Below are 56,769 nucleotides of genomic sequence, written 5' to 3' on the forward strand. Positions count from 1 at the left end.
CCGACCACGCCGAACTTCACCGCGTAGGCCAGCAGCCCATGCCAGAGCCGGGCGAGGGCGCTGCCGGCTCCGGTGGTCACCGGCACATCCTATGTCGCGAGCGCCCGCCTAGACTGAACCGGGGCGCCGAGGGGCGCGCCCTCGGTGGAACGGAGGAACGTGTGCGGGTCGGAGTGATCGGCGGCGGACAGCTTGCCCGGATGATGATTCCCGCAGCGATCGAGCTCGGCGTCGACCTCAGGGTCCTCGCCGAGGGCGAGGGCATGTCCGCGGCGCTCGCGGCCGCACAGGTCGGCGACTACACCGACGCCGACACCGTGCTCGCGTTCGCGCGCGACGTCGACGTCATCACGTTCGACCACGAGCACGTGCCCCAGGACGTGCTGCACGCCCTCGTCGACGCGGGCGTGACGGTGCATCCGGGCCCCGACGCGCTGAAGGTCGCGCAGGACAAGCTGCTCATGCGCCGCCGGCTCTCGGAACTCGGCCTCCCGGTGCCCGACTGGGCCCACGTCGAGTCGGCCGCCGAACTCGACGACTTCATCGTCGAGCACGGTGGTGCCGCCGTCGTGAAGACCCCGCGCGGCGGCTACGACGGCAAGGGCGTGCGCATGGTGCGCGGCGCCTCCGAGGTCGCCGAATGGTTCACGACCATCGCCGAGGACGGCCGCGGCGGGGCCCTCCTCGTCGATGAGCTCGTCGACTTCCGCCGTGAGCTCGCCCAGGTCGTCGCGCGTCGCCCCTCGGGCGAGGTGGCCGCATGGCCCGTCGTCGAGACCGTGCAGGTCGGTGGCGTGTGCAGCGAGGTCATCGCGCCGGCACCGAGGTCGGCCGGACGGCTCGCGGATGTCGCGGCCGACGTGGCCATCTCGATCGCCGAGGGCCTGGGCGTCACGGGCGTCCTCGCCGTCGAGCTGTTCGAGACGACCGACGATCGCATCCTCGTGAACGAGCTCGCCATGCGCCCGCACAACAGCGGCCACTGGTCGATGGACGGCTCGACCACGAGCCAGTTCGAGCAGCACCTGCGCGCCGTGCTCGACCTGCCGCTCGGCGGCACCGGATGCCACGCCCCCTGGTCGGTGATGGTGAACATCCTCGGCGGGCCCGAGGAGGGCACGCTCGCCGACCGCTACGACGAGGCGCTCGCGGGACATCCGACGGTGAAGCTGCACAACTACGGCAAGGAGCCGCGGCCCGGACGGAAGGTCGGCCACGTCACCGCGATCGGCGACAACCTCGACGACGTGGTCTACGAGGCCCGAGCGGCCGCGACGGTGCTCCAGGACTGACCGCGCTCTGCGGGGAGCGAGCCGCCGCCCGTGGTCACAGGTCGGCGTGCAGCTGCCAGACCCGCTCGGCCGAGTCACGCCAGCTGAACGCCCTGGCGCGGTCCTGCCCGGCCACCGACAGGTGCTCGGCGCGTGCCTCGTCGGTGACCACGGTGGAGATCGCGGCCGCGAGGCGATTCACGTAGCCGTCGCCCGCGACCCCGACCGGGACGGACAGGGCGGATCCCGCCGAGGTCTCGACGTACTCGGGGATGTCGGCGTGGATGACCGGCGTGCCGAGCGTGAAGGCCTCGATCAGCGTCGCCGGGTCGCCCTCCTCCTGCGCCGGGGCGATGAAGGCCGTCGCGCCGGCGATGACGACGGCGAGATCCTCGTCGGAGGGGTCGTCGATCGAGCGGACGACGCCGCTCCGGGTTCCGGACGCCTCGGCGACGGCGGGCAGTTGCTGTTCGCCCGAGGCTGCCGGTCCGAGCACGATGAGGGGCAGCTCGGGCATGCCGGGGCGTCCGAGCGCCGCGAGCACATCCACGACGCCGTGGTACGGCGCGAGGGACCCGACCGTGACGAGGTAGTCGCGCGGGAGCTCGAGCGCGGCCGCGCGCTCGGCGGCATCGGACGGGATGCGCAGCCGTGACCGTGCGGCCGTGGAGATCACCCGGATCCGGTCGCCGAAATCGTGCTGCTCGGCGACTCGCGCCGCGAGGGCGTGCGTCGAGACGACCACGGCGTCGGCGTGCTTCCAGGCGCGCTTCAGCATCGCGCGACGCCAGGCCGACTCGGGGGCCGAGAGCGACTCGGGGTGCGTGTGCGCGAGCGTGTCGTGCACGGTGACGACGACCTGGTTGCCGGCTCGGCGGTCGTGCTTGCGCAGCGGGGCGAACAGGCTGGGGGAGTGGATGATGCCGCCGCCCGGCGAGGTCGTGAGCCCGATCTGCCATGCGGCCGCGAGTTCGCGCCTGGCGAGCGAGGTCGGGTAGAGGTCGGCCAGCCCCGGCAGGATCTGCCTGATGCGCTCGTAGTCGGTCGGCGGTGACGAGGACACGATGCCCGCGACCTCGCAGCTGGGCGGTGCGGAGGCGATGAGTTCGCGCGTGAGGTCCTCGGTGTAGCGGCCCACCGGACCGGGAACGGGGGCCACGAGCTGGTCGACGACGACGCGCAGTCGAGTGGTCATGTCCGTTTCGCCTCCTGTCCGCCCTCCAATGTAGTGGTCGGCTCGAACGATGCCCTGAGCCCTGTGGACACTTCGCCCCGACCCGTGCGCGCCCTGTCGGCTTCTCACAGGACCCGGCTCTAAGATCGTCGGGTGAGCGCTGCAACCACCCCCCTCGTCGGCGTCGTGATGGGTTCCGACTCCGACTGGAACGTCATGCGCGAGGCATCCGAGCTGCTCGAGGAATTCGGCGTCGCGCACGAGGTCGAGGTCGTGTCGGCGCACCGCACGCCCGAGAAGATGATCGCCTACGGCAAGGGTGCGGCGGATCGCGGGCTGAAGGTCATCATCGCGGGCGCCGGAGGTGCCGCCCACCTCCCCGGCATGCTCGCCTCGGTCACGACCCTGCCGGTCGTCGGAGTGCCCGTGCCGTTGTCGCGACTCGACGGCCTCGACTCGCTGCTCTCCATCGTGCAGATGCCTGCGGGCGTGCCGGTCGCCACCGTCTCGATCGGCGGTGCGCGCAACGCCGGACTCATCGCCGTCAAGATCCTCGCCACGTCCGATACCGCGTTGAGCACCGCGCTCGCCGACTACGCCACCGCCCTCGCCGCCCTGGTCGAGGAGAAGAACGAACGCCTCAAGTCGAACCGATGACCCTCGCCGCCAGCCCGATCCGCTTCCCCGACCTCTCGTCGCGCGCGTTCATGACGCGGCGAGCGTGGTGGCTCGTGGTGCTCAACCTCCTCATCCCGGGCTCGGTGCAGGTGCTCGCGGGCGACCGGAAGCTCGGCCGCTTCGGGCTGGGAGCGACGCTCACGCTCTGGACGATCGCCGTCGTCGGGTTCGTGGTCTGGCTGCTCTGGCCGACGGTGCTCTACACGGTGTTCTCGACGACCGTCACGCTCTGGATCGTCGCCGCGGTGCTCGTGTTCTATGCGGTGCTGTGGGCGATCCTCACGCTCGACACCCTGCGCCTCGTGCGGCTGGTCAAGACGCAGCCGTCGGCTCGGGCGTGGGTCGCGGCGTTCTCGGTGGTCGTGATGGTCGCCGTCTCCGGCACGGCGGCGTACGGCGCCTACCTCGCGACGACCGCGAGCGGGTTCCTCTCGTCGGTGTTCGTCGCGGGCCCGACGGAGCCGCCCGTCGACGGGCGTTACAACATCCTGCTCCTCGGCGGTGACTCCGGTCCCGATCGGGAGGGCATGCGCCCCGACAGCACGAGGGTCCTCAGCATCGACGCCGACACCGGGCAGGCGGTCTCGATCGGCCTGCCCCGCGACCTCGAGTACGTACCGTTCTCCGAGGGCTCGCCGCTGGCCGACGTCTATCCCGAGGGCTACGGCGCGATCGACGGATGCGAGGTGGACGTCTGCCAGCTCAACTCCATCTACACCGAGGTCGACGTGAAGAGCCCCGAGATGTACCCCGATGCCGTGGCACAGGGGAGCGAGCCCGGCATCGAGGCCATGCGCGACGCCGCCGAGGGCGTGACCGGGCTCGAGATCCAGTACTACGTGCTCATCGACATGCAGGGGTTCGAGCAGCTCATCAACGCGCTGGGCGGCGTGGAGATCAACGTCGAGACGCGCATCCCGATCGGCGGCGACGAGGACAACGAGGGCGTCGACGGCTGGATCGAGCCGGGCCTGCAGCGCCTCGACGGGTACCACGCGCTCTGGTACGGCCGCGCGCGCTACGGCGTCGCCGGAGGCGACTACGCGCGCATGCAGCGACAGGCGGTGCTGCAGGAGGCGATCCTGCGCCAGTTCACGCCCGCGAACGTGCTCACGAAGTTCCAGGAGGTGGCTTCCGCGGGAGCCGACACCGTGAAGACGGACATCCCCCAGTCCATGCTCGGCTACTTCGTGAACCTCTCGATGAAGACGAAGGAACTGCCGGTGACCTCGGTGGAGCTCGTGCCCGACAACGGGGTGGATCCGACCGACCCCGACTGGGAGTACATCCGCGGGCTCATCACCCAGGCGATCACGCCGCCGACCGAGGAGCCGAGCGAGGGGTGAGGCATGCCCTGCCACGGCCTCGTGCAGATGCTCATCGCCGTGACAGGGCAAGATGGAGTGTCATCTCCGTCCACCCCCCGAGAGTCACATGAATCCTTCGTCCGCGCGTCCGCGCGTCGTCGCCGTCGTGGTCGCCTACAACCGGCGCGATCTGCTGGTCGAGGTGCTCGACGCGCTTGCGGCCCAGCGCGAGCCCGTGTCGCACATCGTCGTGGTCGACAATGCATCGACGGATGACACGGCCGAGGTCGCCCGCGCCGCCGGCGATCTCGTCGACCTCGTCCGACTCCCGCGGAACACCGGCGGCGCCGGCGGATTCGCCGCAGGCATGGCGATGGCGCTCGACCGGCACGAGCCCGACTGGCTGTGGCTGATGGACGACGACACGGTTCCCACCGAGGGCGCGCTCGCCGCGCTCCTCGGCGCGGTCGACGGCACCGGGTTCGTCGCGGCGGGTTCCCGGGTCCTCTGGACGGATGGCAGCGAGCACCCCATGAACACGCCGCGTCCGAATCCCTTCGCGCGACGCGCCGAACGCCGGGCCGCTGCACGTGTCGGCGGCATCCCCGTGCGGAGCACGTCATTCGTGTCGATGCTCGTCCGCGCCGACGTGGTCCGCGAGGTCGGCCTCCCGATCGCCGACTACTTCATCTGGAACGACGACTTCGAGTACTCGACCCGCGTGCTCCGTCGACGCCGAGGCGTGCACGTGCCGGCCTCCGTCGTCGTGCACAAGACGCGCGTGCTCGGATCGACCGATGCCGATCCCGGACCCCGGTTCTACTACGAAGTGCGGAACAAGCTCTGGATGTTCCGCAGGTCGCGGAGCCTCTCCCCGTTCGAGAAGGCGGTCTACGGCGCGGCCACCGTGCTGCGGTGGATCCGCACGTTCCGACGCTCGAGCGACCGGGCGGTCCTCGGCGACGGGTGGCGTCGAGGCCGTCGCGACGGCATGCGCACCCGGCCGCGCCCGAACTCGATGTCGCTCGCCGGGCTCGGCGACGTCACCGCCGCGGTCGCCCGGGCGGAGGGGCGATGAGCGAACCCTTCACGCTGTTGATGCCCGTCTATCGGGGCGATGACCCGGCGCACTTCGCGAAGGCGTTCTCCTCGAGCGTGACGGCGCAGACGCGGCGACCCGACCAGGTCGTCCTCGTGCAGGACGGACCGGTCGGCGAGGGGTTGTCGGAGGCCATCGAGGCCGCAGTGTCCTCGTCGCCCGTTCCGGTGGTGCTTCACCGCATCGAGCAGAACGTCGGGCTGGCTCGTGCGCTCACCGAGGGGCTCGCACGCAGCGATCACGACATCGTCGCGCGGATGGACGCCGACGACATCTCGCTGCCCGAGCGCTTCGCGAAGCAGGTCCCCCTCATCGAGGGCGGCCTCGACCTCGTGGGCACCGGAATGCTCGAGTTCCTCGACGACGTGGGCTCCATCGTCGGTCGCCGCGTGCCCCGCGTGGATCCGGCCGAGATCGCACGGTACGCGCGGTTCCACGACCCGTTCAGCCATCCGACGGTCGTGTACCGGCGCCGCGCGGTCGAGCGCGCCGGCGGCTACCAGGTCCTCGGCCTCATGGAGGACTACTGGCTGTTCGCCAGGATGATCGACACCGGCGCGGCGGTGGGCAATCTCGCGGAGCCCTTGGTCATGTACCGGGTCGGTGCGGGCGCGTACGCACGGCGCGGGGGTCGGGCGCAGTGGCGCAGCGAGCTGGCGCTGCAACGGGAGCTGCGGAGGATCAAGTTCACGACGCGTGCCGAGTTCCTGCGCAACGTGGGCGTGCGGGGGCTCTACCGCTTCGTGCCGGAGCCGATCCGGAAGGTGGCGTACCGTCGCTTCATCGCGCGGGGCTCCGCCCCCGAGGAGAACTGACCCGCGGGGTCAGCGATCGGCGGGCTGCCTGGCGATGCCCGAGGCATGCAGGGCCGCTCGCCAGTGGCGCATCGGTTCGATGCCGACCCGCCGCCAGCCGTCGTGGCCGAGGACGCTGAACGACGGCCTCCGCGCGACCTGCGGGAAGGCGGCGCTCGTCGTGGGGGTGATGCGCCGAGGATCCAGCGAGGCTTCCCGGAGGATCTCCTGGGCGAAGCCGTACCAACTCGTGCGACCGGAGTTGGTGCCGTGATAGATGCCGCCGGGCGCGTCCCGCTCCACGAGCTCCAGGATCTTCTCGGCGAGGTCCCGTGTCCACGTCGGCTGGCCGATCTGATCGTCGACCACGGACCAGGTCTCGCGCTCGCCGGCCAGGCGCAGCATCGTCGAGGCGAAGTTCCGGCCCCCGACGCCGTAGAGCCAGGCGGTCCGCACGATGGAGGTGCGTCCGGGGTTCCGGGCGAGGGCCAGTTCCTCTCCCGCCGCCTTGGTTCGCCCGTACGCCGACACGGGGTTCCTCGGGGCATCCTCGGGATACGCCTCGACGGCGGTGCCGTCGAACACGTAATCGGTGGAGATCTGCACCATCCGGGCACCATGCGAGGCGCACGCCGCGGCGACGTGGCCGGCGCCGGACGCATTGACCGCGAAGGCCCGGTCCTCATCGGTCTCCGCCGCATCGACGGCCGTGTATGCGGCGGCGTTGATGACGACGTCGTGGCCGGCGACGGCCGCCAGCACGGCCGCGGCATCGGTCACGTCCAGGCCGGCTCGGTCGAGCGCCGTCACGTCGTGATGGTCGAAGGCCCGACGCAGTTCGCCTCCGAGCATCCCCGAGGCCCCCGTGATCAGGATGCGCATCCGGGCTACTGTCCCTGGGCGACGTAGCGAGCCTCGGTCGCCTCCTTCTGCGGCGCCCACCAGTCCTCGTGGTCGCGGTACCACGCGATGGTCTCGGCCAGTCCGTCCTCGAAGTGGTCGAGCCGGGGAACCCAGCCGAGTTCGGTGCGGAGCTTCGTCGAGTCGATCGCGTAACGCAGGTCGTGGCCCGGGCGGTCGATCACGTGGTCGTACGCATCCTTCGGCTGCCCGAGCTGGGCGAGGATGAGCTCCACGACGTCGCGGTTGCTGCGCTCGCCGTCGGCGCCGATGAGGTAGGTCTCGCCGATGACGCCGCGATCGATGATGGTGAGGACGGCGGAGGAGTGGTCGTCGGCGTGGATCCAGTCGCGCACGTTCTCGCCGGTCCCGTAGAGCTTGGGTCGCTCGCCGCGGAGCACGTTCGTGATCTGCCGCGGAATGAACTTCTCGACGTGCTGGTACGGCCCGTAGTTGTTGGAGCAGTTCGAGATCGTCGCCTTCACGCCGAACGAGCGGACCCATGCCCGGACGAGCAGGTCGCTGCCGGCCTTGGTCGACGAGTACGGGCTGGAGGGGTTGTACGGCGTCTCCTCCGTGAACCGGGCCGGGTCGTCGAGTTCGAGATCGCCGTAGACCTCATCGGTCGAGATGTGGTGGAACCGGCGGTCATGACGGCGAACCGCCTCGAGAAGGGTGAAGGTGCCGACGACGTTGGTCTCGACGAACGGGCGGGGGTCGGCGAGGGAGTTGTCGTTGTGGCTCTCCGCCGCGTAGTGCACCACGACGTCGTGCTCGCGCACCAGGGCGTCGACGAGCGGCGCGTCGCCGATGTCGCCGCGCACGAACGTGAACCGATCCGAGGGCAGCCCGGCCAGCGACGCGAGGTTGCCCGCGTAGGTGAGCTTGTCCAGCACGGTGACGGTGTGGTCGGTGTGCTCGAGCACATGGTGCACGAAGTTGGAACCGATGAACCCGGCGCCGCCGGTGACGAGGAGGTGCATGATACGGAACGGGCCAATCTCTGCTCGGACAACCCCGCAATTCTAGCCCTGCCGCCGTTGGTAGGATCGTGGGGTGCAGATCCGAGAGCTCGCGGTGCCCGATTCCTACGTCGTGACACCCCGGATCCACTCCGACGATCGGGGCAGCTTCCTCGAGTTCTACCGGCACGACCGCCTCGCCGAGGCGGTCGGCCACGCTCTCGACCTGCGACAGGCGAACACGTCGATCTCGCGTCGCGGCACCTTCAGAGGCATCCACTTCGCCGATACGCCACCGGGCCAGGCGAAGTACGTGACGGTCATCCGCGGCGCCGTCCTCGACTTCGTGATCGATCTCCGCGTGGGATCCCCGACGTTCGGCGCGTGGGAGGGCGTACGGCTCGACGATGTCGAGCGACGCGCGGTCTACCTGTCCGAGGGGCTCGGGCACGCGTTCCTGGCCCTCGAGGACGAGACCGTCGTGACCTACCTCGTCAGCGACGTCTACAACCCGAGCGCCGAACACGCGGTCGATCCGCTCGACGACGCCATCGGCCTCGAGCTGCCGATCCCCGAAGCCGAGCTCCTGCTCTCCGAGAAGGACCGCCAGGCGCCGTCGCTGGCGGAGGCGATCGAACTCGGCATCCTCCCCGATTGGCAGGCAGCGCGTGCATGGTACGCGGAGCTCGATGCGAGAGTGAAGGCCTGACATGCGCGGAATCATCCTGGCCGGTGGTACCGGAACGCGGTTGTGGCCGATCACTCGCGGCATCTCGAAGCAGCTGATGCCGATCTACGACAAGCCCATGATCTACTACCCCCTCTCGACGCTCATGATGGCCGGCATCAGGGAGATCCTGATCATCACGACGCCCGAGTACCAGGAGCAGTTCAAGGCCCTGCTCGGCGACGGAAGCGAGCTCGGCATCGACCTGCGGTACGCCGTGCAACCGTCGCCCGAGGGACTGGCCCAGGCGTTCATCATCGGGGAGGAGTTCATCGGCGACGACAGCGTGTCGCTCGTCCTCGGCGACAACATCTTCCACGGCGCCGGGCTCGGCACGGCGCTGCGCCGCAACTCCGACATCTCGGGGGCGCTCATCTTCGCCTATCACGTCTCGAACCCCAGCGACTACGGCGTGGTCGAGTTCGATGCGGGCATGGTCGCGAAGTCGATCGAAGAGAAGCCGCGCGTGCCGAAGAGCAGCTACGCGGTCCCGGGGCTCTACTTCTACGACAACAGCGTGGTGGAGATCGCGAAGTCGATCACGCCGAGTGCACGTGGCGAGCTCGAGATCTCCTCCGTCAACGAGGCCTACCTGCGACGCGGGGACCTGCGGGTGCAGGTGCTCGATCGGGGAACGGCGTGGCTCGACACCGGCACCTTCGAGTCGATGATGCAGGCGAGCGACTACGTTCGCGTGATCGAGCAACGTCAGGGGTTCAAGATCGGGTGCATCGAGGAGATCGCCTGGCGTGCCGGATGGATCGACGACGCGCAACTCGAGCGGCTCGCGGCGCCGCTGGTCAAGAGCGGCTACGGGGAGTACCTCGCCCAGCTCACGCGGAGCTGATCGCGGTCACGGGCGTGCGGCACCCGACTGGATCGCGATGAGCAGGTCGGTCATCGTGGCGTGGATCCCGGCGGGCAGCGGGGTGAACTCCCGTCGGTCGACCTCCGGCCAGACGGTCGACGTGAGTCGCAGGTCGTGGGCTTGCAGCGACGCCGCCGCGGAGCTGCCGAGCATGACGTGCGGATGCTGCTTCGCCAGGATCCGGAAGTAGCCGAGCAGGTCGGCGATCGTGACCGCCTGGCCCGATGCCACGTTCTTCACGATCGTCACCGGTTCGGGCTCGAGGAACGAGCGCTCGACGATGTCGCAGATGAGCTGGCCGCAATCCCTCGTGAAGATGTAGTCGCGCATGGTGTCGAGGGAGACGTAGATCGACGCCGGCTCGGGCGAGAGCTGCGCGCGCGCCAGGTGCGAGATGAGGCCCTGCATCTTGTCGAGACGCTGGCCGGGGCCGTAGAGGTTCGCGATGCGACCGAGCACGACGGTGACGGCGTGGGTGTCGGCGAGTTCACGCAGCACGTGTTCGCACGCGAGCTTGTACCTGCCGTACGGGGAGATCGGGGCGGGCGGCGTCTGCTCGTCGAACGGCGGCCGGTCGGATCCGGCGTAGATGCCGCCGGCTGACGAGGCGAAGAACACGGTGCCGCGTCCCGCCGCGTCCGTCGCCTCGAGCGGCGCCGCGATGGCGTCGACCACCGAGCGGAACTCGGCGAGCTCCGCATCGAGCATGGCCTGCGGAGTGCTCGTCACGGCCACCCCGGCCGCCCAGACGATGACCCACCGATCGCCGGGCCGACGCGACGCCTCGAAGAGTGCCGTCGCCTCGCGTTCGACCGCCTCGGTGAGTGCGGCGCCGGAGCCCCACGGCAGCGGCACGGCGTCGCGCACGGTCCAGTCGGCTCGCTGACGTGCCGCTCCGGCGATCGCGCCGCCCAGCAGGCCGCGTGCGCCGATCACCCAGGCGTGGGTGGTCACGACTCCTCGGCGCGGCCCTGCGCGACGTGACCCTGAGCGGACGCGTGCGAACGGCCGTGCGGCATGCGGTCGGGGGAGGGCGTCGCCGGCCGATGTCGCCCGAGCGGACCGCGATCGGGATCGCTGGTGATGAGGTACGGCGGCTTGCCCATGGCCATGTTCACGTTGATGCCGATGTACTCGGCGATGATGCCGAGCGAGAACAGGATGGCCCCTGAGGTGATGAGGACGATCACGATCGTCGACGCCCAGCCGGCCGTGTCGATCTGCCCGGTCAACCGCTCGATGAGCACGTAGATCGCCATGATCGCGCCGAGTGCGGCGAAGGCCACGCCGAGCAGGCTGACGAAGCGGAGGCCCCGCGTGCCGCTCGTGAGGATCATGCGCCAGAAGTGGGAGAAGAGACGACGCGTCGAGTACCCGGAGGTGCGTTCGCCCTCGTGGCGGAGTTCCACCGGCGACGAGACCGTCTTGTTCGAGACCCAGCCCATGGCCACATCGAGGTACACGCCCGACCCCGAGTACGCCGCGACGCTTCGGCCGATGCTGCCGAGCACGAGTCGGAAACTCTGGTAGTCGGGGGCGTTCGACCCCGCGAAGAGCTTCGTGAGCAGCCACTTGGCGCCTCGCGACGCGGTGTTGCGGAACACGCCGTGCGGCGGCGTGTTGGTGGGCTTCGCGTAGACCACGCTCGCCTGTTCCCGCATGGCCGTATCGAGGAGCCCACCGATCAGGTTCGGGTCGTGCTGGCCGTCTTCGTCGAGCGTGACGATCCAGTCGCCGCCCGAGGAGGCCATGCCGGCGAGCGTCGCCGCGTGCTGGCCGAAGTTGCGACTCAGCCAGACCGCGCGAACGAAGGGGTGGCGGGCCTCGAGTTCGCGGATGACCCCGGCCGACCCATCGGGGCCGTTGTCGAAGACGAGGAGCACCTCCTCGACGCGGAACCGATGCCCGTCGGGGGTGGAGACCGGATGCGTCAGCGGTGCGATCTCGTCGATGAGCCCCGAGAGGGTCTGCTCGCCCTGGTACACGGGCACCACGACGGAGATCCGGTGATCCACGTCAGCGGGCAGGGGAGCACCATCCGTCACGGAAGGCGACGTTACCACAGCGACACCTCGCACCCTCCGCGCCCGCGCGCCGTCATGAGGCGCCCCGGGTGGTCGACTGCCCGGCCCGCGACATCCGCCGACCGAGGTAGAGATACGCGAACCGGCGCAGCGTCGCCATCATGCGGGCGCGGGAGTTGCCCACCACCAGGGTCGCGCGCCCGACGACGTCGGGATGCTGCTCATGGAGCCACCGGTGGAACCCGATCGCCTGCTCGGCCTGCTGTTTCGCCAGACGCACGCTCCACTGGCTGTCGGAGATGCGGAATCCCGCGAGCGAGCCGGGGACGCCGACGAAGTCGCCCCGGAGGAGGACCTTCGCGTACGTCGCCTCGTCGATGAGGTACGGCCAGCGCGAGTCCCACCAGCCCACCGCCTCGAGTTCGTCCCGGCGCATCAGCACGCACCCCGGTTCGCCGAACACGTTCGTGCCATGCCGGACCGTCGACCGGATGGCGTCGACGCCTCGGTGGCGGCCGAGCAGGCCGGGGAGGCCCCGGCCGGTGAGCACCGGTCGACCGCTCGCGTCGACGATGTCGCGCGCCGAGGCGGCGAGCACGGCCCCGGGGGTGCCGGCGAGCGCCGCCACCTGCGCCGTGACGATGCCGGGGTCGAGCAGGTCGTCGCCGCACACCAGCTTGAGGTACTCCCCGTTCGCCGCCTGGCTCACGCGGTTCCAGTTGCGGAGTGCCCCGCCCCCCGCCGGGGTCTCGAGGAGGGTCACTCGCGCATCGTCCTCGTAGCGGCGCATGACGGCGAGCGTCTCGTCGGATGACGCGTGGTCGGCGATGATCACCTCGAGGTTCGGGTACGTCTGCGCCAGCACCGAATCGATCGTCTCGGCCAGGTACGCCGCATTGTTGTACGCCGGGATCACGATCGAGACGAGCGCCGCCCCGGGGGACGCGCTCTCGGAGGCGGCCGGGCCGGGGGCGGGCCGTCGGTCGGCGGAGTCGGATGCGCCGGTGGCGACGGCGCTTCGGATCGAGGCCGGTTCGGTCGAGGACGCCGCCGCCTTCGAGGCGGAGCCGACGCGGTCGACCTCCTTCGTCGACCGGCGGAACGAGAACCCGCGGTGCCCGAAGTAGCTCACGAGTGTGGTGACGATGACGATGAGCGCCTGCGCCGGGATCACCGGCAGCCCGCCGAGTTCGACGAGCAGGGGCAGCAGTGCCGCATTGATGCCGAGCGACACGAGGTACACGAGTTCGAAGCGGGCGAGATCGCGGAACACGTGACCCCGGACCTTGAACACGAACGTGCGGTAGAGCACGAAGGCGCACAGCACGCTGAACACGTGGGCGAACGCGAGCGTGGCGAGATATCCCCACAACTGGCCGATCGTGTACTCGAAGAACACGAAGAAGAGGAACCCCACGACCGTGTTGGTCCCCCCGACGAGCAGGAAGGCGACCTTCTGGTTGCGGATGAGTCGGAGGAGCGGGCCGGGCGAACCCTGCATGCCTGCCGGTGGCTGAGGGGTCTCGACGGCCATGCTGGACACCTCGGAACTCATCGGAAGGGGACTCCTGCTCTGCGAACGCTCGACCGACAGGATACCCGCGGTCCGCTGGGTGGACGCTGACCCGGGTGCCGGTGGGGGATAATCCTCGGGTGAAGCCGAAACTCGCCTGGCCGCTCGCCGCGCTTGCGGCCATCCTCGTCGGCGCCGCCATCCCCCTCATCTTCTACCCGACCTTCTACTTCGCCGACGACACCCAGGCGGGGGCGTTCGGACAGTGGTACAAGATCGGCGACCGCATCATGCAGGGCGACTGGTCGTTCGTCAATCCGACGGTGTGGCAGTCGGGCAACTACCTCGCCGAAGGGGCCTGGGGCATCTTCAGCCCGGTGCTCTGGGGCGTCGGGCTCGCCTCGCACGTCCTGCCCGACATCGCCGTCTTCTCCACGATCGTGAAGTGGACGTGCATGCTCGTCGCGGGCCTGGGGGTGTACCTGCTCTCGCGAGAGTTCAGTGCGAGCCGTCCGTGGGCGGCGGTCGTGGCCGTCGCGGCTCCGCTGGCGGGCTTCACCCTCTACATGGACGCGCCGTCATGGGTCAACGGCCTCATGGCCTGGTCGCTCCTGCCGCTGACCTGGTGGCTCGTCCGGCGCGCGGCGATTCGCGGTGCCTCGGTGTTCCCGGCCGTCGTCAGCGCCTTCGCGATGATCGGCATCGGCTACGTGCACGGCACCCTCTTCCTCGCCGTGGTGCTCATCGCGACCATGATCGAGGCGGCTCTCGTGCACGGACGCGGCGCATTCCTCCGCACGCTCGTGACGGCGGTGTTCGCCGGGCTCTTCGCCGTGATCGTGCATCTTCCGGCGCTGCTCACGTCGCCCGTGAGCGGACGATCGAGCGGGCTGTTCAACACCGGACTGCTGACGGTCGACCTCACCGACCTCGCCGCGGCGGCGAGCGCCGTCGCCTTCCCCACCATGCGGTACTTCTTCGAAGGCGGGCCGAACGCGCCGATCTTCTACATCGCCTGGTTCCTGCCGTTGCTCGCGTTCGTCCGCTGGTCGCGCCTCGTCGCGCTGCTGCGGCCGCGGATCAGCGTCGTCATCGTCCTCGGCGTCGCCGCCTTCGCCGTCCTGCTCCCGAGCGACGTCGGCCCGCTCCGCTTCCCCGTCAGGCTCATGCCCTACCTGGCCCTCTGCGTGCTCGTCATCTTCGCCATCGCGATGTCGTCGGCGCGACTCGAGGTCGTCACCAGACGTCGCTACCTCGCGGCATCCGCGTGGTATGCGCTGAGCGTGTGGTTCGCCTTCACCCAGGCGCCGCAGTTCCGGAACGTGTACCTCGCCATCACGGCGCTCGGACTCGTGGGGATCTGGGTCTTCTACCGCATGTTCGGCGAACGGGGCCTGCCGGTCCTCGGGGGCATCCGAGGCGGCCGGCTCCAGGGGCATGTCACCGTGGTCGCCGCGATCGGCATCGTCGCGGTGGGCCTCGTCCTCCTGGTGCCCCAGCACTCGACGCATCGACAGGCACCGGTGCGCGAGTACGGCGTTCCGACCAAGCTCGCCGACTACCGCACCCAACTCACGACGGCGGTCGACGGCGACATCCTGGTGGTCGGCGGGCCCGGGGTCGGCGAGGAGTCGACGTTCCCCTGGTCCGAATCGGTCGTGTCGAATCTCTGGTACGTGACCGGGAAGCCGGTCCAGAACGCCTACACGTCGGTGTTCTACGCGCCGTACGCCGAGACGACGTGCATGGCCTACAACGGCGTCACATGCACGGAACTGTACGAGACCCTGTTCGAACGTCAGCCCCAGACCGGCACGCCCCTCGTGGACCTGCTGAGCGTGAGCTCGGTCCAGATCGTCAAGATCGGGGTGTCGGAGCGCGTGTGGAAGCCGGTTCCCGAGGGATGGCGGATCGCGGAGGACACCGAGGACACTCGGCTCATCGTCCGCGAGTCACCCGTCGACGGCTCCGGCGGAGTGGTCTGGACGTCAGCCGGAACGCGCATCGAGATGCTGCACAACGACGCCATGGGCGCCTCCTTCCGCGTCGAGGAGATCGGCGACGCCGGCGGCCGCGTGGCGCTCAGCCGCATCACCTGGCCCGGGTACCGCGTCGACGGTGCGACCATCGCGGACGAACGCGTCGAGGACTTCCTGATGACCCTCGAGCTGGACGAGGGCAGCGAAGGTCGAGTCGTGACGGTCTCCTACTGGGCTCCGGGATGGCAGCTCCAGGTCGCGGCCGGCGCGGGGATCGTGGTCCTCGCCGGGGCGTGGATCGTGTTCACGCGGCACGGTCGCCGGCGTCGAGCCGCGCCCGACCGGGTGCTGGTCGGGCGGATCGATGCACTCGCCGTGGCGGCCGTCTCCCGAGACGGGGACGGCCTCGATGCGGGTGCCCCGGCGACGGACGAGTCCGAGCTGGAGCCGGCTCCACGGTAGGATTGCCATTCGGCTCGCCCGATATCGCTGTGAAGGATGAATGTGAACGCTGACCTCGTCGTTGTCGGATCCGGGTTCTTCGGGCTCACGATCGCAGAGCGGGCGGCGAGCGAGCTCGGCCTCAAGGTCCTCGTGATCGACCGCCGAGACCACATCGGCGGCAACGCGTACAGCGAGGTGGATCCCGAGACCGGGATCGAGGTGCACCGCTACGGTGCGCACCTGTTCCACACCTCGAACGCGACCGTGTGGGACTACGTCACCCGGTTCACCACCTTCACGGGGTACCAGCACAAGGTGTACACCACCCACCACGGCGAGGTGTTCCCGATGCCGGTCAACCTCGGCACCATCAACCAGTTCTTCCGCAGCGCCTACACGCCGGCGGAAGCCCGGGAGCTCATCCAGGAGCAGGCGGCGGAGCTCGAGACCGGTGAGGCCCGCAACTTCGAGGAGAAGGCGATCTCGCTCATCGGGAGGCCGCTGTACGAGGCGTTCTTCCGCGACTACACGGCGAAGCAGTGGCAGACGGATCCGAAGGACCTGCCTGCTGAGATCGTGAGCCGGCTCCCCGTGCGGTACACCTACGACAACCGGTACTTCAACGACACGTTCGAGGGCCTGCCGACCGACGGCTACACGGCCTGGATCGAGCGGATGGCCGACCACCCGGGCATCGAGGTCCGCCTGTCGACCGACTTCTTCGACGCCTCGCAGCCGATCAACAAGGCGGCGACCGTGGGGCAGGTTCCGGTCGTCTACACCGGACCGGTCGATCGCTACTTCGACTACGCGAACGGGGCGCTCACGTGGCGCACGCTCGACTTCGAACGCGAGGTGCTCCAGGTCGGCGACTTCCAGGGCACCCCGGTGATGAACTACGCCGATCTCGACACCCCCTACACGCGGATCCACGAGTTCCGGCACTTCCACCCCGAACGCGAGTATCCCCGCGACAAGACGATCATCATGCGGGAGTTCTCTCGTTTCGCCGAGCGTGGCGACGAGCCGTACTACCCCGTGAACACCCCGGCCGATCGGGAGGGCCTGCTCTCCTACCGCGAACTCGCGAAGGAGGAGCCGGAGGTGTTCTTCGGCGGCCGGCTCGGCACCTACCAGTACCTCGACATGCACATGGCGATCGGATCGGCACTCTCGATGTTCGAGAACAAGCTCAGGCCCGCGCTCTGATGGCGCGCGCGAGGGCGGCCGCATCCGCAGAATCCCTCGAGGTGCTCCAGCGGGTCGTGTTCCCCGAGCACGGGGACCCGCAGGCGCTCCCGCTGTACATCGACCCCGAGGCGTGGGCCGTGCTGCCCGCCTCGGACGCCGACAAGGAGCGGCTCGCCAGGGCGCGAGGCTTCCTCGAGGACGGCCATGCGCGCACCCCCCTGCGCCTCACGAGCAGGTCGGGCAGCGGATGGCTCGACGGCCGGCGCGGCGTCGACGTGCCGGCGCACGAGAAGCTGTCGCTCGCGACGTACTTCAACGCGTTCCCGGCGAGCTACTGGAACGCGTGGACGTCGCTGAGCGGCGTCGTGCTGCGCGTGCGCACCCGCGGTTCCGGCCAGATCGTGGTCTACCGGTCGAATGCGCGCGGGGTCATCCAGCGCGTCGACGGCGCGAACGTCTCGGGCGAGTCGGAATCCGTGTTCCGCATCCCCTTCTCGTCGTTCCTCGACGGCGGCTGGCTCTGGTTCGACCTGCACGCCGAGGAGACGTCGTTCGCGCTGGTGGAGGCGGATTGGTGCGCACCGGCGGGTGAGGCCGCCCGGCGCGGACGCGCGACGATCTCGATCACGACCCTGAATCGGGGCGACTACTGCACGGCGCTGCTCTCGGCCATCGGCTCCGATGCGGCCGTGATGGAGGCGATCGCCCGGATCATCGTCGTCGATCAGGGCAGCGAGAAGATCGTCGACAATCCCGGCTACGCCGAGGCGAGACGGATCCTCGGCGATCGCCTTGAGGTGATCGAGCAGGCCAACCTCGGAGGTTCGGGCGGCTTCGCCCGCGGCATGCTCGAGGCGAGCGAGGCAGGGGACTCCGACTACGTCCTCCTCCTCGACGACGACGTCGAGGTGGAGCCCGAGGCGATCAGGCGCGCGGTGAGGTTCGCCGACCACTGCCGCACGCCCACCATCGTGGGCGGGCACATGTTCGACATGTACGACAAGGCGAAGCTGCACGCCTTCGCAGAGGGCATCCAGTGGAGCCCGTTCATCTGGGGCCCGCTGACACCCGACCGACACGACTTCGCCGAGTCGAATCTCCGCCAGACCCGATGGATGCATCGTCGCTTCGACGTGGACTACAACGGCTGGTGGATGTCGCTGATCCCGCTCTCGATCGTCCGGGAGATCGGCCTGTCGCTGCCGGTGTTCATCAAGTGGGATGACGCCGAGTACTCGCTCCGCGCTCGCGAGGCCGGGTACGCCACCGTCAGTCTCCCCGGCGCTGCGGTCTGGCACGTCTCCTGGGTCGACAAGGACGACTCGCACGACTGGCAGGGCTTCTTCCATGCGCGGAACCGGCTCATCGCGGCGCTCCTCCATTCGCCGCATGCTCGCGGTGGGCGTCTCGGCCGGGCGTTCCTCGCTCAGGATTTCAAGAACCTGCTCACCATGGACTACTACACGGTGGCCATGAAGCACGCCGCGATCCAGAGCGTGCTCGATGGACCGGAGCGCCTCCACGCCGACATGGTGGATCGCCTCGCCCGAGTGCGGGCGCTGGCCGCCGGCTTCACCGAGGCCCAGCCGATCCGGGACTTCTCCACGATCCCGCATTTCCCCGCCCGCGAGGTCCCGTCCGTCAAGCTCGGCACCGTCGAGACGGGTCCGACGGGGTTGGGCTTCGTGTGGTGGCTGGCTCGCCAGGTGGTCCGCCATTCCTGGCGCGGCCCGCATCGGGGTGCGCAGGAGCGGCCCGACGCGCACCTCCCGTACCAGGACGCCCGCTGGCATTCGGTCCCCGACTACGACAGCGTGCTGATCACGAACGCCGAGGGGTCGGCGGTGAGCTGGCACGTGCGGAACCCGCGCCGGTTCCGCACGCTCCTGCGACGGAGCATCCGCATGGAGCGTCTGATGCGGCGGCGGTGGCCCGAACTCTCGCGCGAGTACCGAGTGGCCCTCGGGGGCATCACCTCGAGCGAGCGGTGGAAGCGCACCTTCGACGAGGTCGCGAAGGGCTGACGCCTCGACCGGGCGCGTGAGACCCGTGGGGTGCGTCGATCAGGGCTGGACGTACTGGGTGAGGCATCCGACGAGTTGTTCGGCGCCGGTTCGGGTGAGGACGTAGACGCAGACGTCGTGGTTGCCGGTGGCGGTCGGGATCGATCCGCGGTAGCCGTGGTTGTCGCCGGCGCCCGGGTAGGTGGCGTCGAGTCCGGGGCTGGGCTGGTCGGCGGTCAGCCGGTGACGGACGCCGTCGATGGAGACGGCGACGGTGGCGGTCTCGGTTCGTGCGTCGGGGTGGAAGGCCCAGCCGGTGACGGTGACGGCGCCTGTGGTGCCGGTCGAGGTGGACCATTCGGCGACCGGTCCGGTGGTGACGTTCTGGGTGAGGCATCCGAGCAGGGTCTCGCCGGCGGTCGGGTGCACGGCGGAGACGCAGACCCGGTGGTTGCCGGGCGAGGCGGGGATCGACGCGCGGTAGCCGTGCTTGTCGCCGGCGCCCGGGTACTTCGCGTCGAGTCCGGGGCTGGCTTGGTCGGCGGGCACGAGCGTGCGGACCCCGTCGATGTAGACGGCCGCGGAGACGGTCCTGGTCGGGTCGTCGGTGTAGAACGCCCAGCCCGACACCTGCACGGCACCCCCGACGCCGGTCGACGTCGACCATTCCGCGGTCGCCTTCACCGGCTCGACGTACTGGGTGAGGCATCCGACGAGTTGTTCGGCGCCGGTTCGGGTGAGGACGTAGACGCAGACGTCGTGGTTGCCGGTGGCGGTCGGGATCGATCCGCGGTAGCCGTGGTTGTCGCCGGCGCCCGGGTAGGTGGCGTCGAGTCCGGGGCTGGGCTGGTCGGCGGTCAGCCGGTGACGGACGCCGTCGATGGAGACGGCGACGGTGGCGGTCTCGGTTCGTGCGTCGGGGTGGAAGGCCCAGCCGGTGACGGTGACGGCGCCTGCGGTGCCGGTCGAGGTGGACCATTCGGCGACCGGTCCGGTGGTGACGTTCTGGGTGAGGCATCCGAGCAGGGTCTCGCCGGCGGTCGGGTGCACGGCGGAGACGCAGACCCGGTGGTTGCCGGGCGAGGCGGGGATCGACGCGCGGTAGCCGTGCTTGTCGCCGGCGCCCGGGTACTTCGCGTCGAGTCCGGGGCTGGCTTGGTCGGCGGGCACGAGCGTGCGGACCCCGTCGATGTAGACGGCCGCGGAGACGGTCCTGGTCGGGTCGTCGGTGTAGAACGCCCAGCCCGACACCTGCACGGCACCCCCGACGCCGGTCGACGTCGACCATTCCGCGGTCGCCTTCACCGGCTCGACGTACTGGGTGAGGCATCCGAGCAGGGTCTCGCCGACCGTTCGGTGGGTCGAGTACACGCAGACCCGGTGGTCGCCGACGGTCGCCGGGATCGCTGCCGTGTAGCCGTGTCGATCCCCGACGCCCGGATACCTGGCATCCAGTCCGGGGCTCGGCGAGTTCGCCGCCACGGCGTGCCGCGTGCCGTCGATGTCCACGGAGACGGGAACCGTCGTGGTGGGAGCGTCGGGGTAGAAGCTCCAGCCGGTCACCCGCACGGCCCCGCCCGTTCCGCTCGAGGTCGACCACTCGGAGATCGGGCCCTGCGTCACCGTCTGGCTGAGGCATCCGACGAGCGATTCGCCCACGTTCCGGTGCAGCACGTACACGCAGACCGGATGCGTCCCGGGCGGCGCCGGAACGGTGCCCGCGTAGCCGTGCATGCGGCCGGCGCTCGGGAAGCGTGCGGCGGCGGCATCCGACGGCTTGTCGGCGGTGAGCGTGAAACGCGTGGGGCCGACGGCGACGGACACACGGGCGGTCTCGGCCAGGGCGTTCGGATAGACGGCCCACCCGCTGACCGTGACGCCGCCATCGCCGTACGACGTGGTCCACTCGGCGACCGGCGCGGGGGTGACGGTGAGGTTCAGGCACCCGAGGAGCTGCTGGCCACCCGACCGCGTCGAAGCGGAGACGCAGACGTAGTAGTCACCCGGCGGTGTCGGGATCCTCCCGGCATAGCCGTGGTTGTCGCCGGCGCCGGGAATCACGCCGTTCACGCCGGGGCTCGGTCCGTCCGCGCGGAGCGTGTAGCTGTTCGAGCCGATCTGCACGATCGCACTGCCCACCTCGGTCGGGGCGTCGGGGTAGGCGACCCAGCCGGTCACCGTGACCCCACCGTCACCCGAGGCCGTATTCCAGGCGCCCTTCGGCGGCACTCCGGTGGGCGAGCCGAACCAGTCGGTGTAGATGCGCCAGAAGTTGCGGTTGCCGTACGCGGAGCACGAGTCGCCGACCCCGTAGAGGTTGGCGAGGGCGGCGGCGTTCGGCTGGTAGGGCGTGTAGTTGTAGAGACCGGCGGTCGCCGTGTTCTCGATGTACACCGGACTCGAGCCGCACGCCGAATTGGGGTGGTACAGGATGTAGTTGGTTCGGCCGGCGACGTGCTTCCAGCTCGTGGGGTTCGCCGCGTAGCGCTTGAACTGCAGCGCCGCCATGTACACCTGGTTGAAGAAGCCGTAGTACGTCGCGTCGCAGTCCGCGGTGTCGGGGCAGCCGTAGCCCGTCGCACTCCGGTACTGGCGATCGGTCGGCCAGGTGTCGGTGACGAGTCCCTGCTCCTTCTGGAGCAGCGTGAGCATGGCCTTCTGGCTGATTCCGCACGCCTGTCCGACCCGGGCGATGATGCTCGCCGCCGACTCCCAGGCGGAACCGGTGTACGCGGCGCAGTTGCCGCTCTCGGCGACCCTGGACGGCGTCGCCTGGGCGTAGTCCTTCAGGCACGTGTATCCGGTGCGGCACGTGGGCACCTGCGCGGCGAGGAAGGACTGGACCTGCGCGGCCGTCATGGCCGAGCCGTTGTAGAAGTTCGCGTCGCTGATGAGGTTCCCGGCGCGGAACTGGGCGGCATCGGCCGCCTGCGCGTCAGGCTGGCGTGGCGCGAGGCCGGTCGACGACGCGAGCACCAGGGCGGACGCGGCCAGGCACGCGACGGTCAGCGACGCCAGAAGTCGTCGGACCCCCGAGATCCGTCCCCGCCCGAAGCCCATGGTCCACACCATCGCACACGGTGGCGCACGGAACCGGCAGGCCACGCCCCGCCGGAGGAATCGCCTCAGTTCGAGCGAAGCGTCTCGAGATGCGCGAGGTACCAGTCGTACGTGGCGGCGAGACCGTCGTCGAGCGTGGTCGTGGCGCGCCAGCCGAGCGCGTTGATCCTCGAGACGTCCAACAGCTTCCGCGGGGTCCCGTCGGGCTTCGAGGTGTCGTAGGTCACGCGGCCCTCGTATCCGACGACGGCGGCGATCTTCGCGCCGAGCTCGGCGATCGAGAGGTCCTCTCCGACGCCCACGTTGATGGTCTGCGGCGAATCGTAGTGCTCGAGCAGGTGCACGACCGCCGAGGCGAGGTCGTCGACGTACAGGAACTCCCGGAGCGGCTTCCCGGTGCCCCAGATGACGACCTCTTCGGCTCCCGCGACCTTGGCCTCGTGGAAGCGGCGCATGAGCGCCGGAAGGACGTGCGAATGCTCGGGGTGGAAGTTGTCACCCGGCCCGTACAGGTTCGTCGGCATGGCCGAGATCCACTTCCGGCCGTACTGCCGTCGGGACGCCTGCACCTGCATGATCCCCGTGATCTTCGCGATCGCGTAGGCGTCGTTCGTCGGCTCCAGGGCTCCCGTGAGCAACGAGTCCTCCCGGATCGGCTGCTCCGCGAACTTGGGGTAGATGCAGGACGATCCGAGGAAGAGCAGCCGCTCGACGTCGACGGCGTTCGCCGCATCCATCAGGTTCACCTGGATCTGGAGGTTGTCGCTCAGGAACTCGGCGGGGTAGGTGTTGTTGGCCAGGATCCCGCCGACCCGGGCGGCTGCGTCGATCACGACGTCGGGTCGTTCCTGCTCCATGAACGCGAAGACCGCGTTCCGGTCGCGCAGGTCGAGTTCGCTCGAACGTCGGCCGATGAGATCGGTGAACCCCAGATCGACGAGTCGTCGCCAGATCGCTCCGCCGACCAGCCCGGTGTGGCCCGCGACGAACACCTTCGCTGCCCGGTCGAGGGGTCGGATGTCAGTCTCGGCTGTGTTGTCCACCGGTCGGTGCTCCTCAGGTCGGGTACGGCGGGATGCGCCAGAGGACAGGATAGCCCGCTGCCGACGCCGAATCCCCAGAGCGAGGCCCGTACACTCTTCTCGATGCTTCCCTCAGAGATCCTCGTCGTCCTGCCGACCCTCGGCGACCGACTCGACACCCTTGCCGAAACCCTCGCCTCCGTCGATGCGCAGCGTCGCGACGTGCCGCTGACCCTCGTCGTCGTGGCTCCGCCCACTGCCGTCGACGCCCGCCGTCTCGCGGCCGAGTCCGGCGCGGTCGTCGTCGACGACCCCAAGGAGGGCATCTCGGCCGCGATCAACCGCGGACTGGCGGCGCGGACGACGGAGCAGTACTACGCGTGGATCGGCGACGACGACCTCTTCCGGCCCGGCGGGCTGGCTCGGCTCCGGTCCCTGCTGCAGGAGCACACCGATGCCGTCCTCGCCTACGGGGGATGCGACTACATCGACCCGAGCGGGCGGACCCTCGCGGTGAGCAACGCGGGTCGCCTTGCGCAGTTCCTGCTGCCATGGGGGCCCGACCTCATCCCGCACCCCGGCACGATGGTGCGACTCGACGCGCTGGAGGCCATCGGCGGCTTCGACGCCGACCTCCGCTTCGCGATGGACCTCGACGCGTTCCTCACGCTCCGCTCGCACGGCCGATTCGTCTTCACGCGGGAGTCCGTCTCGGCGTTCCGGTGGCACCCCGACTCGCTCACGGTGGCCAACCGTCGCGCGTCGTCGCTCGAGTCCGAGGCCGTCAAGCGGCGTCACCTGCCGCGCTGGCTCCAGCCGGTGAGCCCGCTGTGGATCTACCCGGTGCGGTGGGCGTCGGCGGTGGCGGCGGATCGGGTCAGCTCGCGGGCGCGCGCATGAGCGGCGGGCATCCCGCGGAGGTCACCGAGACGGCGCACGCCGAACGGCGGCGGTCGCGGGTTCCGCTCCTCGTGCTCGCGCCGATCCTCGCGGTGATCGCCCTCCTGGCGTGGGCCTTCGCCTCGCCCGTCGGATCCAGCCCCGACGACGACTTCCACCTCCCGAGCATCTGGTGCGGCATCGGCGAGCGACCGGGCCTCTGCGAGGAGACGGGGGATCCATCCACTCGCGCGGTTCCGGCCGAGGTGGCCGCCGCCTCCGAGTGCTACCGTCACGAACCCGAGACCAGTGCGGCCTGCGCGGAGGATCTCAGCGGACGCGCGGCGGCCGAACTCGTCGAGACCGACCGCGGCAACTTCCAGAACAACTACCCGCCCGTCTACTACGCGGTGATGAGCCCGTTCGCGAGCGTCGAGGTCGAGGCATCCGTCATCGCGATCCGGACCGCGAACATCGCGCTCTTCGTGGGCATCGCATCGTTCCTCTACGTGCTGCTCCCGGCGGCGAGGAGGCCGACGTTGCTGCTGGCCTGGCTGGCCTCCTGCGTGCCCCTCGGTGTGTTCCTCATCGCCTCGACCAATCCGAGCGCGTGGGCCGTCATCTCCGGCGGCAGCCTGTGGCTGGCCCTTCTCGCGTACTTCGAGACCACGGGGTGGCGGCGCATCGCTTCCGGGGTGCTGTCCGCCGCGCTGCTCGTCATGGCCGCCGGCGCCAGGGGCGACGCCGCGGTCTACTCGGTGATCGCGTCGGCCGCCGTGGTGCTGTTGACGATGCGACGCGACCGCGGGTACTGGCTTCGCGCGCTGCTGCCCATCGGCATGGCCGTCGTCGCGGTCCTGATGTACTTCTCCTCGGCCCAATCGGGTGTGTCGACCACGGGCGTCGGCGACGGGACGACTCCGCCGGAGGAGAAGCCGAGCGCCGCCTCGGTGCTGCTGCACAACCTGCAGAACGTGCCATCCCTCTGGGAGGGGGTCTTCGGTTCGTGGAGCCTCGGATGGTTCGACACGCCCATGCCGTACGTGGTCTCGACCGGCGCGTTCGCCGTCGCGGCCGCGCTCGTCTTCGCCGGGCTGCGGTCGCAGTCATGGCGGAAGACGCTCGCGCTCGTCGGCATCGGGCTGGCTCTGGTGGCGTTCCCCGTCTACATCCTGCAGCAGAGCCTCGACCTGGTGGGCGTCAACGTGCAGCCGCGATACCTCCTCCCGCTGATCATCACGTTCATCGGCATCGCGATCCTCCAGGTCGACTCCCACCGCCTGCGGTTCAGCGAGGTCCAACTCGTCGCAGTGGGCGCGGTCCTCGCGCTCGCGTTCGCCGCGGCGTTGCATGCCGACATCCGTCGCTACACGACCGGCATCGGGAACGGCGGCTGGAACCTCGATGCGGACGTCGACTGGTGGTGGTCGAGCGCCCCGACCCCCATGGTCATCTGGATCGTCGGTTCACTCGCGTTCGCGGGGCTCGTGGCGCTGGTGCTCCTCGAGGTGCGGCGGCAGACACGTCCGCCCGTCGCCACGCCGGGTCCGTGATGTCCCGCTCGCGTGCAATCCTGCGATTCGGCGGGGGATACGGACTCGCGGTCATCACGGGCGGCATCCTCAGCATCGCGGTCATCCCGGTCGTCATCCTCGCTGCCGGCGAGCAGAGCTGGGCGACGATCGCCGTCGCGCAGGCTGTCGGCGGTTTCGCGTTCGTGTTCGTGGCCGGAGGGTGGGGCGTCACGGGCCCGACGGCGACGGCCGCGCTCCACGAGTCCGAGCGGGGCCAGTACTACCGCGACTCGCTGGCCACGCGCAGCTGGTTGTTCGTCGCGATCATCGCCCCGGCGAGTGCGATCGCGGTCCTCCTCACGCAGCAGCAGCCGTGGCTCGCGTCGATGACCGTCGCCGGAGGCCTGATGGCGGCGCTGTCCGCGGGGTGGTTCTACGTCGGGGAGTCGAGCCCGATCCGCTTCCTGCTCATCGACACGCTGCCGCGGAACGTCGCCACGGTACTGGGCGCGGTCGCCCTGCTCGCCACCGGCGACGCGATCTGGTTCGTGACCGCCCAGTTCCTCGGCGCACTCGTCGCCACCGTGGTGGCGACGGCGGACATCATGCGCCGGTACCCGGTCGGGCGCTGGGTCCTCGGGCCCATCAGGTCCCTCGGGAGGTTGCGAGGGCAGTCCTCGGCCATCACGATGGCCGCCACGGCGGCGGTCTACGTCAACCTGCCGATCGTCGTCGTGCAGGTGTTCATCCCGTCGGCGACGGCCTCCTATGCACTCGCCGAGCGGATGCTGCGGATGACCCTGTATGCGACGCGTCCGTTCGTGCAGTTCTCGCAGGGGTACGTCCCCGATCCCGACCCCGCGCGGCAGTCGGTTCGCGCGAGCCGGGTCACCGCCCTGGCGCTGGCCTCGGGGGTGCTGGGCGGCGCCGCCTACGCGACCCTCGGCCCGTTCGCCTCGGGCCTGCTGTCGGGCGGCGCACTACCGATGTCGTTCTCACTGTCGATTCCGCTGGGCGTCGCCCTGGCTGCGATGCTGGTGTCGCAGGTGACGGGGTTCGCCTGCCTGACCGCGTTCGGGCTCGCCCGGACGCTGGCGCAGAGCACCGTGGTCGGTGCGGTGCTCGGGGCGATCACCATGGTGCCTGCGGCGATCGTGTTCGGCGTCGACGGTCTCGCGTGGGCGCTGGCCGCATCGGAGCTCGCCGTGCTCGTCGTGCAGCTCGTGAAGCTGCGACCGTATCTCGCGCGCCTGGCCTGAAGCCGCGACGACTGCGTCGTCGTCGTCGGCGGGCTACCTGACGTCGCCGCTCGACGGGTTCGTCGGCACGCCGGGGGAGCCCGTCTCCACCTCTCGGAGCCGGAGATCGAGCAGCACGATCTGCTCGGCGAGCGACCGGTTCTCGCTCTCGAGCTCGGTGAGCTCGGCGCTGTGCTGCAGGCACACGAAGAAGAGCAGCACGAGGCTCACGAAGAACACGAGGTTCGTCGGGATCTCGATTCCGACGAGATCCGAGGCCCAGCGGAGCGTCTGCGGGAAGACGCCGATGACGAGGGCGAGGACGCCGGCGAGGAGCCACCAGACGGCATGCCGCTCACGGAGCCGCCGTCGGCGCAGCATCTCGATCACGACCCCGAGCACGAACAGCGCCGCGACGATGCCGAAGATGTACTGGGTCAGGGGAAGGTTCACCGCGCGATCCTCTCGGGGATGTCGACACGAGGCCGAAGGAAGGCGAACGCCACCGCCATGCCCACGCGGGCCAGGAACACGGCCGCCTTGAACGGGTTGTGCGACGGTGTCCCCCCAGTGCGGGGACGCATCGAGGCGGGCACCTGGCGGATCACGCATCCGGAGCGCGCGGCGATCACGAGCGACTCGATGGTGTCGCCGAGGTACTCGGCGGGGTAGTGCTCGGCGAACAGTCGCACGGCGCGCGGCCCCGAGGCTCGGAACCCGCTGGTGGTGTCGGTCAGCCTGGTGTGCGCGGTGCGGCTCAGCATCGCCGCGAGCGCGGTCATGGCCCAGCGGCGCGGGCCGCGGGCGTCGTAGTGTCCGCCGCCCGCGAATCGGGCGCCGATGACGACGTCGGCGCCGGCCAGCTCTTCGAGCAACGCCGGGATGTCGGCCGGGTCGTGCTGGCCGTCGGCATCGACCTGGACGACCGACGTGTAGCCGTTCGCCAAGGCGTACTTGAACCCCAGGCGCATCGCGCCGCCCACCCCGAGGTTGTACGGGAGCTCGGCGACGAGGGCACCGGCCTCGCGCGCGACGAAGGAGGTGGCGTCGGACGAACCGTCGTTCACGACCAGGCAGGCCACGCCCGGGACCTTCTCGTACAGTTCCTGCACGACGAGGCCGACGGAGGCCTCCTCGTTGTATGCGGGCATGACGATCAGCGTGCGTTGGAGATCAGCCGGCATGGCCTGAATCCTACAAGACCGCACTGGGGGTCCCCCGGCCACGGGGCTCCGCTCAGGCGTGCTGCGCTAGGCTCGACTGCGGCGAAACGGGGGATCGGACGCCGAGAAGACTCTGGAGGCTGCAGTACATGACCGAGAACGCGCCGAAGCGCGCCCTGATCACCGGGATCACCGGGCAGGACGGGAGCTACCTCGCCGAACTGCTGCTCTCGAAGGGCTACGAGGTCCACGGCATCATCCGTCGAGCCTCCACCTTCAACACCGCGAGGATCGACCACCTGTACAACGATCCGCACGTCGCGGGCACCCGGCTGTTCCTGCACTACGGCGACCTGAGCGACGGGTCGCGGCTCGTCACCCTGCTCGACTCCGTGCGCCCGCAGGAGGTCTATCACCTCGCCGCGCAGTCCCACGTGCGGGTGAGCTTCGACGAGCCCGAGTACACCGGCAACGCGACGGGCCTCGGCACCATCCGGCTCCTCGAGGCGATCCGCATGATCGGGCTGGACTGCCGCTTCTACCAGGCGTCGAGTTCCGAGATGTTCGGCGCCACCCCGCCGCCCCAGCACGAGGACACGCCGTTCTACCCCCGTTCCCCATACGGTGCGGCGAAGCTCTACTCGTACTGGGTCACGCGGAACTACCGCGAGGGCTACGGCATGTTCGCCGTCAACGGCATCCTCTTCAACCACGAGTCGCCGCGCCGCGGTGAGACCTTCGTGACGCGCAAGATCACGCGCGCCGTCGCCCGCATCCGCGCCGGTGTGCAGTCCGAGCTGTACATGGGAAACCTCGACGCCGTGCGCGACTGGGGCTATGCCCCCGAATACGTCGAGGCGATGTGGCGGATGCTGCAGCACGACGAGCCGACGGACTACGTCGTCTCCACCGGAACCGCGTACACCGTGCGGGACTTCCTCCAGTTCTCGTTCGAGCGGGTGGGGCTCGACTGGCAGGACTACGTGCGGTTCGACGAGCGCTACCTCCGCCCCACCGAGGTGGACGCACTGGTCGGCGATTCGTCCCGCGCCAGGGACCTGCTCGGGTGGACCCCCCGCGTGATGACCCCTCAGCTGGCCCAGATCATGGTCGACGCCGACATCGCCGCGCTCGAGGCGAGCGGCACGCCGTGGATCGACGTCGCCGTCACCGCCGAATGATGGGCGCCGCCGCGCCGGCGGTGGTGAGCCGATGATCGCCGCCGTCCGCAGTTCGTTCCGCTTCATGACCGTCAGGGAGCGTGTCACCTATCTCGCGCTCCTCATCGCTCGCACCCTCTCCGGACTGCTCGACGTCATCGGCGTCTTCCTGATCGGGCTCATCGCGAGCCTCGCCACGACGGTCGTCGCCGACGGCGGATCGAGGGCGGAGCCGATCCGCGTCGGTTCGATCGAACTGCCCCCCATCGGCCTCGACGACGTGCCCGTGCTCGCGGCGGTCGTGCTGGTGGTCTTCGTGGGCAAGTCCGTGCTCGCCGTCCTGCTCTCCCGCAAGCTCGCGTTCTTCGTGGCCTCCATCGAATCGCGCAATGCGCTCATCATCGCCGAGCATCTCATGTACGGCTCGCTCGACGACATCAGGCGGCATTCCAAGGCGGAGTTCCAGTTCGCGGTCGTCGGTTCCACCACGGCCGCCTTCGGCGGCCTCCTCAACACCTTCGCGATCATCGTCAGCGAGGGCTTCCTGCTCATCCTCATCTCGGTGTCGTTCATCATCGTGGATCCAGTCGCCGCGATCTTCGCCCTCGTCTACTTCGCCGGAATCGGCGTCCTGATCCAGAGCTTCATGGGCCGATCCCTCAAGCGAGCGGGTGAAGCGGTCGCCCAGGGAACCGTCGACACGACCAACATCATCTCCGATTCGCTCGACACCTTCCGCGAGGTGTCGGTGATGGCCAAGCAGCCGTTCTTCCTGCGCAAGCTCTCGGATGCGCGCAACCAGGTCGCCGGCAGCGGCGCGACCGCCGCGTTCATGTCGGGGCTGCCCCGGTACATCATCGAGACGGCGCTCATCGTCGGCGTGGTGGCGCTGGTCGCGCAGCAGTTCATCACGAACGGGCTCGATGAGGGCCTCGTGGTCATCGGCGTGTTCCTGACCGGCGGCATGCGCATCATGGCCTCGCTGCTCCCGCTGCAGAACTCCGTGGCGCTCGTGCGCCTGTACACCGGACAGGCGACGCTCGCGCACTCCCTGCTGTCCGAGTACCACGACTCGCACCTGACGCCGGCACCGGTCCCCGCCCCATCGGCCGATCGGGCCCCGGCGCACCCCGGCGGCCTCTCGGTGAGCATCGAGGGAGCTTCGTTCGCGTACCCCGGAGATACCCGGCGCGCCCTCGACGACGTGTCGGTCGAGGCGGCGAGCGGTCGCTTCGTGGCGATCATCGGACCATCCGGTTCCGGCAAGACGACGCTCGTCGACCTGCTCCTCGGCCTCCTCATGCCCGACAGCGGCGACGTGCGCATCGGTGACAGCACGCCCCACGAGCTGCGGCGCACCGCACCCGGCGTGGTCTCCTACGTTCCGCAGCGGCCCGGGATGGTGGCCGGCACGATCGCCGAGAACATCGCCCTCGGCGTCGACGCCGAGCACATCGATCGAGAGCGCCTCCAGGAGGTGATCGATGCGGCGTTCCTCGCCGACTTCATCGAGTCGCTTCCCGACGGCGCCGACACCTCCGTCGGAATGCAGTCCAACTCGCTGAGCGGCGGCCAGATCCAGCGCATCGGTCTCGCGCGGGCGCTCTACACCCGTCCGCGACTCCTCATCATGGACGAGGCGACGAGCGCACTCGACGCCGGATCCGAGGCATTCATCAGCGAGAGCCTCGCGCGCCTCCACGGCGGAGTCACGGTGATCGTGATCGCCCACCGCCTCTCGACGGTGCAGCACGCCGATCACGTGTACCTGATGGACGGCGGACGGGTCGTGGCGCAGGGGACGTTCGGGCATCTCATGCGGAACAACCCCATGGTCGCCGAGTACGTCAGACTGATGTCGTTCGATGACCAGAAGGACGAGGCGCAATCATGAGGCCGACGTCCGACGACTCCGCCGGCCGCGGAGTTCGCCATACGAAGGCGGCAACACCGTGAACCAGCCACTCAGCGTCCCGTTCAACGACCTCTCCCGGACTCCGCCCGAGTTGCGCGCGCAGATCACCGCCGCGATCGACGCCGTCGTGTCGAGCGGGTGGTACGTCATGGGCCCCCAGCACGACGCCCTGCAGGCGGAACTGGCCGAGTACGCGGGTGTCGCCCACGCGGTGCTCGTGGGCAACGGCACGGACGCGCTCGAACTCGCGCTGGCCGCCGTCGGCGTGTCGTCCGGCGACTCGGTGCTCACCGTCGCGAATGCCGGAGCATACACGAGCGTCGCCGCCCGCCTGCTCGGCGCCGAGCCGGTGTACGCCGACGTGGATCCGGCCACGCTCCTGATGAGCCGGGCCACCTTCGAGGAGGCCGTCGACCGGATGCCGCGACCCCCTCGCGCCGTCGTGGTCACGCATCTCTACGGCGCACTCGCGCCGATCGAGTCGATCGTCGATGCCGCGCGTCGCCGCGGCATCGCGGTCGTCGAGGATTGCGCCCAGTCGTTCGGTGCGAGGGTCGACGGACGCATGGGCGGCACGTTCGGCGACGCGGCGACCGTCAGCTTCTATCCGACGAAGAACCTGGGAGCGCTGGGTGACGGCGGCGCCGTCATCACCGACCGCGAGGACGTCGCGGAGTCCGTGCGCCGGATGCGACAGTACGGATGGATCGGCAAGTACGACATCGGGGTCCCGCACGGCAGGAACAGCCGGATGGACGAGATGCAGGCCGCGATCCTCCGGGTGAAGCTGCCGTACCTCGACGCGTGGAACGAGCGGAGGCGTGAGATCCACCGCGCGTACGAGGGCGTGGGGAACCCTGCGTTCTCGTTGCTGAACCGGGCATCCGAGTCCTTCATCGCGCACCTCGGCGTGATCCGCGCGCCCGACCGGGCGTCGGTGCAGCAGTCGTTGTCGGCCTCGGGCATCGGGAACGACGTCCACTACCCGATTCCCGATCACCTCCAGCGATTCCCGGGCGGCTACGACGGGCCGAACCTGCCCGTCACGGAGGCCGCGGCGCGCGAGGTGCTCTCGGTGCCGATCTTCCCCGAGATGCAGGACGACGAGGTCGACCGGGTCCGCCTGGCGCTGGGGCGACTGTGACGGCACGTCCGGACTGGCCCGGCCTCGTGGAGTTGCACGAGGTCGTCGACGCCCGTGGCGCCCTGGTCATCGCCGAGACGTCGCGCCAGCTTCCCTTCGCCGTGCACCGCGTGTTCTTCATCCTCGACGTGCCCGAGGGCGAGCCGCGCGGCATCCATGCGCACCGGACGTGTCACCAGTTCCTGATCTGCCTGCGCGGGAGCGTCAAGGCCATGGTGGACGACGGCGACCGCAGGGAGGTCGTCCGGCTGGATCGGCGATCCGTGGGGCTGTACATGCCGCCGCTGACGTGGGGCACCCAGTACGACTACTCGCCCGATGCGGTGCTGGCGGTGCTGGCGTCGCATCCGTACGACGCGGACGACTACATCCACGAGTACGAGGAGTTCCTCGACCTCGCCGCACCCGCATCGCGACCGTAGCCGCTCGCCGGGTCCGACGGTAAGGTCGACGGCCGCTCGGCTCAGGCGGGCCGTCGAGATCGGACGGCGTTGCCGGAGGCGATGGATGCGAGATCGAGCATCGCGCGGGCGACGTTGAACGCCAGGCCGCGAAGCCCCTTGCCGCGCCTCGCCACCGTGGGCGTGATCTTGTCGGCCAGCACGGCATCCCAGCGGTCCAGACGCTCGAGGTACGGCACGTACACGTCGCGACGGAGCACCCGTCGCATCGGGCTCCGGTACACCAGCTGGCTCGTCACGAACCATCGGCCGCGACGCTTGATCCCGTGGAAGTGGAAGAACACCAGGGGGGCGCCGCCGTCGACGACGACGGTGCCGTCGGAGGACCTCGAGAGCGCGTGGCGGCCCGTGTTCCACGGTGCGACGTCGAAGCCGGCATCGGGAAGCACGACGACACCCGTGAACCGTCGGGGGAACTCGTCGAGATAGCCCTGATCGGCGTATCGTCCCTCGCTGGGTGTGTCGAAGCACCATTCGATGCACCGCTCCGACCACCAGTCGACGCACGCGAAGCCGGCCGCGTCCGCTCGGATGCCCACCCAACCCACGTTGAATCGTCCGTACTTGCCGAGCTTCCGCGCGAGACGTGGGGGGTACCGGTGCTCGATGATCCCGACGGATCCCTCGCCGAGGCTGCGATACACCTGCAGCGGGTCGGCGAAGAACCCGAGGTCGGCGTCGAGGTACGTGACCACGGTTCGGGGGTCACCCTGCGCGCGCATCACGTGCCGCATCAGCAGGGGCGAGCATGTGAACACGTACTCCATGCGCGAGCGGCCCGGCCGGACGTCGACGAGCCGGGGTTCGGATGCCTCGAGGTCGGCGAGCGTCAGCGTATGCAGCGTCGGGTCGCCCAGCCCGTCGAGGTACTCGCGGCTGGCGTCGTCGAGGCACATGATCCAGACCTCCGCGTGGTCGCCGAGCTCCCGAAGGCCCTCGATGAGCGTGAGGCCGCGGGAGAGGTACCCGCTGTCGAAGTACGTCGCGTAGACGTGCGGGTACTGCGCTTCGCCGGACGAGGACGTCATTCCGCCTCCGCCAGCCGTGACGCGCCGCCGGGGATCACGCGCGCGGGGACCCCGACGACCAGGCTGTACGGAGGGATCTGGGTGTGCTCCTTCACGACGGCGCCCGCGCCGATCACGCTGTGGTGGCCGACGGTCGTCCCCATCAGGACGACGGCGTTGGCGCCGATGTAGACGTTGTTCCCGATCTCGGTGGCGGCCCGCTCGATGTCCCGGCGCCGGCCCGAGATGCACCGCGCGACCGTCGAGTGCGAGTAGATGTGCACCCCGGAGGAGATGTCGCAGTCGGGGCCGATGCTGAGTCCGCCGCTGCCGTCGATCACGGTGAACGCGCCGATCCACACCCCCGACCCGATGGTCGGCTCGCCGACGATCCAGGCGTGCGGATTGTAGGGGTTCGGGGGGAATCCGTGGTTCGAAGGTACGTCAGTCACTCGCTGCCCAGCGGTCAGGTTCCGGCGTTCGGAAGGTTGATACGATTGCACGGCGCGCGTCCGGCGCGCCCACATAACTCTACGCAGGGGAATCCGAATGTCAGTCAAGTCCAAGTCGGTCCTCGTCACCGGTGGAGCCGGGTTCATCGGCAGCCACCTCGTCGATCGGCTTCTGCTTGACGACCCCGCGAAAGTCGTCGTGGTCGACAACTTCTTCCTCGGTGAGAACCACAACCTCGACGACGCCCGTGCGGCGCGCTCCGACCTCGAGGTGATCCGGCTCGACGCCTCGGATCTCGCGGCCATGCAGGACGTCGTCCAGACCCACGGGATCGACACCGTCTTCGACCTCGCGGTGGTGCCGCTGCCGACCTCGCTTGCGTACCCCGCGTGGACGGTGCAGACCAACATCGGCATCGCGACGACCTTCTGCGAGATCGCGCGCCGCGGGCTGATCGAGCGGCTCGTGCACTTCTCGAGCTCGGAGGCGTACGGCTCGGCGCGCTACGTGCCGATGGACGAGGGGCACCCGCACGACGCGATCACCCCGTATGCCGCCAGCAAGTCGGCGGAGGACCACATCATCTCCTCGTACGTGAAGACCTTCGGCATCGACGCGACGGTCGTGCGCCCGTTCAACAACATCGGACCGCGCCAGAATCCCGGTTCGTACGCCGGTATCGTGCCGATCGTGATCAAGCGGGTCCTCGCGGGCGAGCCGGTGGAGATCCACGGCGACGGTGAGCAGACCCGTGACCTGACCTGGGTCCGGGACACCGCCGACATGGCCGTTCGCATCCACGCTTCCCCCGACTGCCGCGGGCAGGTGCTGAATGTGGCGACCGGCCGCGAGACCTCGATGAACGAGCTCGTCTCGCGGTTGCTCTCGGTGCTCGGCAAGCCCGATCACCCGGTCGTGCACACCGACCCGAGGCCGGGCGACGTCCGTCGCCACCTCGCCGACGTCACCAAGCTCACCGGGTTGCTCGGTTCGCAGCCCAAGGTGCTGACCGACGACGAGCTCGCCGAGACCGTCGAGTGGTACCTCAAGGTCCTCGCGTGAGGCTCAATGTCCCGCTGCTCGACCGCAGCGAGGCGGAAGCGGTCGAGCGCGTCCTCGAGTCAGGGTTCCTGACCCAGGGTCCCCGTGCCGCGGAGTTCGAGTCACTGGTCGGGTCGCAGGTCGGCACGTCGCACGCGTTCGCGGTGAGTTCCGCCACGACCGGACTGCACCTCACCCTCGACGCCCTCGGAGTGCGCGCCGGCGACGAGGTCGTCATCCCCGACTTCAGCTTTCCCGCGACGGCCAACGCGGTGGTGCAGCTGGGTGCCATCCCGGTGTTCGTCGACATCGACATCGAGACGTTCAACCTGGATCCGTCATTGCTCGAGGCGGCCGTCACCGACCGCACGAAGGCGATCATGCCCGTGCACGCGTTCGGGCTGACGGCGGACATGGACCCGATCAACGCGATCGCGGAGCGACACGGCCTGCCGGTGGTCGAGGATGCCGCGTGCGCCCTCACCGCGGCGTACCACGGTCGACAGGCGGGCTCCCTGTCCACGGCCGGGGTGTTCTCCTTCCATCCCCGGAAGATCATCACGACCGGGGAGGGCGGGATGATCACCACGAACGACGACGCCCTCGCCGACAAGCTCCGCGTGCTGCGCACGCACGGCGCCGTCCGGGGCGACCTGTACATGGACTTCGTCGACGCGGGATACAACTACCGGCTGAGCGACGTGCACGCGGCGATCGGCATCGCGCAGATGCGCAAGCTCGACACGATCTTCGAGGCGCGCCAGCGACTCGCCCGGGAACTGGGTGCACTGCTCGCCGACGTCGAAGGCGTGCGGGCGCCCGTCGTTCCCGAGGGGCATACGCACAGCTTCCAGTCGTACGTCGTGCTGCTCGACGACGAGATCGACCGCGACCGCGTGATCGTCGAGATGAAGCAGCGCGACATCGAGACGACGCTCGGCACGTACTCCATGCATCTGCAGCCCTATTTCCGCGGGCGGTTCTCGATCGCCGACGAGGTGCTGCCGAACGCCACCCGTGCGCACCGACAGGCGCTGACGCTCCCGCTGTACCCGCAGCTGCGGACCGACGACCTCGAGCTCATCGTCGAGCGCCTCGAGGAGGCCATCGTGGCGACCGGGGCGCACGCGAGCTGAAGCGCGACCGAACGAACGAGCATCGAGGGGAACGACGGTCATGTGCGGAATCGCCGGCGGCTGGGAACGCAGCCCGTCCGCGGCATTCGAGTCGCGGCTCCATGCGAGCCTCGACCAGATCCGGCATCGTGGTCCCGACGATCGGGGCGCGGTCGTCTCCGATCACGGCGACCGCGGCGTCGTCCGGATCGGGTCGACGCGCCTCGCGGTGCTCGACCTGTCCTCCGCCGGCCACATGCCGATGGTCTCGGATGACGACCGGTTCGTCCTCGCCTACAACGGCGAGGTCACCAACTACCTCGAACTGCGGCGGGAGCTCGTCGAGCTCGGCCACGTGTTCCGCTCCGGCACCGACACCGAGGTCCTCCTCGCGGCGTGGCGGGAATGGGGCCGCGCGTCCCTCGGACGGTTCGAGGGAATGTTCGCGTTCGCGATCCTCGACAAGCAGGCGGAGACGCTCACGCTCGTGCGCGACGCCTTCGGCATCAAGCCGCTCTACTTCACCGTCGAGGAGGGCCGGCACCTCTACTACGGCAGCGAGGTCCCAGCGCTCATGACCGTCATGTCGACCTCGCCGAGGCTCGACTGGCAGACCGCGCACGACTATGTGCGGTGGGGCGTCTACGACGGCGGCGCGGCGACCTTCGTCGAGGGCATCCACCAGCTCCTTCCGGCGCACCTGGTCGAGCTCGACCTCCGGTCGGGGCGGATCAGCCCGCAGACCCGCTACTGGTGGCCCGAGATCGAGACGGACGACTCGATCACGTTCGCCGACGCCGTGGACGGTGTCCGGCAGCTCTTCCTGCAGAGCGTCAGCCGGAACCTGCGAAGCGATGTCCCCGTCGGCGTCGCGTTGTCGGGAGGGGTCGACTCCTCGGCCATCGCCTGCTCGATCAGGCACCTGGAGCCCGACTATCCCATCCGGACGTTCAGCTTCGTCTCACCCGGCTTCTCGCAGTCCGAACACGAGTGGATCGACCTCGTCAACGCCGCGATCGGGGCGCAGCCGCACGCCGTGGAGCCCACCGCGACCGATCTCGCCGACGACCTCGACGACCTCATCAGGACGCAGGGCGAACCGTTCCGCTCCACGAGCATCTACGCCCAGTACCGGGTCTTCAAGTTGGCCAGGGAACACGGCGTGGTCGTGACGCTCGACGGGCAGGGCGCCGACGAGCTCCTCGCCGGGTACGACGGCTACCCCGTGCAGCGCATCCACAGCCTGCTCGATGGAGGTCGCCTCGTCGCGGCATCCGGCTTCGCCCGTTCCTGGTCCGGCTCGGTCGAGGGGGCCAGGGCTCCCGCCCTGCTCGCGGCCGCGGCGGCGCGCACGGTGCCGAGCGGCGTCCGGTCGATGGCCGCACGCATCAGGCGAGCCGAATCGCCGATGCTCGATCACGCAGCGCTCGCCAAGCGCGGTGTGCGCGTCGACTTCCCGCGCATCGATGAACGGGCGGTCCGCGGCGTCCGGCTGAAGAGCCAGCTTCGCAACGACCTCCTCCTTCGCGGCCTCGGCTCGCTGCTGCGCCACGGTGATCGGAACTCCATGCGGTTCTCGGTCGAGAGCCGGGTGCCGTTCCTCGACCGTGCCCTCACCGAGTTCGCCTTCCGGCTGCCCGAGCGGTTCTTCGTGTCAGACGACGGCATCACCAAGAACCTCCTGCGCAGCGCCATGCGCGGCGTGGTCCCTGACGCCATCCTCGACCGGCGGGACAAGATCGGCTTCGCGACGCCCGAAGCCGACTGGTTGCGCGAGCGCAGCGCCGACGAGCTCGTCTCCTCGCACATCGGATTCCTCGACGCCGGGGCCGCCCGTGAATGGCACACGGTGCCCGAGGCGGCGCTCGGGCTCGGCCCGGGCGGCCAGTGGCGGCTGCTCAACCTCGCCCGCTGGGTGCGCGTATTCGACGTCGACGCCCGATGACCCGAGCCAGCCGGATCGAGCGCATCGCGTTCGCGGTGCAGCGTGTGCTCATCGTGGTGAGCCGCGCAGTGCACCGGGCGACGGGTCGCGAGATCACGTGGGTCGTCGGCCCCGACGAGCTCGCCTCGATGGTCGGCCACATCGCCGATGCGATCCCCGGGTCGTACTCGGTCTCGCTCTCTCCCCATCGCTTCTACCCGCGGAAGTACGATCGCCTGCTGTCGACCGCAGGAGGACCACGTGTGGCCTACATCCGGCGCCTCATCGTCGGCCCGTGGCTGCTGGGTGCCCTCTCCCGGAGGGCGGGCGGCGTCGTGTACGTGGGTGCGGTCGGCTTCCTGCTGTCCTCGGTCGACGACCGTGAGTTCGAGTTCGCGTTCCTCCAGCGGCACGGCGTCAAGATCGCCTGCTACTTCACCGGCGACGACATCCGGGCGCCGAGACTCATGCACGAGCTCGAAGCGGTCTACGGACGTCCGAACCTCAGCACGGTGGTCGGATCCCTCGATCCGTTGTTCGAGAGTGATGCGTACGATGCGCTGAAGCGCCGCATCGGAGCGATCGCCGATCGGTACGCCGACGTCATCTTCACCGCACCGGTCGACCAGCGCGGATACCTCACGTCGGACGTTCGAGCCTTCCGCTACTTCTATCCCGACGACCGATTCCGGCTGGACCTCGCCAAGTTCGACCGTCCCGACCGGCTGGTCCTCGTGCACGCGCCCTCGGCGCCGGTCCTCAAGGGCACCCGGTTCGTCCGCGACGCGATCGAGCGCCTGCGCAGCGAGGGGTACGACTTCGAGTACCACGAGCTCACGGACGTGTCGAACGACGAGGTGCGCCGGGTGCTCTCGCGGGCACACATCGTGCTGAACCAGTTCTACGCCTACCTCCCGGGCGTGTTCGGCATCGAGGCGCTCGCCTCGGGCTGCGTCATGCTGTGCAGTGCCGACGAGCGCATCGAGCCGCTCACCCTCGGTCAGGGGGCCAATGAAGCCTGGATCGTCACCGGGCCGAACGAGGTCTACGAGCACACGCGGATGCTGCTCGAGCACCCGGAATCGCTCCGCGACCAGGCACGGCGGGGGTTCGAGTGGGCGGTCCGTCACGCCTCCGCGTCCGCGTCCGCCGAGTACGTCGTCGCGGCGCTCGACGAGGTGCTTCGCCGCAGGCCCTGATCGCGGCCGAGCGCGCGTCGCTCAGCCGGCGTCGGACCCGTGCGCCTGCATCGCGGCGACCGTCCGGACGGCGGCATCCCCTCGGCCGAACGGAGCCCCTTCGTCATCCGACCGGGTCCGCAGGACGTGCGCGTCGAGATCCGTGACCAGTTCGGGGTCCACCACGTTCCAGCCGTCGACGAGCGTCTCGGGCCATTCCGTCTCGGTGCGCACGGTGATGCACGGCGTCTTCAGCAGGAACGCCTCCTTCTGCAGGCCGCCCGAGTCGGTGACGACGCACCGGGCGCGAAGGACCGCGTACACCATCTGCGAATAGGCGAGCGAGGTGATCGGCGTGAGATTCGACCGCTCGAGTGGGAGTCCGAACTCCTCGGCCCGTGCGATCAGCCGTGGATGCGCCACGAGCGTCACCTGCGATCCGAGCGCGTCCAGCCGGTCGAGGACCTGGCCGAGGCGGCGCGGGTCATCGGTGTTCTCGGCCCGATGGATCGTGGCCAGCACGCTTCCGCGTTCGGCCGACCACTCGTCGGGCATCACCGGAGCCGATGCCAGCACGCGATCACGAACGGTGAAGCAGACATCGGTCATGACGTCGCCGACATCGACGGAGCGCGCCGCGAGCCCTTCCTCCGCGAGGTGGCGCATCGCGGTGCCCGTGGGGGCGAGGAGGAGGTCGGCCACGTGGTCGGTCACGATCCGGTTGTGCTCCTCGGGCATCCTGCGATTGCCCGACCGCAGGCCGGCTTCGAGATGCGCGATCGGCAGGAACATCTTCACCGCGGTGAGCGCCGCGGCGACGGTGGAATTGGTGTCGCCGTAGACGAGCACCCAGTCGGGAGCCTCCTGCTCGAACGCCTGCTCCAGGCCGATCATCATGGCCGCCGTCTGCTGGGCGTGCGAGGCGGAGCCGATCGCGAGGTTCCGATCGGGTTCGGGGATCCGCAGGTCGGCGAACAGCGCCTCGCTGAGCTCGGGCGCGTAGTGCTGCCCGGTGTGGACGATGACGTGCTCGTGTCCGGCTTCCCGCAGGGCCCGGTCGACGGGCGCGAGCTTGATGAACTGCGGACGGGCGCCGACCACGCTCAGCACCTTCATCGCCGCACCTCCCCGGCGACCTCGCGCAGGAAGGCCTCGCCCTCGACGTCCGAATTGAGCTCGTGGGCACAGGCGTCGGCGGCTCGCTTGGCGGCATCGATCCGATCGGCCGTGGTCTCGTTCAACGTCCGGGCGAGGTCTGCCGCCGCCCATCCCTCGACGATGATCCCGTTCCCGTAGCGGCTCACGATCGCCTCCATGCTCGGACTGTGCCCGATGACCACGCCGATCCTTCCCTGCACGGCCTCGAAGAACTTGTTCGGGAACGAGTGCAGGAAGTTCGGGCTCGTCGGCGGATAGAAGATCACCTCGAGGTCGAATCGGTTGAGCTTGGCGGGGACCTCCGCCATCGGGACGGGCTCGTGGAACTCGACCCGATCGCCCAGGTCGCGCGTGAGCTCGCGCAGCCGAGTGCGGCCGTCGGCCGAGCCGGTGAGCATGAGGTTGAGGTGGTACCGCTCGTCGAGCAGGCGCAGGGCATCGATGAGCAGGTCCAGCCCACGCGCCATCTCCGCGTTGCCGTGGTAGACCAGCTCGATCCGCTCGGGATCGACCGCGCGGGGCGCGAGCTCGACGTAGCCGGGGCTGTTCCGCACGATCGACGGGCGCTCGATGCCGAAATCCGCGGCGTAGAGGTCGGCGATCCCGTCGGCGACGGTGGAGCGGGACGTGATCGACGGCGACCCGATCATCGCCGTGGTCCACCGGTGGTACCCGCCCATGAGGGCACGGGTCGCGAAGGGGGTCTCGGGTGAGGGAGCCCAACGGTGGTACTCATGCACGTCGAGGTGGATGCGGGCGCCCGGGTCGTCCGTGAGCAGCGCCGGTCCGTGGTCGAGTGCCCACGGGAGGAGGTCGATGTCGTTCACGAGCACGAGGTCGTAGCGAACGGGCGCGCCGGCGCCTCGACGCGGTCGAAGCTCGGCAGGGATGCGGCTGCCGAGCAGCACGTCGAAGCGAGCCCGCTTGGAGAGCAGTGCGTGCATCGCTCCGCGGATCGACGCGGACCTGAGGAGCCGTGGCGGATCCGTCATCTCGAAGTGCTGCCGCACGGCCGGGCGGGGCGACGGGCCGAGGCCGAGCGTGTCGACCTGCCACCCGGCTCCGATCAGCCAGTCGATCTGGCGCACCACCCGGGGGTCCGTCGCGAGGTTCGAGTAGCAGACGACCAACGCGGCCTTCGTGGGGCGGTCGTTCAAGTCGCTGTGCTCCTCAGTTCGAAATGGCGACGATCCGGCCGCGGCACGGATGCATGCCCTACCAACTTACTTGGTCGGGAGGCGTGGTCGAACGTCGTGCTGTCGGCGCGCGGCTCCGGATGCCACAGGATGGAGTCATGACCACGCGGAGCCGTACACCGAGGGTGTTCCTCGGGACCCAGGAGATCTCAGGCTACTACGGCGGCCTCGAGGCCGGTCTGCGTGCCATCGGGGTCCCGGCCAGGCTGGTGACGACCCACCCGCATCCCTTCGGCTACACCCAGGCACGAGCCAATCCCCGGCCGGCGGCCTGGGCGTCGCGAGCCGTGCTCCTGCACCGCCGCTCGTCGGGACCGGTCCGCCTCCTCGCGGCCGCGGCGTACGTCGCCGCGTCCGCCCTCCTCCTGCTCTGGTCACTGCCGCGGTTCGATGTCTTCGTGTTCGGCTGGGGGATCAGCATCCTCCCGGGCAACCTCGACATTCCCGTGCTCCGCCTCTTCCGGAAGCGCGTGATCTCCGTGCTGGGGCACGGATCCGAGGCGCGGCCGCCGTACATGTCGACCCCTCCGGCCGACGTGCCGCTCTCGCCGGCGGAGCTCCGGGCACTGCGTGACGCGACGGCGGCCACCGCGGCGAAGGTACGACGGCTCGAGCGCTGGTCGACCCGAACCGTCGGCCTCACGACCACCGCGCAGTTCTTCCGGCATCCGTTCGTCGACTTCTACCGCCTCGGCCTTCCCACCCGGGAGCGAGCCCGTCCGGCGACGTCGCAGCCACCGGTCGAGGGCGAACTGGTCGTGGTGCACGTGCCGAGCAATCCGGCGGTGAAGGGGACGTCGTTCATCAGGTCGTGCATGGAGCGCATCATGGCCGCCAACCCGCGCGTCCGCTACGTCGAGGTGAGCAATCGCCCGCACGCCGAGGTCCTCGAGGCGTTGGAGTCGGCCACGCTCGTCGTCGACCAGCTCTGGTCGGACATCCCCATGGCGGTCGTCGGCACCGAAGCGGCGAGCCTCGGCACGGCCACGGTGATCTCGGGCTACGCGTGGCCGGAGTGGCGCGCCCGGTGGTCGAGCGAGGATCTGCCGCCGACGATCCTCTCGACACCAGACACCCTGCAGTCGGACATCGAGCGGGCGCTCGCCGAGCCCGAATCGACCCGCGAGGTGGGTGCCGCGGCGAGCGCGTACGTCGCCGCGCGATGGAACCCAGAAGCGGTCGCTCGGAACTACCTTCGGCTCATGCAGGACGACGTCCCCCGGGAGTGGGTCGTCGACCCCGGCGGACTTCGATACGGTTGGGGAGTCGGCGTCGGCCGTGACCGCGTCGAGTCCATGGTGGCCGCACTCGCGGGCGCCTACGGCGTCTCCAGCCTGCACTGGCCGGCCGCCGCGGAGGTGTACGGCCTCGCCGGAGCGGATGCCCAGCCGCGGCCCCGCCCATGAAGGGATCCACCATGTCGCTGACGTCGACCCTCGTGTACCTCGCCTCCCAGACTGTGCCGCGGCTCTCGAGTCGCGTGCTGGCCTCAGCCGGCTACACCACCGACCTGGACCGCTTCGGCGGACCGGACGCGTTCCGCATCTGGGATCGATCGACGGCCGAGCGTCAGCAGAGCGCGTGGCAGCCGATCATCGCCGCGGCCGCTGCCGGCGATCCGCGGGCGGACGTCCAGGCGATGTTCGACGCGCTCGCCACGCCGCCCGCTGCCGACGGGACGTCGCTCCTCGAGGTCGGCTGCGGCGGAGGGCACAACTCGGAGATGATCGCGGCGCGCCGTCCCGAGCTCGTCTACACGGGTGTCGACATCTCGGAGTCCATGGTGGAGGTCGCGCGGCAGGCCTACCCCGATCGGGACTTCCGTGTCGGCTCCGCCTACTCGCTCGAATTCGGCGACTCGACCTTCGACATCGTGCTCGACGGCGTCGCGCTCATCCACATGGACCGCTGGAAGCGGTCGATCGCCGAGTACTCCCGGGTCGCGGCGTCCTGCGTGATCCTGCACGGCCTCACTGTGACGGATGTCGCGCCCACCACGCTCTTCGCCAAGTACGCGTACGGGCAGCCCACGCGGGAGCTGGTCCTCGCTCGGGACGAGCTCCTCTCGGAGTGCCGGGCCAACGGGCTCGAGCTCGCCGCGGTGCTGCCCGGACTCGACTACGACCTGAAGCGGTACATCGGCGTCCCCTCCACCTCCGAGACCTGGGTGCTCAGGGTCGCCGCATCGCCGAGGGCCTGACGGCGCTCCACCGTGGCCGGGTGATGCACGAGGCGGTCGGCTCGTGCGATTACGATCGAGGGATGACCGTCGCGCCTCCGTCCCCCCTCGCGTTGCGATCCTCGTGCGTCCCCGTGTCGGCCTCGGCGGATTCGGCCGGCCCGCTGCCGATGCGGGTGGGAGCCTGAGTGCGCGACATGGCGAGGTCGCGCCGATGAGCCGCTCGATCTTCCTGGTCGACACCTTCTACTACGCGGTTCTCGAGTCCCTCGGACTCGACAAGGTGCTGGTGTCGACGGACTACGAGCGCCGCCTCGAGGAGGCCCTCGACTTCGGGTTCGGCACGGGTGGCGCCTACGTGCGGAACCTGCGCGAGCTCGGGTGGGACGCGAGCATCGCGGTGGCGAACTCGCTCGCACTGCAGGACCTCTGGGCCAGGTCCCATCACCGCACGTCGCCCATTCCGCTGGCGTGGCGGTACGGACCGCATCTGTCGCGGCTTCCCGTGGCACGGAACCTGCTCCACAAGTTCCCCCATCTCCACTCGGTGCTGCTCGACCAGATCGCCGAAGCCAAGCCCGACGTCGTCATGGTCCAGGACCTGAACCTGGTTCCACCCGGGCTCGCGCGGGCGATCCGCGGGCACACGCGGATGCTCGTGGGGGAGATCGCCTCACCGCTCCCGCCGAAGCGATTCCTCACCTCGTACGACCTGATCGTCTCGGCGCTGCCGTCGATCGTCGAGACGGCCCGCGACTGGGGAATTCCCAGCAGGTACATCCCGCTCGCATTCGACGACCGCTGGGAGGCGCCGGTCCCCGCATCCGAACGTGAGATCGATGCCATCTTCGTGGGCAGCTTCTCGCGGCTCCAGCCCGCCACGGCGCCGTTGCTGCGAGAGGTGGCCGCCGCGATCCCCGGCCTGCAGATCTATGGTCCGGCCGCGCCCGGCGTCCTCGCCGACGCCGGACTGGAGGCGTACTACCGTGGCGAGGCCTGGGGTCGCGACATGTTCCGCCTGCTGGCCCGCAGCAAGATGGTGATCAACCGGCACGGATCGGTGGCCGGCCGGTACGCCGTCAACATGCGGATGTTCGAGACGACCGGGAGCGGCGCGGCGCTCATCACCGAGGAGAAGAGCAACCTGGGCGAGCTGTTCGAGGTCGGCACGGAGGTGCTGAGCTATCCGAGCCCCGATGTCGCGGCGCGACGCGCGGCTGAGCTGCTCGCCGACCCGGCACGTCTGGATGCGATCGCCTCGGCCGGCCAGCGGCGAACGCTGGGAGCGCACACGTACCGGCATCGGGCCGAACTCCTCACCCAGACCCTCGAGGACGCGGAGACCGGGCGCCTGTGACGTCGACCACCGATGCGAATGCGGTGATCGATGGGGGGCGGCTTCGGAGGGCGCCCGTGCCCGGACCTCGCGCCCGGGTCATCCGGCCGGAGATCCAGGCATTGCGGGCGGCAGCCGTCATGGTCGTCGTCCTCTTCCACCTCTGGCCGGAGGTCCTCACCGGCGGATTCGTCGGCGTCGACGTGTTCTTCGACAGGTCGTCGCGGCGGCGACGACGCCAGGAGCCGTCGGGCTCGACCTGTCGCACCGGATCTGCAGCGCGACCGTCTGCGACGCCGTCGTCGGCGGCGTCGCCCTCTACACCGACCCCTACCACCTCACCGAGACCTACGCCCGCACCGTGGCCCCCTACCTCGAGCGCGATCTGGCGTCGGTGCTCGAGGCGTCAGGGGACGCCTCGGGGATCTTCGCTACATCTCAGAGACGAACTCCGGAGGAGGCCTCGGCGACCGCTCCGAGCAGGTAGGTGGGGATCGCGTTCCGCAGGTCGGCACTCGCGACGCCGCGTCCGTCGATGATCGTGCGCGCGCCCGGGATGTGCACGGGGAGGATGCGACGGTACTCGTCGTGATTGGCCTGGATGATCACCGCGTCGACCGACTGCCCGAACTCGTAATCGGCGAAGCCCAGCGCCTCGATCTCGGCCTTCGTGTACATCGGGTCGTTCACGAAGGGCGTCGCGCCGGCCGCCGTCAGCGCGGCGACGACGTCGTAGACGCCCGAGAAGGCCGTCTCCTTCACCCCGCCGCGGTAGGCGGCGCCGAGCACCGCCACGCGCTGGCCCTCGAGGCTGCCGTGCTTCTCCTCCAGGAGGGAGACGGCGTACTGCGGCATCGCACGATTCGCCGCTCGGGCGGCCCGCACGATGGTGGCCTCGGGGTCGTTCCACAGGTACATCTGCGGATAGATGGGAATGCAGTGTCCGCCGACGGCGATGCCGGGTTGGTGGATGTGGCTGAAGAACTGGCTGTTGCAGGCCTCGATCACCGCGTACACGTCGATGCCCTTGGTGTCGGCGAACCGTGCGAACTGGTTCGCGAGGCCGATGTTGACGTCGCGGTACGTGGTCTCGGCGAGCTTGGCGAGTTCGCTCGCTTCGGACGTGCCGAGGTTCCAGACGCCGTTCGGGCGGGGGAGGTCGGGGCGCTCATCGAAATCGAGCACGGCCTCGTAGAAGTCGATGCCGGCCGCGGTTCCGGCCTCCGTGACGCCCCCGACGAGCTTCGGGTACTTGCGCAGGTCTTCGAACACGCGTCCGGTCAGCACCCGCTCGGGGCTGAAGACGACGTGGAAGTCACGGTCGGCCTGCAGGCCCGAGTACGACTCGAGTGCGGGGGTGAATCGATCCCTCGTCGTGCCGACCGGCAGCGTCGTCTCGTACGACACGAGCGTCCCGGCGCGCAGGCCACGACCGATGCGCTCGGTCGCACTGTCCATCCACTCGAAGTCGGGCACGCCCTCCCGATCGACGAACAAGGGCACCACGACGACGACCGCGTCGCTCTCGGCGACGGCCGCGGAGGTATCGAGCGTCGCCTCGAGGAGGCCCCTGCCGACGACGTCGGCGAGCCGGGTGTCGAGCTCCGCCTCTCCGGGGAACGGCTCGGTTCCGGCGTTGATGAGCTCGACGGTGCGCGGGTTCACGTCGGCCCCGTAGACCGTGTGGCCCTTGCCGGCGAACTGCACGGCCAGCGGGAGCCCGATCTTGCCCATTCCGACGACGGTGATCTTCATCTGGTTCTGCCTGCTTCTCACTACGGCTGGAGCTTGTGGTGGAGTCCGTCGGCGACGAACTGTTCGGCGATCTCGACGACCTTCGTGCCCTCGGAGAGCGTCACGATGCCCCCCGTCTCGCCGGAGAGGACGGCGTCGCGGAAGGCCTCGTGTTCCGTCTTCAGGGGTTCGCGCTTGTTGAGTGCGAACCGGATCACGTCGCCCTCCGAGACGCCGCGGAAGGAGGAGACCCCGTCCCACGAGTTCTGCGCGACCCCGTTCTGGAAGTACGTCAGGTCGGCGGTGAGCGTGTCGGCGACGAGGGCGCCGTTCTCACCGGTCACCACGGTCGTGCGCTCCTTGAACGGGCTCAGCCAGTTGACGGTGTGGGTGGCGATCGTGCCGTTGCTGAGGGTCGCGACGGCGATCACGAGGTCCTCGTGCTGGCGGCCGCTGCGATGCGCGGTGCGCGCGTTAACGGTGACGTAGTCCTGCTGGCTCACCCATGCGGTGAGGTCGATGTCGTGGGTGGCGAGGTCCTTGACGACGCCGACGTCGGCGATCCGCCCTGGGAAGGGGCCCTGCCGACGCGTCGCGATCTGGTAGATCTCGCCCAGCAACCCGTCCTCGAGCCGCTGCCGCATCGACTGCAGCGCGGGATTGAACCGCTCGATGTGGCCGACGCCACCGACGAGCCCGGCCGCACTGAAGACCCGTTCGAGCTCCCTGGCGGACTCGGAGTCGGATGCGACCGGCTTCTCGATCAGTGCGTGGACGCCGCGATCGGCGAGCGTGCGGCCCAGATCGAGGTGGTAGATGGTCGGGGCGGCGACCACGCAGTAGTCGAGGCCGAGATCGAGGAACGCCTCGAGCTCCTTGATGACGTCTCGGCCCTCGATGGTGGCCGGGACGGCGGGAGCCGGGTCGTACACGCCGGCGAACTCGACACCCTCGAGCGAGGCGAGGACCCTGCTGTGATGCCGCCCCATCACGCCGAGTCCGACCACCCCGGCACGGAGCATCAGGAGCCCGCCTTCGCCACGGCGTTGACGACCGAGACGATCGTCTCGAGGTCGCCCTCGCTGAGGGAGGGATGCACGGGGAGCGAGAGGCACTGGGCCGCCACACGGGCCGTCACCGGAAGTTCGAGCGACTGGCCGAACGACGGCAGCTCGTGGATCGGTGTGGGGTAGTACACGCCGCTTCCGACGCCCCGCTCCGCGAGTTCCGCGGCGAACGCATCGCGATCGGTGTCGACGACGCGAACCGTGTACTGGTGGAACACGTGGGTCCGACCTGCGGCGATCGGGGGGGTCACGACCCCGCGAAGGTGCTCGCTGAGGAACGCGGCGTTCTGCTGCCGCTGGCTGGTCCACGCCGCGAGCTTCGTGAGCTGCACCCGGCCGATCGCGGCGTGCAGGTCGGTCATGCGCGTGTTGAAGCCCACGATCTCGTTGGCGTAGCGCTTCTCCATGCCCTGATTGCGCAGCAGGCGGACGTTCCGGGCGATCTCGTCCGACGCGGTGGTGACCATGCCGCCCTCGCCGCTCGTCATGTTCTTGGTCGGGTAGAAGGAGAACGAGGCGGCCGTGCTCCATGCGCCGACCGGAGTGCCGTCGATGGACGCGGCATGGGCCTGTGCGGCGTCCTCGAAGAGGATGAGGCCGTGCTGCTCGGCGATGCGGGTGAAGGCCGGCATGTCCGCGGGGTGACCGTAGAGGTGCACGGGCATGATGGCCCGGGTCCTCGGCGTGATCATCGACTCGACCGACTCGGGGTCGAGGCAGAAGTGGTCCTCCTCGACGTCGGCGAACACCGGGGTCGCGCCGGCGAGCGCCACCGCGTTCGCGGTCGCGGCGAAGCTGAAGGAGGGCACGATGACCTCGTCGCCCGCACCGATTCCGGCGGCGATGAACGCCATGTGCAGCGCCGACGTACCGGAGTTGACCGCGATGCTGTGGCGGCCCGCGACGATGGCCGAGAACTCGGACTCGAAGGCGGCGACTTCGGGGCCCTGGGCCAGCATGCCGCTGCGCATGACGCGGTCGACGGCCTCTCGCTCCTCGTCTCCGATGATGGGGCGTGCTGCGGGAATCATCTACTTCTCCACCTCGATGAGCGTGTCAATACCGGTCTCCTCGTACATGTCGCCCGTCTCGGGGCAGCGCCAACGTCCGTCGGGCTGCTGCTCCAGGGGTCGCCCTGCGCGCCCGACCCATGCGACGCGGCGGGCGGGGTTGCCGACGACGACGGCGAAGTCGGGGACATCCTTGACCACCACCGAGCCGGAGCCCACGAGCGCCCACCGACCGATGGTGACCGGGGCGATGCACACGCTGCCCGCACCGATCGACGCGCCGGTCGACGCATGCACCCCGACGGGCGACCAGTCGGACGCGGATTTCAGCGATCCGTCGGGGTTCACCGCTCGGGGGTACTGGTCGTTCGTGAACACGACCGACGGGCCGACGAAGACGCCGTCCTCGAGCACGGCCGGTTCGTAGACGAGCGCGTAGTTCTGGACCTTGCAGTGGTCGCCGAGCCGCACTCCGGTTCCGATGTAGGCGCCTCGCCCGATCACGCAGCCTTCGCCGAGCACGGCATCTTCACGTACCTGGGCGTAGTGCCAGACCTTCGAACTCGATGGGATCGACGCGGATTCTGCGACGTCGGCCGTTGCGTGGATATGGTCGACACGCGAGTTCATCCAGTCTCCGATATTCAGGTCTGCGGTAACGAACCCGATCATCCTAGGCGCTAACGACGTGCCCTTCCAATCCGCGCGCACCCGCTCACTCGATGCGCTCCACCGCCGGAACCGGCGGCCGCCCCGCCGCGAGCGCATCCCGCCAGCTCATGTCCCGCGCGGCCTTCACGGCGCAGACCACGAGCAGCAGCCATCCGCCGTCGACGAGCGCGAAGCTCTCGGCGAAGCTCGTCACCGCGATGACGACGAGCATGAGCGCCGGCCACACGTAGACGACGCTGCGCCGGCTCGACGCGAGCAGCCACGAACGCACGAGCGCCACCCCGACGAGGGCGATGAACGCCATTGCACCGATCACGCCGATCTGGAAGTACGCGTCGATGTACGCGCTGAGCGCCGACGCGTGGGGGCGTCCGGTGGCCAGCCCGATCCAGGTGTAGGGAGCGGCATCCGGCCAGGTGCCGACCCAGCCCCAGCCCTGCAACGGGTTGTGGTTGAGGTACCGGCTGAGCTCGCGCCACACGTCGAGCCGCACGTCGAACTCGGCCCTGGCGTCGAGGAGTTCGATGATGCGGATGCGGAAGATCCAGGCCGTGATGAGCCCGACCACCGCCACGGCCAGCAGGGCCAGCTGCCACCGCCAGCGGTTGGCGGGACTGGCGCGGCGCAGCCCGTAGAGCGCGGCGAGGGCGAGCAGCGAAGCGCCGAGTGCCGACCACGTGGTGGGGGAGCCCGCCAGCACGATGCACACCGAGGCCAGGACGACCGACGAGATCGCGACCGCCCGCTTCATGATGTGCGTTCGCCACTCGACGATGAAGGTGAGCAGGGCGACGAGCGCGACGAACCCGAAGAGGTTCCGCGAGCCGAACAGTCCCTGGATCGGACCCAGCCCCGCGAGGTTGCCCTGGATGCCGAGGAACGCGATGGGCACGTCGAGGAGCACGCCCGACAGGATCTCGAGTGCGAGCGAGACACCGAGGAGCATCCGCATGACGTCCCCGAACGCCCGCACGATCTGGATGGTGTCGCGCATGAGGGCGACGTAGATCCCGAGGAACGCGAAGGCGACGAGGTAGAGCACGCGGGTCGCGGTCGTTCCCGGGGCCGCGGCGCCCGGCGCACTCCAGAGCACGGATGCCGCAGCCCAGCCGACGAACACGAGGATCGTGATCGGCAGGATCCCGTACCATTCGACGGCGCGCCACCGGGCGATGAGCGAGAGGCCGCAGAGGGCGAGCAGGCCCGCGAGGGCGGCCAGCAGGCCGGGCCAGCCGATGAGGCTCCGGATGGCGTGGGTGGAGAATGCGAGCCCGACCGCGAGGAGCGTGAGTGCCTGCGCGAAGCGGGCGGAACCGACGAAGTCGCGGAGCAGGCTCGCGATCACCGGGCTTCCTCGGGTCGTCGGCGTCGGGCTGGCAGTGGCGGCTGTTCGGCGGGCAGCGGCTCATGCGTCCACTGCCGCTGCTTCGTCGACCATGCGATCACGATGAGCAGCAGCCAGCCGCCTTCGATGAGGATGCGGCTCTCCGCGAGGCTCTGCGCAGCGAGCGCCACGAGCAGGAGGAGCGGCGCGAGCGCGGCGGCCGAGTGGGGGAGCGGCCGCCCCGTGGGGTCCACCGGCCGGTCGACGGCGAGGAACCAGGATCGCCAGAGCGCCCCGATCACGATCGATGCGAACGCGATGACCCCGATGACGCCGAGTTGGAGCCACACGTCGAGCCACGCGTTGTGCGCCTGCAGGTACTGCACGCCCTTGCGCACGGCGAGCCCGTCGAACGGTTCAACCCATGGCGCCCAGTAGCTCATCCACCCCCAGCCGAACCAGGGTCGCTCGACCGCCAGCCCGATGACGGCGCCCCAGATGTCGAATCGTCCGGTGACGTCCTCGCTCTTGCCGAAGGCGGCGAGCAGCTGCTGCCAGAACACCACGAGCAGCGTGACGGATGCCACGAGCGCGCCACCCGCCGCCCAGTAGACGCCGCGACGATGGTCGGGCCCCGCCCGACGCGCCCAGAGTGCGAACCCGAGCGCGATGAGCACGACCACCGCGACGAGGATGACGGTCGCGGATCGCGTGAGGACCATGACGACGCCCGCGACGACGAGCCAGCCCACGCCCTGGGCGCGCCGTACGCTGCCGGCGGCGAGCAGCGTGCCGAACACGATGAGCCCGAGCAGCGCGATCATGCCGAGCAGGTTGCGGCTCGCGACGATCCCCTCGATGGGGCCGCCTCCGAAGAGGAGGGCCCTCGACCAGTAGAAGGCCATGGGCAGCTTGCCCTCTTCGGGGTCGAAGTCGGGGAAGAAGGGGATGACGGGGTGGCGCACGAAGGTCGCGACCACGAGCTCGAACACCAGCGAGAGCGCGAGGATCCACTTGACGGCCCCCGCGAGGCAGCGCACGAACCGCGACCAGCCCAGCACGAGAACGAGCGTCACGGCCACGAACGTGGTTGCGAGCGTGATGAGCACGGCGATCGCCGATTCCGGGCGGTACGCCGACCAGGCGATCGAGACCGTGGCGAGGATGAGGAACGCGATCGTCGACTTCGGCACCCGGCGCCACTGCCACGTCGGCCGCTCGGCGATCACGATCGCCACCGCCGCCACGATGACGAGCAGCGCGATCGCGCCGAAGCCCCACCAGCCGAGGAGGTTCCGCCAGAACTGTCCCGCGAGGGCCGTGAAGATGGCGAAGGTCGCGTACGCGCCGATCAGGGAGCGGCGCCGGCCTGGGGTCATGCGTCCAAGGCTATCGCGCGCGAGGTTGCCGGAAGATGACGGATGCCGCGACGACGCGGGGGCGCCACGTCGCCCTTGCTAGGTTGGAGCGACGTCCGGAAGGGGGCCATCGAGCATGTTCATGGCGATCGACAACACCCCGCGCGACTACGCGTGGGGATCGACGACGGCGATCGCGGAGTTCCGTGCGGTGACGCCCTCCGGGGGACCCGAGGCGGAGCTGTGGCTCGGAGCACATGCCGGCTCGCCGGCGCGAGTCGTGGGCGGGGCATCCGTCGACCAGGCCGACCTCGCGGCGTGGATCGCCGCAGAGCCCGAGCGCGCGCTGGGCGCCGAGCAGGCCGCCCGCGGTGCGCGGCTGCCGTTCCTCCTGAAGCTGCTCGCGGCGGGGGCGCCGCTGTCGTTGCAGGCGCACCCGACCACCGAGCAGGCGCGCGCGGGCTTCGCGCGCGAGGAGGCCGACGGCATTCCCATCGACGCCTACGACCGCAACTACCGCGACGAGTATCACAAGCCCGAGCTCATCGTCGCGCTGAGCGACACGTTCGAGGCCCTGTCGGGGTTCCGTCCGCTCGGCGAGGTCCGCGACATCCTCGGCGTGCTCAGGGCTGCGGATGCCGCCTCGCCGGCGCCCGAGTCCGGCGCCCTCGACCTGCTCGAACAGCACCTCTCGGGCGCCGAACCGCTGCGCGACACCGTGGAGTGGCTCCTCCGCGACGGGCGCGGCGAAGACACCGGAGAGGCCGCGTGGGTCGTCGAGCGGGTGACCGCGCTCGCCGGATCCGACGAAGCCCGGCGCTCGGCGTATGCGCTGTCCTTCGAGACCGTCGGTGCGCTCGCCGACGCGTATCCCGGAGATCCGGGCATCGTGATCTCGCTGCTGCTCAACCGGGTCCGGCTGCACCGCGGCGAGGCGCTCTACCTCGCCGCGGGGAACATCCACGCCTACCTCGACGGGCTCGGCATCGAGCTCATGGCGGCGAGCGACAACGTGCTCCGCGGCGGGCTGACGCCCAAGCACATCGACGTCGCCGAGCTCGTGGAGGTGCTCGACTTCACGCCGGTCGACCCGCCGCGGCTGGCACCCGAGCCGGTCGCGCCCGGCGTGGTGGCGTTCCGTCCCGACGTGCCGGATTTCGTGCTCTACCGTGCGGAGCCGGGGTCGGATGCCGCGCGCGTCGTCATCGACGGGCCGGCGATCGTGCTCGCCGAGGCCGGTGCCCTGCGCGTCCATGGCGCGTCCGGGGGAGCGAGCCTCGCGAGGGGTGCCGCGGTGTACGTCACGCCCGACGAGCGGGCGCTCGTCATCGAGGGCGACGGCATCGCGTGGGTGGCGACGACCGGCACCACCGTGGCATCCGTCGACTGATTCGGCGGCCGGGGACCGGTCAGCCGGCCGCGCGCACCCCGAACAGCCGCCGGTACTGCGTGGGCGTGGTCTGCAGCACCTTGAGGAAGTGGTGCCGCATGACGGCGGCCGCGCCGAAGCCGGTCTCGCGGGCGATCTCCTCGAGCGTGAAGGAGGTCTCCTCCAGCAGTTGCTGGGCGCGCAGGAGGCGCTGGCGGTTGAGCCAGGCGTTCGGCGTGGTGCCCGTCTCGGCGCGGAACCGCCGCGCGAAGGTGCGGGGCGACATGAGCGCCTTGCGGGCGAGCAGGTCGACGGTGAGGTCCTGGTCGAGGTGCTCCAGCATCCACTCGGTGACCTTGGCGAAGGAGTCGCTGCCGCGGTCGGGCACGGGGGTCTGGATGAACTGCGACTGGCCGCCGTCGCGCTGCGGCGGCACCACCATGCGGCGGGCCACGATGTTGGCCGCACTGGCCCCGAGCTCGGTGCGCACGACATGCAGTGCGGCGTCGATGCCCGCGGCGGTACCCGCGCCCGTCACGACCTTGCCGTCCTGCACGAAGAGCACATCGGGGTCGACCTCGGTCTTCGGGAAGGTGCGCGCCATCTTGTCGGTGTACATCCAGTGCGTGGTCGCCCGGCGCCCGTCGAGCACGCCCGCGTGCCCGAGCGTGAAGGCCCCCGAGCAGACCGAGAGCACCCAGGCGCCGCGGTCCACCGCGTGCCGGACCACGTCGAGCACCCGCTCGTCGGGCGGCGTGTCGATGAGCGAGGCCGGCACGGCCACCAGGTCGGCTTCGTAGGCGAACTCGAGGCCTTCGGTGACGAGGATGTCGAAGCCGAGCTTCGTGGGGATGGGGCCGGGGTCGGCAGCCACCACGTGGAAGTCGAACGTGGGCCCGCCGTGCTCGGTACGGTCGATGCCGAACACCTCGCAGATGACACCGAACTCGAAGGGCGCCATCTGCGGGATGGCCAGGCAGGCGATGGTCTGGAGCACGAGATCCTCCGAATGGCAGAAAAGAATCGATCAGGGGCCACTCTGCCACTACCGGCAGGATCTCGCAAGGCGTACATTTACTGCCATGAACACACTCGTCTTCCTCCTCATCGCCGGCCTCGCCGTGTGGGGTGTGCTGGCCACCGTGCTGCGCCTCGAGGGCGACGGATACGGACGGCCGGAGATCCGCGACCGCAACCGGCACGCGGAGAACCTGCCGACCCGGTCCGTCTGAGCCGGCGGTCCCGCCAGCGCCATCCGTGATCCCGCTCCCGCGCCCGATCACTACGATCGAGTGAGCGCGGGGAGCGGCCCCGCGCGGAGAGCGGGAACATGAGCTGGATGGTCACCGGAGGGGCCGGGTACATCGGCGCCCACGTCGTACGGGCGTTCGCCGAGCAGGGCATCGACACGGTCGTGGTCGACGATCTCTCGAGCGGCCGGCACTCCTTCCTGCCGCAGGCCACCCCCTTCGTGCAGGGAACCATCCTCGACGGTGAACTGCTCGAGACCGCCATCCGCCGCCACGGCGTGCAGGGCGTCGTGCACCTGGCCGGGTTCAAGTACGCGGGCGTCTCCGTCAGTCGTCCCCTGCACACCTACCACCAGAACGTCACGGGCACGGCCACCCTCCTCGCCGCAATGGAGGCCACCGGAGTCGACCGCATGGTCTTCTCCTCGAGCGCAGCCGTCTACGGCACGCCCGACGTCGATCTCGTCACCGAGGACACCCAGCGTCATCCCGAGTCGCCGTACGGGGAGTCCAAGCTCATCGGCGAGTGGCTCATCGCCGACCAGGGTCGCGCGGCCGGCCTGCGGCACACGAGCCTGCGGTACTTCAACGTCGTCGGCTCGGGCACGAGCGAGGTCTACGACGTCAGCCCGCACAACCTCTTCCCGCTCGTGTTCGACGCGCTCATCGAGGGCCGCACGCCGCGCATCAACGGCGACGACTACGCGACGCCCGACGGCACGTGCGTGCGCGACTACATCCACGTCGGCGACCTCGCCGCCGCGCATGTCGTCGCGGCACGACGTCTCGACGCGGGGGAGCCCGTGGAGCCCGTCTACAACCTGGGCTCGGGCGACGGCGTCTCCGTGGGCGAGATCATGCGCACGGTCGCCGCGGTGACGGGCATCGCGTTCACTCCCGAGATCGGCCCGCGCCGCCCCGGCGACCCCGCTCGCATCGTGGCCTCCGGCGAACTCGCGGCGCGCGACCTCGACTGGCGCATGCGGCACACGCTGACGGACATGGTCGAGAGTGCCTGGGAGGCGCGGCGCGCGGCATCCGTCGTCTGAGCCCGGGGTTCTCCGAGCTCGACGTCGTCATCTCGGGTGCGCCGCCGACCTCTCCCGGTGTCCCTCGCACTGGGGGATGACATCCGGCGCGATCGAGAATGTAACGTCTGCGGAACACCGTCGGCGTGTCGCGCGCGCGTTGAAGCCTCGAGAGGCGCTTGAGGGTTTACGATCTGCGACTTGACTCTCACGAATTACACCGGTGTAATTGGTCATGACACACCCTCTGGGTGGTCGGTACAACTGGGTGGGAGACGATATGGGCAATCCTGAATATCGTTCTGGAGTACCTGACGATTGGTTCGTCGATCCGGTGAGACTGGGCGTTCCGGGGGTTCGTCCGGGGGCTGCCGACGAGAATCCGTTGGCATGGCAGAGCGACGCGTTATGTGCACAGACCGATCCCGAGGCGTTCTTCCCTGAAAAGGGCGGGTCGACTCGCGACGCCAAGAAGATCTGCACGGGCTGCGAAGTCCGCGGCGAGTGCCTGGAGTACGCACTCGCCAACGACGAGCGCTTCGGCATCTGGGGCGGGCTCTCCGAGCGCGAGCGCCGCAAGCTCCGCAAGCGCGCAGTGTGACGTCGACCCGGTGCGGGCGCCCGCCCGCACCGGGTCGAGGTCGCGTGCCGATGCCGCCCGCCGAGGCATGCCGGCCAGGGTGCCGATGCCGTCGTTCCGATTCGTGGCACGCCCGGCGGGGTCGCGGATGCCGCGCTGAGCGCCGCTTAGGCTGGCCCCGATGTTCCCCAGAGTCACCGCCGTCCTCGTCGTTCGCCACGGCGGCGACCACCTCGAACGCACGCTCGAGGGGATTCGCGCGCAGGTGCGGACACCCGACGCGCTCGTCGTCGTGCTCAC

General features: G+C 69.7%; 52 protein-coding genes (2 of these 52 running past the window's edge). 30 read left to right on the forward strand and 22 right to left on the reverse strand.

Annotation, left to right across the window (positions count from 1 at the left end; genetic code table 11):
• Window positions 1-80 carry the 5' portion of a GtrA family protein gene (locus tag ACVFI9_RS06355; RefSeq protein WP_474765204.1) on the reverse strand. 535 nt of this gene lie to the left of the window's left edge, so the window shows 80 of its 615 coding nt (coding positions 1-80); it begins with the start codon at window positions 78-80; its stop codon lies off the left edge, out of view.
• 120 nt (window positions 81-200) lie between these two features.
• On the opposite strand from ACVFI9_RS06355, the gene ACVFI9_RS06360 reads away from it, so the two are divergent.
• Window positions 201-1,292: a 5-(carboxyamino)imidazole ribonucleotide synthase gene (locus tag ACVFI9_RS06360; RefSeq protein ID WP_474765205.1), complete on the forward strand. Its 1,092-nt coding sequence runs from the start codon at window positions 201-203 to the stop codon at window positions 1,290-1,292.
• Window positions 1,293-1,326: 34 nt separating this feature from the next.
• Here ACVFI9_RS06360 and ACVFI9_RS06365 read toward each other — a convergent pair whose 3' ends face one another.
• Window positions 1,327-2,466 carry a glycosyltransferase gene (locus tag ACVFI9_RS06365; protein WP_474765206.1) on the reverse strand — a complete coding sequence of 380 codons (1,140 nt, stop codon included), beginning with the start codon at window positions 2,464-2,466 and terminating at the stop codon, window positions 1,327-1,329.
• 132 nt (window positions 2,467-2,598) lie between these two features.
• Here ACVFI9_RS06365 and purE point away from each other — a divergent pair, with 132 nt between their 5' ends.
• The 4 genes from purE to ACVFI9_RS06385 all read left to right on the forward strand — a co-directional run bounded on the left by purE (window position 2,599) and on the right by ACVFI9_RS06385 (window position 6,344).
• Window positions 2,599-3,102: a 5-(carboxyamino)imidazole ribonucleotide mutase gene (purE, locus tag ACVFI9_RS06370; RefSeq protein ID WP_474765207.1), complete on the forward strand. Its 504-nt coding sequence runs from the start codon at window positions 2,599-2,601 to the stop codon at window positions 3,100-3,102.
• Entirely contained in the window at window positions 3,099-4,469 is a 1,371-nt protein-coding gene (locus tag ACVFI9_RS06375; protein WP_474765208.1) for an LCP family protein, read from the forward strand. The genes purE and ACVFI9_RS06375 overlap by 4 nt, the downstream gene beginning before the upstream one ends.
• 88 nt (window positions 4,470-4,557) lie before the next feature.
• Window positions 4,558-5,508: a glycosyltransferase gene (locus tag ACVFI9_RS06380; protein WP_474765209.1), complete on the forward strand. Its 951-nt coding sequence runs from the start codon at window positions 4,558-4,560 to the stop codon at window positions 5,506-5,508.
• Window positions 5,505-6,344, forward strand: coding sequence for a glycosyltransferase (locus ACVFI9_RS06385; protein WP_474765210.1), 840 nt, complete (start codon window positions 5,505-5,507; stop codon window positions 6,342-6,344). Before ACVFI9_RS06380 ends, ACVFI9_RS06385 begins: the two co-directional genes overlap by 4 nt.
• A 9-nt stretch (window positions 6,345-6,353) precedes the next feature.
• On the opposite strand, the gene rfbD is transcribed toward ACVFI9_RS06385, so the two are convergent.
• Window positions 6,354-7,205 carry a dTDP-4-dehydrorhamnose reductase gene (gene rfbD, locus ACVFI9_RS06390; RefSeq protein ID WP_474765211.1) on the reverse strand — a complete coding sequence of 284 codons (852 nt, stop codon included), beginning with the start codon at window positions 7,203-7,205 and terminating at the stop codon, window positions 6,354-6,356.
• 5 nt (window positions 7,206-7,210) lie between these two features.
• Entirely contained in the window at window positions 7,211-8,209 is a 999-nt protein-coding gene (gene rfbB / locus ACVFI9_RS06395) for a dTDP-glucose 4,6-dehydratase (RefSeq protein WP_474766192.1), read from the reverse strand.
• 70 nt (window positions 8,210-8,279) lie between these two features.
• Here rfbB and ACVFI9_RS06400 point away from each other — a divergent pair, with 70 nt between their 5' ends.
• Both ACVFI9_RS06400 and rfbA read left to right on the forward strand, forming a co-directional pair.
• A complete protein-coding gene (locus tag ACVFI9_RS06400; RefSeq protein ID WP_474765212.1) occupies window positions 8,280-8,894 on the forward strand; it encodes a dTDP-4-dehydrorhamnose 3,5-epimerase family protein in 615 nt (204 codons plus the stop codon).
• 1 nt (window position 8,895) lies between these two features.
• A complete protein-coding gene (gene rfbA, locus ACVFI9_RS06405) occupies window positions 8,896-9,759 on the forward strand; it encodes a glucose-1-phosphate thymidylyltransferase RfbA (protein WP_474765213.1) in 864 nt (287 codons plus the stop codon).
• A 6-nt stretch (window positions 9,760-9,765) separates the two neighbouring features.
• On the opposite strand, the gene ACVFI9_RS06410 is transcribed toward rfbA, so the two are convergent.
• The 3 genes from ACVFI9_RS06410 to ACVFI9_RS06420 form a co-directional block, all read right to left on the reverse strand.
• Entirely contained in the window at window positions 9,766-10,734 is a 969-nt protein-coding gene (locus tag ACVFI9_RS06410; RefSeq protein ID WP_474765214.1) for an NAD-dependent epimerase/dehydratase family protein, read from the reverse strand.
• Entirely contained in the window at window positions 10,731-11,795 is a 1,065-nt protein-coding gene (locus ACVFI9_RS06415) for a glycosyltransferase (protein ID WP_474765215.1), read from the reverse strand. Before ACVFI9_RS06415 ends, ACVFI9_RS06410 begins: the two co-directional genes overlap by 4 nt.
• A gap of 82 nt (window positions 11,796-11,877) precedes the next feature.
• Window positions 11,878-13,338, reverse strand: a complete 1,461-nt coding sequence (locus ACVFI9_RS06420) for a glycosyltransferase (RefSeq protein ID WP_474765216.1) — start codon at window positions 13,336-13,338, stop codon at window positions 11,878-11,880.
• Between the two features lie 119 nt (window positions 13,339-13,457).
• Here ACVFI9_RS06420 and ACVFI9_RS06425 point away from each other — a divergent pair, with 119 nt between their 5' ends.
• Genes ACVFI9_RS06425 through ACVFI9_RS06435 form a run of 3 tightly spaced genes read left to right on the forward strand, consistent with a single transcriptional unit; the run spans window position 13,458 to window position 18,955 of the window.
• Window positions 13,458-15,758, forward strand: coding sequence for a glycosyltransferase family protein (locus ACVFI9_RS06425; RefSeq protein WP_474765217.1), 2,301 nt, complete (start codon window positions 13,458-13,460; stop codon window positions 15,756-15,758).
• Window positions 15,759-15,800: 42 nt separating this feature from the next.
• Window positions 15,801-16,949, forward strand: a complete 1,149-nt coding sequence (gene glf / locus ACVFI9_RS06430) for a UDP-galactopyranose mutase (RefSeq protein WP_474765218.1) — start codon at window positions 15,801-15,803, stop codon at window positions 16,947-16,949.
• Window positions 16,949-18,955: a glycosyltransferase gene (locus ACVFI9_RS06435; RefSeq protein ID WP_474765219.1), complete on the forward strand. Its 2,007-nt coding sequence runs from the start codon at window positions 16,949-16,951 to the stop codon at window positions 18,953-18,955. The genes glf and ACVFI9_RS06435 overlap by 1 nt, the downstream gene beginning before the upstream one ends.
• A 39-nt stretch (window positions 18,956-18,994) precedes the next feature.
• On the opposite strand, the gene ACVFI9_RS06440 is transcribed toward ACVFI9_RS06435, so the two are convergent.
• Window positions 18,995-22,006, reverse strand: a complete 3,012-nt coding sequence (locus ACVFI9_RS06440; RefSeq protein WP_474765220.1) for a hypothetical protein — start codon at window positions 22,004-22,006, stop codon at window positions 18,995-18,997.
• Window positions 22,007-22,059: 53 nt separating this feature from the next.
• A complete protein-coding gene (locus ACVFI9_RS06445; RefSeq protein WP_474765221.1) occupies window positions 22,060-23,037 on the reverse strand; it encodes a GDP-L-fucose synthase family protein in 978 nt (325 codons plus the stop codon).
• Between the two features lie 102 nt (window positions 23,038-23,139).
• Here ACVFI9_RS06445 and ACVFI9_RS06450 point away from each other — a divergent pair, with 102 nt between their 5' ends.
• From ACVFI9_RS06450 to ACVFI9_RS06460, 3 genes are read left to right on the forward strand one after another with little or no spacing between them, the layout of a single operon-like run.
• Complete coding sequence (locus ACVFI9_RS06450; protein WP_474765222.1) at window positions 23,140-23,916, forward strand: glycosyltransferase; 777 nt, start codon at window positions 23,140-23,142, stop codon at window positions 23,914-23,916.
• Window positions 23,847-25,448, forward strand: a complete 1,602-nt coding sequence (locus ACVFI9_RS06455; RefSeq protein WP_474765223.1) for a DUF2142 domain-containing protein — start codon at window positions 23,847-23,849, stop codon at window positions 25,446-25,448. The genes ACVFI9_RS06450 and ACVFI9_RS06455 overlap by 70 nt, the downstream gene beginning before the upstream one ends.
• The gene (locus tag ACVFI9_RS06460) at window positions 25,448-26,668 is read left to right on the forward strand and encodes a lipopolysaccharide biosynthesis protein (RefSeq protein WP_474765224.1); all 1,221 of its coding nucleotides are present in this window, start codon (window positions 25,448-25,450) and stop codon (window positions 26,666-26,668) included. Before ACVFI9_RS06455 ends, ACVFI9_RS06460 begins: the two co-directional genes overlap by 1 nt.
• A gap of 33 nt (window positions 26,669-26,701) precedes the next feature.
• Here the strand turns inward: ACVFI9_RS06460 and ACVFI9_RS06465 are convergent, their stop codons facing one another.
• Together ACVFI9_RS06465 and ACVFI9_RS06470 are read right to left on the reverse strand one after the other, a co-directional pair.
• Complete coding sequence (locus ACVFI9_RS06465) at window positions 26,702-27,100, reverse strand: DUF2304 family protein (protein WP_474765225.1); 399 nt, start codon at window positions 27,098-27,100, stop codon at window positions 26,702-26,704.
• Complete coding sequence (locus tag ACVFI9_RS06470; RefSeq protein ID WP_474765226.1) at window positions 27,097-27,831, reverse strand: glycosyltransferase family 2 protein; 735 nt, start codon at window positions 27,829-27,831, stop codon at window positions 27,097-27,099. The genes ACVFI9_RS06465 and ACVFI9_RS06470 overlap by 4 nt, the downstream gene beginning before the upstream one ends.
• 128 nt (window positions 27,832-27,959) lie before the next feature.
• On the opposite strand from ACVFI9_RS06470, the gene gmd reads away from it, so the two are divergent.
• The 4 genes from gmd to ACVFI9_RS06490 all read left to right on the forward strand — a co-directional run bounded on the left by gmd (window position 27,960) and on the right by ACVFI9_RS06490 (window position 32,451).
• Window positions 27,960-28,991, forward strand: coding sequence for a GDP-mannose 4,6-dehydratase (gene gmd / locus ACVFI9_RS06475; protein WP_474765227.1), 1,032 nt, complete (start codon window positions 27,960-27,962; stop codon window positions 28,989-28,991).
• Window positions 28,992-29,055: 64 nt separating this feature from the next.
• The gene (locus tag ACVFI9_RS06480; protein WP_474765228.1) at window positions 29,056-30,864 is read left to right on the forward strand and encodes an ABC transporter ATP-binding protein; all 1,809 of its coding nucleotides are present in this window, start codon (window positions 29,056-29,058) and stop codon (window positions 30,862-30,864) included.
• 58 nt (window positions 30,865-30,922) lie between these two features.
• Window positions 30,923-32,029 (forward strand): DegT/DnrJ/EryC1/StrS family aminotransferase, encoded by a 1,107-nt coding sequence (locus ACVFI9_RS06485; protein ID WP_474765229.1) that lies wholly within the window; start codon window positions 30,923-30,925, stop codon window positions 32,027-32,029.
• Complete coding sequence (locus ACVFI9_RS06490) at window positions 32,026-32,451, forward strand: sugar 3,4-ketoisomerase (protein WP_474765230.1); 426 nt, start codon at window positions 32,026-32,028, stop codon at window positions 32,449-32,451. Before ACVFI9_RS06485 ends, ACVFI9_RS06490 begins: the two co-directional genes overlap by 4 nt.
• A 41-nt stretch (window positions 32,452-32,492) precedes the next feature.
• Here the strand turns inward: ACVFI9_RS06490 and ACVFI9_RS06495 are convergent, their stop codons facing one another.
• Window positions 32,493-33,518, reverse strand: coding sequence for a hypothetical protein (locus tag ACVFI9_RS06495; RefSeq protein ID WP_474765231.1), 1,026 nt, complete (start codon window positions 33,516-33,518; stop codon window positions 32,493-32,495).
• Window positions 33,515-33,949 (reverse strand): acyltransferase, encoded by a 435-nt coding sequence (locus ACVFI9_RS06500; RefSeq protein WP_474765232.1) that lies wholly within the window; start codon window positions 33,947-33,949, stop codon window positions 33,515-33,517. The genes ACVFI9_RS06495 and ACVFI9_RS06500 overlap by 4 nt, the downstream gene beginning before the upstream one ends.
• 97 nt (window positions 33,950-34,046) lie before the next feature.
• On the opposite strand from ACVFI9_RS06500, the gene ACVFI9_RS06505 reads away from it, so the two are divergent.
• Genes ACVFI9_RS06505 through ACVFI9_RS06520 form a run of 4 tightly spaced genes read left to right on the forward strand, consistent with a single transcriptional unit; the run spans window position 34,047 to window position 39,229 of the window.
• On the forward strand, window positions 34,047-35,012 hold the full coding sequence (locus ACVFI9_RS06505; protein ID WP_474765233.1) for a dTDP-glucose 4,6-dehydratase: 966 nt from the start codon (window positions 34,047-34,049) through the stop codon (window positions 35,010-35,012).
• On the forward strand, window positions 35,009-36,127 hold the full coding sequence (locus tag ACVFI9_RS06510; RefSeq protein ID WP_474765234.1) for a DegT/DnrJ/EryC1/StrS family aminotransferase: 1,119 nt from the start codon (window positions 35,009-35,011) through the stop codon (window positions 36,125-36,127). Before ACVFI9_RS06505 ends, ACVFI9_RS06510 begins: the two co-directional genes overlap by 4 nt.
• A 40-nt stretch (window positions 36,128-36,167) precedes the next feature.
• On the forward strand, window positions 36,168-38,051 hold the full coding sequence (asnB, locus tag ACVFI9_RS06515; protein ID WP_474765235.1) for an asparagine synthase (glutamine-hydrolyzing): 1,884 nt from the start codon (window positions 36,168-36,170) through the stop codon (window positions 38,049-38,051).
• The gene (locus ACVFI9_RS06520; protein ID WP_474765236.1) at window positions 38,048-39,229 is read left to right on the forward strand and encodes a glycosyltransferase family protein; all 1,182 of its coding nucleotides are present in this window, start codon (window positions 38,048-38,050) and stop codon (window positions 39,227-39,229) included. Before asnB ends, ACVFI9_RS06520 begins: the two co-directional genes overlap by 4 nt.
• A gap of 21 nt (window positions 39,230-39,250) precedes the next feature.
• On the opposite strand, the gene wecB is transcribed toward ACVFI9_RS06520, so the two are convergent.
• Both wecB and ACVFI9_RS06530 read right to left on the reverse strand, forming a co-directional pair.
• Complete coding sequence (gene wecB, locus ACVFI9_RS06525; RefSeq protein ID WP_474765237.1) at window positions 39,251-40,324, reverse strand: non-hydrolyzing UDP-N-acetylglucosamine 2-epimerase; 1,074 nt, start codon at window positions 40,322-40,324, stop codon at window positions 39,251-39,253.
• Window positions 40,321-41,523, reverse strand: coding sequence for a glycosyltransferase (locus ACVFI9_RS06530; RefSeq protein ID WP_474765238.1), 1,203 nt, complete (start codon window positions 41,521-41,523; stop codon window positions 40,321-40,323). The genes wecB and ACVFI9_RS06530 overlap by 4 nt, the downstream gene beginning before the upstream one ends.
• Window positions 41,524-41,660: 137 nt before the next feature.
• On the opposite strand from ACVFI9_RS06530, the gene ACVFI9_RS06535 reads away from it, so the two are divergent.
• The 4 genes from ACVFI9_RS06535 (at window position 41,661) to ACVFI9_RS06550 (ending at window position 45,564) form a co-directional block, all read left to right on the forward strand.
• Window positions 41,661-42,968, forward strand: coding sequence for a hypothetical protein (locus tag ACVFI9_RS06535; RefSeq protein WP_474765239.1), 1,308 nt, complete (start codon window positions 41,661-41,663; stop codon window positions 42,966-42,968).
• Between the two features lie 11 nt (window positions 42,969-42,979).
• Entirely contained in the window at window positions 42,980-43,762 is a 783-nt protein-coding gene (locus tag ACVFI9_RS06540; RefSeq protein ID WP_474765240.1) for a class I SAM-dependent methyltransferase, read from the forward strand.
• Between the two features lie 193 nt (window positions 43,763-43,955).
• Window positions 43,956-45,098: a glycosyltransferase family protein gene (locus tag ACVFI9_RS06545; protein WP_474765241.1), complete on the forward strand. Its 1,143-nt coding sequence runs from the start codon at window positions 43,956-43,958 to the stop codon at window positions 45,096-45,098.
• Window positions 44,989-45,564 (forward strand): SGNH hydrolase domain-containing protein, encoded by a 576-nt coding sequence (locus tag ACVFI9_RS06550; RefSeq protein ID WP_474765242.1) that lies wholly within the window; start codon window positions 44,989-44,991, stop codon window positions 45,562-45,564. Before ACVFI9_RS06545 ends, ACVFI9_RS06550 begins: the two co-directional genes overlap by 110 nt.
• Here ACVFI9_RS06550 and ACVFI9_RS06555 read toward each other — a convergent pair.
• From ACVFI9_RS06555 to ACVFI9_RS06580, 6 genes are all read right to left on the reverse strand, one after another.
• Window positions 45,516-46,832: a nucleotide sugar dehydrogenase gene (locus ACVFI9_RS06555; protein ID WP_474765243.1), complete on the reverse strand. Its 1,317-nt coding sequence runs from the start codon at window positions 46,830-46,832 to the stop codon at window positions 45,516-45,518. The two genes, ACVFI9_RS06550 and ACVFI9_RS06555, sit on opposite strands and share 49 nt — an antisense overlap.
• A gap of 20 nt (window positions 46,833-46,852) precedes the next feature.
• On the reverse strand, window positions 46,853-47,833 hold the full coding sequence (locus ACVFI9_RS06560) for a Gfo/Idh/MocA family protein (RefSeq protein WP_474765244.1): 981 nt from the start codon (window positions 47,831-47,833) through the stop codon (window positions 46,853-46,855).
• The gene (locus ACVFI9_RS06565; protein WP_474765245.1) at window positions 47,833-48,909 is read right to left on the reverse strand and encodes a DegT/DnrJ/EryC1/StrS family aminotransferase; all 1,077 of its coding nucleotides are present in this window, start codon (window positions 48,907-48,909) and stop codon (window positions 47,833-47,835) included. The genes ACVFI9_RS06560 and ACVFI9_RS06565 overlap by 1 nt, the downstream gene beginning before the upstream one ends.
• Window positions 48,910-49,518 (reverse strand): acyltransferase, encoded by a 609-nt coding sequence (locus tag ACVFI9_RS06570; RefSeq protein ID WP_474765246.1) that lies wholly within the window; start codon window positions 49,516-49,518, stop codon window positions 48,910-48,912.
• Window positions 49,519-49,603: 85 nt separating this feature from the next.
• A complete protein-coding gene (locus tag ACVFI9_RS06575) occupies window positions 49,604-50,905 on the reverse strand; it encodes an O-antigen ligase family protein (RefSeq protein ID WP_474765247.1) in 1,302 nt (433 codons plus the stop codon).
• Window positions 50,902-52,263, reverse strand: coding sequence for an O-antigen ligase family protein (locus ACVFI9_RS06580; RefSeq protein WP_474765248.1), 1,362 nt, complete (start codon window positions 52,261-52,263; stop codon window positions 50,902-50,904). Before ACVFI9_RS06580 ends, ACVFI9_RS06575 begins: the two co-directional genes overlap by 4 nt.
• Before the next feature lie 121 nt (window positions 52,264-52,384).
• Between ACVFI9_RS06580 and manA the strand changes: the two genes are divergently transcribed.
• Window positions 52,385-53,632: a mannose-6-phosphate isomerase, class I gene (gene manA / locus ACVFI9_RS06585; RefSeq protein WP_474765249.1), complete on the forward strand. Its 1,248-nt coding sequence runs from the start codon at window positions 52,385-52,387 to the stop codon at window positions 53,630-53,632.
• Between the two features lie 19 nt (window positions 53,633-53,651).
• Here the strand turns inward: manA and ACVFI9_RS06590 are convergent, their stop codons facing one another.
• On the reverse strand, window positions 53,652-54,608 hold the full coding sequence (locus ACVFI9_RS06590; RefSeq protein ID WP_474765250.1) for a GlxA family transcriptional regulator: 957 nt from the start codon (window positions 54,606-54,608) through the stop codon (window positions 53,652-53,654).
• Between the two features lie 85 nt (window positions 54,609-54,693).
• Between ACVFI9_RS06590 and ACVFI9_RS06595 the strand changes: the two genes are divergently transcribed.
• The 4 genes from ACVFI9_RS06595 to ACVFI9_RS06610 all read left to right on the forward strand — a co-directional run.
• Entirely contained in the window at window positions 54,694-54,843 is a 150-nt protein-coding gene (locus tag ACVFI9_RS06595; RefSeq protein ID WP_474765251.1) for a hypothetical protein, read from the forward strand.
• A gap of 98 nt (window positions 54,844-54,941) precedes the next feature.
• Window positions 54,942-55,910 (forward strand): UDP-glucose 4-epimerase GalE, encoded by a 969-nt coding sequence (gene galE, locus ACVFI9_RS06600; RefSeq protein WP_474765252.1) that lies wholly within the window; start codon window positions 54,942-54,944, stop codon window positions 55,908-55,910.
• A gap of 259 nt (window positions 55,911-56,169) precedes the next feature.
• Window positions 56,170-56,490: a WhiB family transcriptional regulator gene (locus ACVFI9_RS06605; RefSeq protein WP_474765253.1), complete on the forward strand. Its 321-nt coding sequence runs from the start codon at window positions 56,170-56,172 to the stop codon at window positions 56,488-56,490.
• Window positions 56,491-56,650: 160 nt separating this feature from the next.
• Window positions 56,651-56,769: the beginning of a glycosyltransferase gene (locus ACVFI9_RS06610; protein WP_474765254.1), read on the forward strand. 2,947 nt of this gene lie beyond the right edge of the window; the window shows 119 of its 3,066 coding nt (coding positions 1-119); it begins with the start codon at window positions 56,651-56,653; the stop codon falls past the right edge of the window.

Source organism: Agromyces sp. NSFZ, from assembly GCF_056156205.1.

Excerpts from the sequence above, each read along its gene's own strand:
- ACVFI9_RS06360 (WP_474765205.1), top strand. The coding sequence starts at position 201 with ATGATGATTCCCGCAGCGATCGAGCTCGGCGTCGACCTCAGGGTCCTC.
- ACVFI9_RS06365 (WP_474765206.1), bottom strand. The coding sequence starts at position 2,466 with ATGACCACTCGACTGCGCGTCGTCGTCGACCAGCTCGTGGCCCCCGTT.
- ACVFI9_RS06375 (WP_474765208.1), top strand. The coding sequence starts at position 3,099 with ATGACCCTCGCCGCCAGCCCGATCCGCTTCCCCGACCTCTCGTCGCGC.
- ACVFI9_RS06380 (WP_474765209.1), top strand. The coding sequence starts at position 4,558 with ATGAATCCTTCGTCCGCGCGTCCGCGCGTCGTCGCCGTCGTGGTCGCC.
- ACVFI9_RS06385 (WP_474765210.1), top strand. The coding sequence starts at position 5,505 with ATGAGCGAACCCTTCACGCTGTTGATGCCCGTCTATCGGGGCGATGAC.
- rfbD (WP_474765211.1), bottom strand. The coding sequence starts at position 7,205 with ATGCGCATCCTGATCACGGGGGCCTCGGGGATGCTCGGAGGCGAACTG.
- rfbA (WP_474765213.1), top strand. The coding sequence starts at position 8,896 with ATGCGCGGAATCATCCTGGCCGGTGGTACCGGAACGCGGTTGTGGCCG.
- ACVFI9_RS06420 (WP_474765216.1), bottom strand. The coding sequence starts at position 13,338 with ATGGCCGTCGAGACCCCTCAGCCACCGGCAGGCATGCAGGGTTCGCCC.
- ACVFI9_RS06435 (WP_474765219.1), top strand. The coding sequence starts at position 16,949 with ATGGCGCGCGCGAGGGCGGCCGCATCCGCAGAATCCCTCGAGGTGCTC.
- ACVFI9_RS06440 (WP_474765220.1), bottom strand. The coding sequence starts at position 22,006 with ATGGTGTGGACCATGGGCTTCGGGCGGGGACGGATCTCGGGGGTCCGA.
- ACVFI9_RS06450 (WP_474765222.1), top strand. The coding sequence starts at position 23,140 with ATGCTTCCCTCAGAGATCCTCGTCGTCCTGCCGACCCTCGGCGACCGA.
- ACVFI9_RS06460 (WP_474765224.1), top strand. The coding sequence starts at position 25,448 with ATGTCCCGCTCGCGTGCAATCCTGCGATTCGGCGGGGGATACGGACTC.
- ACVFI9_RS06470 (WP_474765226.1), bottom strand. The coding sequence starts at position 27,831 with ATGCCGGCTGATCTCCAACGCACGCTGATCGTCATGCCCGCATACAAC.
- gmd (WP_474765227.1), top strand. The coding sequence starts at position 27,960 with ATGACCGAGAACGCGCCGAAGCGCGCCCTGATCACCGGGATCACCGGG.
- ACVFI9_RS06480 (WP_474765228.1), top strand. The coding sequence starts at position 29,056 with ATGACCGTCAGGGAGCGTGTCACCTATCTCGCGCTCCTCATCGCTCGC.
- ACVFI9_RS06495 (WP_474765231.1), bottom strand. The coding sequence starts at position 33,518 with ATGACGTCCTCGTCCGGCGAAGCGCAGTACCCGCACGTCTACGCGACG.
- ACVFI9_RS06505 (WP_474765233.1), top strand. The coding sequence starts at position 34,047 with ATGTCAGTCAAGTCCAAGTCGGTCCTCGTCACCGGTGGAGCCGGGTTC.
- asnB (WP_474765235.1), top strand. The coding sequence starts at position 36,168 with ATGTGCGGAATCGCCGGCGGCTGGGAACGCAGCCCGTCCGCGGCATTC.
- ACVFI9_RS06520 (WP_474765236.1), top strand. The coding sequence starts at position 38,048 with ATGACCCGAGCCAGCCGGATCGAGCGCATCGCGTTCGCGGTGCAGCGT.
- wecB (WP_474765237.1), bottom strand. The coding sequence starts at position 40,324 with ATGAAGGTGCTGAGCGTGGTCGGCGCCCGTCCGCAGTTCATCAAGCTC.
- ACVFI9_RS06535 (WP_474765239.1), top strand. The coding sequence starts at position 41,661 with ATGACCACGCGGAGCCGTACACCGAGGGTGTTCCTCGGGACCCAGGAG.
- ACVFI9_RS06540 (WP_474765240.1), top strand. The coding sequence starts at position 42,980 with ATGTCGCTGACGTCGACCCTCGTGTACCTCGCCTCCCAGACTGTGCCG.
- ACVFI9_RS06545 (WP_474765241.1), top strand. The coding sequence starts at position 43,956 with ATGAGCCGCTCGATCTTCCTGGTCGACACCTTCTACTACGCGGTTCTC.
- ACVFI9_RS06550 (WP_474765242.1), top strand. The coding sequence starts at position 44,989 with ATGCGATCGCCTCGGCCGGCCAGCGGCGAACGCTGGGAGCGCACACGT.
- ACVFI9_RS06555 (WP_474765243.1), bottom strand. The coding sequence starts at position 46,832 with ATGAAGATCACCGTCGTCGGAATGGGCAAGATCGGGCTCCCGCTGGCC.
- ACVFI9_RS06560 (WP_474765244.1), bottom strand. The coding sequence starts at position 47,833 with ATGCTCCGTGCCGGGGTGGTCGGACTCGGCGTGATGGGGCGGCATCAC.
- ACVFI9_RS06565 (WP_474765245.1), bottom strand. The coding sequence starts at position 48,909 with ATGATTCCCGCAGCACGCCCCATCATCGGAGACGAGGAGCGAGAGGCC.
- ACVFI9_RS06570 (WP_474765246.1), bottom strand. The coding sequence starts at position 49,518 with ATGAACTCGCGTGTCGACCATATCCACGCAACGGCCGACGTCGCAGAA.
- ACVFI9_RS06580 (WP_474765248.1), bottom strand. The coding sequence starts at position 52,263 with ATGACCCCAGGCCGGCGCCGCTCCCTGATCGGCGCGTACGCGACCTTC.
- manA (WP_474765249.1), top strand. The coding sequence starts at position 52,385 with ATGGCGATCGACAACACCCCGCGCGACTACGCGTGGGGATCGACGACG.
- ACVFI9_RS06595 (WP_474765251.1), top strand. The coding sequence starts at position 54,694 with ATGAACACACTCGTCTTCCTCCTCATCGCCGGCCTCGCCGTGTGGGGT.
- galE (WP_474765252.1), top strand. The coding sequence starts at position 54,942 with ATGAGCTGGATGGTCACCGGAGGGGCCGGGTACATCGGCGCCCACGTC.
- ACVFI9_RS06605 (WP_474765253.1), top strand. The coding sequence starts at position 56,170 with ATGGGCAATCCTGAATATCGTTCTGGAGTACCTGACGATTGGTTCGTC.